The 57,671-nt window shown below is 34.7% G+C and carries 58 protein-coding genes, 1 other RNA gene and 1 riboswitch (1 of these 60 running past the window's edge); of the genes, 43 read left to right on the forward strand and 16 right to left on the reverse strand.

Annotation, left to right across the window (positions count from 1 at the left end; translation table 11 throughout):
* From FGL66_RS05250 to FGL66_RS05270, 5 genes are all read left to right on the forward strand, one after another.
* Window positions 1-1,169 carry the 3' end of a helicase C-terminal domain-containing protein gene (locus tag FGL66_RS05250; RefSeq protein WP_180808798.1) on the forward strand. It extends 1,543 nt beyond the left edge of the window, so only the last 1,169 of its 2,712 coding nucleotides appear in the window; the start codon falls outside the window, past its left edge; its stop codon occupies window positions 1,167-1,169.
* Window positions 1,170-1,253: 84 nt separating this feature from the next.
* Window positions 1,254-2,546 carry an asparagine--tRNA ligase gene (gene asnS / locus FGL66_RS05255; RefSeq protein ID WP_180808800.1) on the forward strand — a complete coding sequence of 431 codons (1,293 nt, stop codon included), beginning with the start codon at window positions 1,254-1,256 and terminating at the stop codon, window positions 2,544-2,546.
* A gap of 139 nt (window positions 2,547-2,685) precedes the next feature.
* The gene (locus FGL66_RS05260) at window positions 2,686-3,378 is read left to right on the forward strand and encodes a DnaD domain-containing protein (protein ID WP_180808802.1); all 693 of its coding nucleotides are present in this window, start codon (window positions 2,686-2,688) and stop codon (window positions 3,376-3,378) included.
* Window positions 3,368-4,042: an endonuclease III gene (gene nth / locus FGL66_RS05265; protein ID WP_180808803.1), complete on the forward strand. Its 675-nt coding sequence runs from the start codon at window positions 3,368-3,370 to the stop codon at window positions 4,040-4,042. Before FGL66_RS05260 ends, nth begins: the two co-directional genes overlap by 11 nt.
* Window positions 4,039-4,356 carry a YpoC family protein gene (locus FGL66_RS05270; protein WP_180808805.1) on the forward strand — a complete coding sequence of 106 codons (318 nt, stop codon included), beginning with the start codon at window positions 4,039-4,041 and terminating at the stop codon, window positions 4,354-4,356. The genes nth and FGL66_RS05270 overlap by 4 nt, the downstream gene beginning before the upstream one ends.
* A gap of 54 nt (window positions 4,357-4,410) precedes the next feature.
* On the opposite strand, the gene FGL66_RS05275 is transcribed toward FGL66_RS05270, so the two are convergent.
* Both FGL66_RS05275 and recU read right to left on the reverse strand, forming a co-directional pair.
* Window positions 4,411-6,603 carry a transglycosylase domain-containing protein gene (locus FGL66_RS05275; RefSeq protein WP_180808806.1) on the reverse strand — a complete coding sequence of 731 codons (2,193 nt, stop codon included), beginning with the start codon at window positions 6,601-6,603 and terminating at the stop codon, window positions 4,411-4,413.
* Window positions 6,600-7,226 carry a Holliday junction resolvase RecU gene (recU, locus tag FGL66_RS05280; protein WP_180808808.1) on the reverse strand — a complete coding sequence of 209 codons (627 nt, stop codon included), beginning with the start codon at window positions 7,224-7,226 and terminating at the stop codon, window positions 6,600-6,602. Before recU ends, FGL66_RS05275 begins: the two co-directional genes overlap by 4 nt.
* 192 nt (window positions 7,227-7,418) lie before the next feature.
* On the opposite strand from recU, the gene FGL66_RS05285 reads away from it, so the two are divergent.
* The 9 genes from FGL66_RS05285 (at window position 7,419) to FGL66_RS05325 (ending at window position 16,629) form a co-directional block, all read left to right on the forward strand.
* A complete protein-coding gene (locus tag FGL66_RS05285) occupies window positions 7,419-7,745 on the forward strand; it encodes a DUF1798 family protein (protein ID WP_180808810.1) in 327 nt (108 codons plus the stop codon).
* 3 nt (window positions 7,746-7,748) lie between these two features.
* Window positions 7,749-8,306 carry an SLOG family protein gene (locus FGL66_RS05290; protein ID WP_180808811.1) on the forward strand — a complete coding sequence of 186 codons (558 nt, stop codon included), beginning with the start codon at window positions 7,749-7,751 and terminating at the stop codon, window positions 8,304-8,306.
* Between the two features lie 19 nt (window positions 8,307-8,325).
* Window positions 8,326-8,661 (forward strand): cell division regulator GpsB, encoded by a 336-nt coding sequence (gene gpsB, locus FGL66_RS05295; RefSeq protein ID WP_180808813.1) that lies wholly within the window; start codon window positions 8,326-8,328, stop codon window positions 8,659-8,661.
* A gap of 42 nt (window positions 8,662-8,703) precedes the next feature.
* An RNA gene (gene rnpB / locus FGL66_RS05300) (RNase P RNA component class B) lies at window positions 8,704-9,091 on the forward strand.
* Between the two features lie 124 nt (window positions 9,092-9,215).
* The gene (locus FGL66_RS05305; protein ID WP_180808814.1) at window positions 9,216-10,343 is read left to right on the forward strand and encodes a THUMP domain-containing class I SAM-dependent RNA methyltransferase; all 1,128 of its coding nucleotides are present in this window, start codon (window positions 9,216-9,218) and stop codon (window positions 10,341-10,343) included.
* 31 nt (window positions 10,344-10,374) lie between these two features.
* Window positions 10,375-11,292, forward strand: a complete 918-nt coding sequence (gene rarD, locus FGL66_RS05310; protein WP_180808816.1) for an EamA family transporter RarD — start codon at window positions 10,375-10,377, stop codon at window positions 11,290-11,292.
* A 171-nt stretch (window positions 11,293-11,463) separates the two neighbouring features.
* On the forward strand, window positions 11,464-11,943 hold the full coding sequence (locus tag FGL66_RS05315; RefSeq protein WP_180808818.1) for a hypothetical protein: 480 nt from the start codon (window positions 11,464-11,466) through the stop codon (window positions 11,941-11,943).
* Between the two features lie 341 nt (window positions 11,944-12,284).
* On the forward strand, window positions 12,285-15,752 hold the full coding sequence (locus FGL66_RS05320; RefSeq protein WP_180808820.1) for a dynamin family protein: 3,468 nt from the start codon (window positions 12,285-12,287) through the stop codon (window positions 15,750-15,752).
* Window positions 15,745-16,629, forward strand: coding sequence for a 5'-3' exonuclease (locus tag FGL66_RS05325; RefSeq protein ID WP_180808821.1), 885 nt, complete (start codon window positions 15,745-15,747; stop codon window positions 16,627-16,629). Before FGL66_RS05320 ends, FGL66_RS05325 begins: the two co-directional genes overlap by 8 nt.
* Before the next feature lie 51 nt (window positions 16,630-16,680).
* On the opposite strand, the gene FGL66_RS05330 is transcribed toward FGL66_RS05325, so the two are convergent.
* Window positions 16,681-17,073, reverse strand: a complete 393-nt coding sequence (locus FGL66_RS05330) for a ribonuclease HI family protein (RefSeq protein WP_180808823.1) — start codon at window positions 17,071-17,073, stop codon at window positions 16,681-16,683.
* Between the two features lie 173 nt (window positions 17,074-17,246).
* The gene (locus tag FGL66_RS05335) at window positions 17,247-17,954 is read right to left on the reverse strand and encodes a queuosine precursor transporter (protein ID WP_180808824.1); all 708 of its coding nucleotides are present in this window, start codon (window positions 17,952-17,954) and stop codon (window positions 17,247-17,249) included.
* 309 nt (window positions 17,955-18,263) lie between these two features.
* Here FGL66_RS05335 and FGL66_RS05340 point away from each other — a divergent pair, with 309 nt between their 5' ends.
* The 24 genes from FGL66_RS05340 (at window position 18,264) to FGL66_RS05455 (ending at window position 40,582) form a co-directional block, all read left to right on the forward strand.
* Entirely contained in the window at window positions 18,264-18,449 is a 186-nt protein-coding gene (locus tag FGL66_RS05340; protein ID WP_374757654.1) for a zinc-finger domain-containing protein, read from the forward strand.
* Window positions 18,450-18,471: 22 nt separating this feature from the next.
* Window positions 18,472-19,587, forward strand: coding sequence for a conserved virulence factor C family protein (locus FGL66_RS05345; RefSeq protein ID WP_180808827.1), 1,116 nt, complete (start codon window positions 18,472-18,474; stop codon window positions 19,585-19,587).
* Window positions 19,588-19,637: 50 nt separating this feature from the next.
* On the forward strand, window positions 19,638-20,075 hold the full coding sequence (gene brxA / locus FGL66_RS05350) for a bacilliredoxin BrxA (RefSeq protein ID WP_180808829.1): 438 nt from the start codon (window positions 19,638-19,640) through the stop codon (window positions 20,073-20,075).
* Window positions 20,076-20,181: 106 nt separating this feature from the next.
* The gene (locus tag FGL66_RS05355) at window positions 20,182-21,138 is read left to right on the forward strand and encodes a thymidylate synthase (RefSeq protein ID WP_180810481.1); all 957 of its coding nucleotides are present in this window, start codon (window positions 20,182-20,184) and stop codon (window positions 21,136-21,138) included.
* A gap of 17 nt (window positions 21,139-21,155) precedes the next feature.
* The gene (locus FGL66_RS05360; protein ID WP_180808831.1) at window positions 21,156-21,632 is read left to right on the forward strand and encodes a dihydrofolate reductase; all 477 of its coding nucleotides are present in this window, start codon (window positions 21,156-21,158) and stop codon (window positions 21,630-21,632) included.
* Window positions 21,633-21,652: 20 nt separating this feature from the next.
* Window positions 21,653-22,504 carry a DegV family protein gene (locus FGL66_RS05365; RefSeq protein WP_180808833.1) on the forward strand — a complete coding sequence of 284 codons (852 nt, stop codon included), beginning with the start codon at window positions 21,653-21,655 and terminating at the stop codon, window positions 22,502-22,504.
* 23 nt (window positions 22,505-22,527) lie between these two features.
* Complete coding sequence (msrA, locus tag FGL66_RS05370) at window positions 22,528-23,052, forward strand: peptide-methionine (S)-S-oxide reductase MsrA (protein WP_180808835.1); 525 nt, start codon at window positions 22,528-22,530, stop codon at window positions 23,050-23,052.
* Window positions 23,049-23,480 (forward strand): peptide-methionine (R)-S-oxide reductase MsrB, encoded by a 432-nt coding sequence (msrB, locus tag FGL66_RS05375; RefSeq protein WP_180808837.1) that lies wholly within the window; start codon window positions 23,049-23,051, stop codon window positions 23,478-23,480. Before msrA ends, msrB begins: the two co-directional genes overlap by 4 nt.
* Window positions 23,481-23,491: 11 nt before the next feature.
* A complete protein-coding gene (locus FGL66_RS05380) occupies window positions 23,492-23,992 on the forward strand; it encodes a PTS sugar transporter subunit IIA (RefSeq protein ID WP_180808839.1) in 501 nt (166 codons plus the stop codon).
* A complete protein-coding gene (locus tag FGL66_RS05385; RefSeq protein WP_180808841.1) occupies window positions 23,992-24,213 on the forward strand; it encodes a YozE family protein in 222 nt (73 codons plus the stop codon). Before FGL66_RS05380 ends, FGL66_RS05385 begins: the two co-directional genes overlap by 1 nt.
* A 331-nt stretch (window positions 24,214-24,544) precedes the next feature.
* Window positions 24,545-26,005 carry a S41 family peptidase gene (locus tag FGL66_RS05390; RefSeq protein ID WP_258007254.1) on the forward strand — a complete coding sequence of 487 codons (1,461 nt, stop codon included), beginning with the start codon at window positions 24,545-24,547 and terminating at the stop codon, window positions 26,003-26,005.
* Window positions 26,002-26,514, forward strand: coding sequence for a GNAT family N-acetyltransferase (locus tag FGL66_RS05395; protein ID WP_180808843.1), 513 nt, complete (start codon window positions 26,002-26,004; stop codon window positions 26,512-26,514). The genes FGL66_RS05390 and FGL66_RS05395 overlap by 4 nt, the downstream gene beginning before the upstream one ends.
* Before the next feature lie 14 nt (window positions 26,515-26,528).
* Window positions 26,529-27,599 (forward strand): undecaprenyldiphospho-muramoylpentapeptide beta-N-acetylglucosaminyltransferase, encoded by a 1,071-nt coding sequence (murG, locus tag FGL66_RS05400; RefSeq protein ID WP_180808844.1) that lies wholly within the window; start codon window positions 26,529-26,531, stop codon window positions 27,597-27,599.
* A gap of 11 nt (window positions 27,600-27,610) precedes the next feature.
* A complete protein-coding gene (locus tag FGL66_RS05405; protein ID WP_180808846.1) occupies window positions 27,611-28,225 on the forward strand; it encodes a phosphatase PAP2 family protein in 615 nt (204 codons plus the stop codon).
* Between the two features lie 273 nt (window positions 28,226-28,498).
* Window positions 28,499-29,176, forward strand: coding sequence for a response regulator transcription factor (locus tag FGL66_RS05410; protein WP_180808847.1), 678 nt, complete (start codon window positions 28,499-28,501; stop codon window positions 29,174-29,176).
* Window positions 29,173-30,546: a HAMP domain-containing sensor histidine kinase gene (locus tag FGL66_RS05415; RefSeq protein WP_180808848.1), complete on the forward strand. Its 1,374-nt coding sequence runs from the start codon at window positions 29,173-29,175 to the stop codon at window positions 30,544-30,546. The genes FGL66_RS05410 and FGL66_RS05415 overlap by 4 nt, the downstream gene beginning before the upstream one ends.
* An 86-nt stretch (window positions 30,547-30,632) precedes the next feature.
* On the forward strand, window positions 30,633-33,425 hold the full coding sequence (locus FGL66_RS05420; RefSeq protein ID WP_180810483.1) for a 2-oxoglutarate dehydrogenase E1 component: 2,793 nt from the start codon (window positions 30,633-30,635) through the stop codon (window positions 33,423-33,425).
* A 12-nt stretch (window positions 33,426-33,437) separates the two neighbouring features.
* Window positions 33,438-34,664, forward strand: a complete 1,227-nt coding sequence (gene sucB / locus FGL66_RS05425) for a dihydrolipoyllysine-residue succinyltransferase (RefSeq protein WP_180808849.1) — start codon at window positions 33,438-33,440, stop codon at window positions 34,662-34,664.
* Window positions 34,665-34,943: 279 nt separating this feature from the next.
* Window positions 34,944-35,186 carry a hypothetical protein gene (locus FGL66_RS05430; RefSeq protein WP_258007255.1) on the forward strand — a complete coding sequence of 81 codons (243 nt, stop codon included), beginning with the start codon at window positions 34,944-34,946 and terminating at the stop codon, window positions 35,184-35,186.
* 189 nt (window positions 35,187-35,375) lie between these two features.
* Window positions 35,376-35,579 carry a DUF6501 family protein gene (locus tag FGL66_RS05435; protein WP_180808850.1) on the forward strand — a complete coding sequence of 68 codons (204 nt, stop codon included), beginning with the start codon at window positions 35,376-35,378 and terminating at the stop codon, window positions 35,577-35,579.
* Between the two features lie 96 nt (window positions 35,580-35,675).
* Complete coding sequence (locus tag FGL66_RS05440) at window positions 35,676-36,473, forward strand: ATP-binding protein (protein ID WP_180808851.1); 798 nt, start codon at window positions 35,676-35,678, stop codon at window positions 36,471-36,473.
* A gap of 12 nt (window positions 36,474-36,485) precedes the next feature.
* Window positions 36,486-38,375 carry a vWA domain-containing protein gene (locus FGL66_RS05445; RefSeq protein WP_180808852.1) on the forward strand — a complete coding sequence of 630 codons (1,890 nt, stop codon included), beginning with the start codon at window positions 36,486-36,488 and terminating at the stop codon, window positions 38,373-38,375.
* Window positions 38,376-38,595: 220 nt separating this feature from the next.
* Complete coding sequence (gene brnQ3 / locus FGL66_RS05450; protein WP_180808853.1) at window positions 38,596-39,942, forward strand: branched-chain amino acid-like transporter carrier protein BrnQ3; 1,347 nt, start codon at window positions 38,596-38,598, stop codon at window positions 39,940-39,942.
* A gap of 118 nt (window positions 39,943-40,060) precedes the next feature.
* Window positions 40,061-40,582, forward strand: a complete 522-nt coding sequence (locus tag FGL66_RS05455) for an NAD(P)H-dependent oxidoreductase (protein WP_180808854.1) — start codon at window positions 40,061-40,063, stop codon at window positions 40,580-40,582.
* A 50-nt stretch (window positions 40,583-40,632) separates the two neighbouring features.
* On the opposite strand, the gene FGL66_RS05460 is transcribed toward FGL66_RS05455, so the two are convergent.
* Genes FGL66_RS05460 through FGL66_RS05470 form a run of 3 tightly spaced genes read right to left on the reverse strand, consistent with a single transcriptional unit; the run spans window position 40,633 to window position 42,732 of the window.
* Window positions 40,633-41,808: a toxic anion resistance protein gene (locus FGL66_RS05460; RefSeq protein WP_180808855.1), complete on the reverse strand. Its 1,176-nt coding sequence runs from the start codon at window positions 41,806-41,808 to the stop codon at window positions 40,633-40,635.
* Complete coding sequence (locus FGL66_RS05465; protein WP_180808857.1) at window positions 41,795-42,439, reverse strand: 5-bromo-4-chloroindolyl phosphate hydrolysis family protein; 645 nt, start codon at window positions 42,437-42,439, stop codon at window positions 41,795-41,797. Before FGL66_RS05465 ends, FGL66_RS05460 begins: the two co-directional genes overlap by 14 nt.
* Before the next feature lie 20 nt (window positions 42,440-42,459).
* Window positions 42,460-42,732 carry an acylphosphatase gene (locus tag FGL66_RS05470; RefSeq protein WP_180808859.1) on the reverse strand — a complete coding sequence of 91 codons (273 nt, stop codon included), beginning with the start codon at window positions 42,730-42,732 and terminating at the stop codon, window positions 42,460-42,462.
* 224 nt (window positions 42,733-42,956) lie between these two features.
* Between FGL66_RS05470 and FGL66_RS05475 the strand changes: the two genes are divergently transcribed.
* From FGL66_RS05475 to FGL66_RS05485, 3 genes are all read left to right on the forward strand, one after another.
* On the forward strand, window positions 42,957-43,265 hold the full coding sequence (locus tag FGL66_RS05475) for a DUF1033 family protein (RefSeq protein ID WP_180808861.1): 309 nt from the start codon (window positions 42,957-42,959) through the stop codon (window positions 43,263-43,265).
* Between the two features lie 167 nt (window positions 43,266-43,432).
* Window positions 43,433-43,633 (forward strand): cold shock protein CspA, encoded by a 201-nt coding sequence (cspA, locus tag FGL66_RS05480; protein ID WP_103357964.1) that lies wholly within the window; start codon window positions 43,433-43,435, stop codon window positions 43,631-43,633.
* Window positions 43,634-43,883: 250 nt separating this feature from the next.
* Window positions 43,884-43,979, forward strand: coding sequence for a type I toxin-antitoxin system Fst family toxin (locus FGL66_RS05485; protein ID WP_180808863.1), 96 nt, complete (start codon window positions 43,884-43,886; stop codon window positions 43,977-43,979).
* 271 nt (window positions 43,980-44,250) lie between these two features.
* On the opposite strand, the gene lysA is transcribed toward FGL66_RS05485, so the two are convergent.
* The 8 genes from lysA to FGL66_RS05525 all read right to left on the reverse strand — a co-directional run bounded on the left by lysA (window position 44,251) and on the right by FGL66_RS05525 (window position 53,483).
* Window positions 44,251-45,516: a diaminopimelate decarboxylase gene (lysA, locus tag FGL66_RS05490; RefSeq protein WP_180808865.1), complete on the reverse strand. Its 1,266-nt coding sequence runs from the start codon at window positions 45,514-45,516 to the stop codon at window positions 44,251-44,253.
* Window positions 45,517-46,587: an alanine racemase gene (gene alr, locus FGL66_RS05495; RefSeq protein ID WP_180808867.1), complete on the reverse strand. Its 1,071-nt coding sequence runs from the start codon at window positions 46,585-46,587 to the stop codon at window positions 45,517-45,519.
* Window positions 46,584-47,738 carry a M20 metallopeptidase family protein gene (locus tag FGL66_RS05500; RefSeq protein ID WP_180808869.1) on the reverse strand — a complete coding sequence of 385 codons (1,155 nt, stop codon included), beginning with the start codon at window positions 47,736-47,738 and terminating at the stop codon, window positions 46,584-46,586. Before FGL66_RS05500 ends, alr begins: the two co-directional genes overlap by 4 nt.
* Window positions 47,739-47,900: 162 nt before the next feature.
* A complete protein-coding gene (dapD, locus tag FGL66_RS05505; RefSeq protein ID WP_180808871.1) occupies window positions 47,901-48,620 on the reverse strand; it encodes a 2,3,4,5-tetrahydropyridine-2,6-dicarboxylate N-acetyltransferase in 720 nt (239 codons plus the stop codon).
* Between the two features lie 21 nt (window positions 48,621-48,641).
* Window positions 48,642-49,364, reverse strand: a complete 723-nt coding sequence (dapB, locus tag FGL66_RS05510) for a 4-hydroxy-tetrahydrodipicolinate reductase (protein WP_180808873.1) — start codon at window positions 49,362-49,364, stop codon at window positions 48,642-48,644.
* Complete coding sequence (gene dapA, locus FGL66_RS05515; protein WP_180808874.1) at window positions 49,361-50,239, reverse strand: 4-hydroxy-tetrahydrodipicolinate synthase; 879 nt, start codon at window positions 50,237-50,239, stop codon at window positions 49,361-49,363. Before dapA ends, dapB begins: the two co-directional genes overlap by 4 nt.
* A gap of 5 nt (window positions 50,240-50,244) precedes the next feature.
* The gene (locus FGL66_RS05520) at window positions 50,245-51,231 is read right to left on the reverse strand and encodes an aspartate-semialdehyde dehydrogenase (RefSeq protein ID WP_180808876.1); all 987 of its coding nucleotides are present in this window, start codon (window positions 51,229-51,231) and stop codon (window positions 50,245-50,247) included.
* 260 nt (window positions 51,232-51,491) lie between these two features.
* Window positions 51,492-51,669: riboswitch (Lysine riboswitch) on the reverse strand.
* A gap of 206 nt (window positions 51,670-51,875) precedes the next feature.
* Complete coding sequence (locus tag FGL66_RS05525; RefSeq protein WP_180808878.1) at window positions 51,876-53,483, reverse strand: ABC-F family ATP-binding cassette domain-containing protein; 1,608 nt, start codon at window positions 53,481-53,483, stop codon at window positions 51,876-51,878.
* 247 nt (window positions 53,484-53,730) lie between these two features.
* Between FGL66_RS05525 and FGL66_RS05530 the strand changes: the two genes are divergently transcribed.
* Window positions 53,731-54,636: a CvfB family protein gene (locus FGL66_RS05530; protein WP_180808880.1), complete on the forward strand. Its 906-nt coding sequence runs from the start codon at window positions 53,731-53,733 to the stop codon at window positions 54,634-54,636.
* 44 nt (window positions 54,637-54,680) lie between these two features.
* Here the strand turns inward: FGL66_RS05530 and pepF are convergent, their stop codons facing one another.
* Complete coding sequence (gene pepF, locus FGL66_RS05535) at window positions 54,681-56,486, reverse strand: oligoendopeptidase F (protein ID WP_180808882.1); 1,806 nt, start codon at window positions 56,484-56,486, stop codon at window positions 54,681-54,683.
* 157 nt (window positions 56,487-56,643) lie between these two features.
* Here pepF and FGL66_RS05540 point away from each other — a divergent pair, with 157 nt between their 5' ends.
* Complete coding sequence (locus FGL66_RS05540) at window positions 56,644-56,970, forward strand: hypothetical protein (protein ID WP_180808884.1); 327 nt, start codon at window positions 56,644-56,646, stop codon at window positions 56,968-56,970.
* Window positions 56,971-57,671: the final 701 nt, after the last annotated feature.

The raw sequence follows: 57,671 nt of genomic DNA on the forward strand, positions 1-57,671 counted from the left end.
ATATCAATGTTTTACACGATATGAATGAAGCCATGTTTGACTATCTATTTGATAAAATTCAAACCTTACATATTTACGAAGATGAGTCATCTAAATTATCTTATGTATTTGATTTACAAAGTTCTGAACTATTATCTTATTTAAAACGCATGATTCATCATATACATAAGACACTTGAACATTTTAATAATATGAAACATAAAACTGTAAAAACCTTTAGAAAACAATTGTTGCATATCGTATCACAATTTAAAACAGTTGAAGACGGACTGAAAGCCAATCAGCTTTTTTATATTTCTATTAAAAATATTCATCAAAAATCTACAATTCAATTGCATATTAAAAGTTCAAGTGTTAAAGATGTTTTGACAGATAAGCTGCTTCATGCCTTTCAATCACTGACATTTATTTCAGGGACATTAACATTCAATCAATCTTTTGATACTTTTAAAAATTGGTTTCACCATGAATCATTTCATTTTAATACGTATCAACTACAACCTGTACATCAACAATATCGTAATGGTCATATTTTTATCCCTAAAGACATTGCATCTTTTGACTACCAAAACTACGACAGTTATATTGAAACGATTGTGTCCTATATTGCACGCTATGTGATTACAGTGAATGGTAAATGTCTGGTGTTATTTGCAAACTACAAAATGCTATATCATGTTATGGAATATTTAAATGAACTTTCTACATTTGAAGAATATGTCATTTTAGCGCAACAACAAAGTCAAAATTATAAAATTGTTCAACAGTTTAATCATTTCGATAAAGCCATACTACTCGGTACATCCAGTTTCTTTGAAGGATTTGATTATCAAGCACATGGGATTAAGTGCGTAATGATTACTAAATTACCATTTATGAGTCAATATTCAACACAACCTTTGTTGTTGCGTGATGAGTTTGAAAACGTATTTAAAGACTATATTTTACCTGAAGCCGTTACACGCTTCAAACAAGGATTAGGTCGATTGTTACGAAATGAAACAGATAGAGGTATTGTTGTGTCTTTTGATGATCGTCTTATCAACAGTCATTATCGGCACTTCTTCCAACAAACATTAGAGCCATACCATCAGCATCAAGGGGATATTGAACAGTTTGAAAATTTATTAACACATCTCAAGAAAGACACCAATACCCAAAATCGATAAGTCGCTAACTTTATACCGTATGCTCTAGATGTGTGCTTTGAGTTTTGTTAAAATAATATCAGTAAATAAATTAGGAGATTAGTTATGAAGACAACAATTAAAGAAGCAAAAAAATACATTGGTCAAGAAATCACGATTGGTGCATGGCTTGCCAACAAGCGTTCTAGTGGTAAAATTGCGTTCCTTCAATTACGTGATGGTACTGGCTTTATGCAAGGTGTCGTTGTGAAATCCGAAGTTGACGAAGATGTTTTTAAATGTGCAAAATCATTAACACAAGAATCATCTGTTTACGTAACAGGTGAAATCACTGAAGACAACCGTTCTGACTTAGGTTATGAGATGCAAGTTAAACATATTGAAGTCATTCATGAAGCACATGACTATCCGATTACACCTAAAAATCACGGCACAGAGTTTTTAATGGACCATCGCCATCTATGGTTGCGTTCTAAAAAGCAACACGCTGTTATGAAAATTCGTAACGAGATTATCCGTGCAACATATGAATTTTTTAATGTTAATGGTTTTACTAAAATTGATCCACCTATTTTAACAGCAAGTGCACCTGAGGGAACAAGTGAGCTCTTCCATACAAAGTATTTTGAAGAAGATGCCTTTTTATCTCAAAGTGGTCAGCTTTATATGGAAGCAGCTGCAATGGCACATGGTAAAGTTTTTTCTTTCGGTCCAACATTCCGTGCTGAAAAATCTAAAACACGTCGTCATCTTATTGAATTCTGGATGATTGAACCCGAAATGGCCTTTACCAATCATGCTGAGAGCTTAGAGGTTCAAGAAAATTATGTTGCTTTTATCGTGCAATCTGTACTTAAAAATTGTTCGATTGAGCTTAAAATATTAGACCGTGATACATCTAAGCTTGAAAAAATATGTGCACCATTTCCACGTATCACTTATGATGATGCCATTAAATTTTTACATGAAGCAGGATTTGATGACATTGAATGGGGAGATGACTTTGGCGCACCTCATGAAACAGCAATCGCCAATCATTACGATTTGCCTGTCTTTATCATCAATTATCCAACAAAAATCAAGCCATTTTATATGCAACCGAATCCTGAAAATGAAGATACGGTTTTATGTGCAGACCTTATTGCACCTGAAGGCTATGGTGAGATTGTTGGTGGCTCTGAACGTATTAATGATTTATCACTACTAGAGTCTCGTATTGATGAACACCAACTTGATCCTGAAAGTTATCAATATTACTTAGATTTGCGTAAATATGGTAGTGTCCCACATAGTGGCTTTGGATTAGGTTTAGAGCGTACTGTGGCATGGATATCTGGTGTAGAACACGTACGTGAAACATCACCATTCCCACGTTTATTAAATAGACTATATCCTTAATTTTGAATTGATAAAACCCCATTGAAAGATGTGACTCTTACATTTCAATGGGGTTTATAGCGCTTCAATTCAAATACTACATTGTTTAAATAAAATGAGATATGATAAAACATAAACGGATAAAAAAGGGGAGAGTCTTTTGAATATTGAAGAATTACAAAAACGACCTTTTGTCTGTCGATATGAACTACTAGAACATTATGAACAGTTAGGTTTAAACGAAGCCGATTTAATTATTTTGATGAAATTGTTATATACTTATGAATCAAATCATGAGCAACCTGCTATTGAAGTTTTACAACATGGAACAACGATGCAATCCAAAGAAATTACGATGATTATCCAAAAACTTGTACAACTCGGTTTATTAAATATGCATGTTGAAAAAAATGCGGATGGTAAGTTTGCAGAATATATGGACCTTCATGGTTTTTACGAACAGTTTACGCAATTATTGAAAAATATCTCTACCCAACGTATACAACAAGATAAAGACCAGACATTCCAGCAACTTTTCCAAAAAATAGAACAAGGTTTTGGTCGTGGACTTTCTCCCGTAGAGATTGAACATTTAAATCAATGGATTGATGTAGATAAATATGATTTGGCACTGATTAATGCAGCTGTCGACGAAGCTTTCGCACATCATAAATCGAGCTTAAAATATATTGATCGTATTTTATTGAATTGGGAGAAAAATAATGTACGCACTGTTGAAGATTCTAAGCCCATTCGTGCTCAATTTAATCAATCCACACACCATCCAACAAAAAAAATAGAAAACTTTCCAAAATTTGACTGGTTGAAAGGGGAGAATCCATTTGCTGAGTAAGAAAAAAGCTTTATCCATGATTGATATTATTGATGAAATGTTTCCAGATGCTGAATGTGAATTGATACATGATAACCCTTTTGAGCTTACAATTGCGGTACTCTTATCCGCACAGTGTACGGACAATACAGTGAACAAGGTCACAAAAACACTTTTTCAAAAATATCACACACCTGAAGACTATTTAGCCGTGTCTTTAGAAGAATTGCAAAATGATATTCGCTCTATTGGACTCTATCGCAATAAAGCTAAAAACATCCAAAAATTATGTCAATCATTAATTGATAAATTTAACGGTGAAGTGCCAAGTCAGCATGAGCAATTAGTTAGTCTTGCCGGTGTAGGTCAAAAAACAGCCAATGTCGTTATGAGTGTCGCATTTGGTGAGCCTGCACTTGCTGTGGATACACATGTTGAACGTGTTTCTAAACGTTTAGGCATTTGTCGTTGGAAAGATAATGTTACAGAAGTAGAAAGACGCCTGACATCAATTATTCCTAAGTCACGTTGGACAAAAAGTCATCATCAACTTATCTTTTTTGGTCGATATCACTGTTTAGCTAAAAAACCAAAATGCGATGTTTGTCCGCTGTTACCCGATTGCAGAGAAGGGCAGAAGCGTTATCGTGCTTCACAACGTCTATCAGGAGGTAATGCTTCATGACACTATTGAAGACTATGACACAGCTAGAAACATCATTGGACGTACTTGCTCAACAACGTAAAATTGGTCATCCTGAAAGTATCTCTTTATTAGATGATTACTATACAGCGCTCATGCAATACTTTTGTATGATTAATGATATCGATTGTTTAGAGAACGATACTGTTTTAAAAGTTCAACCGTTTAATTTTCAAGAACGCTTAGACTATATTCAACAACGCAAACATCATTATATGGGCTATCAGCAAATGAAAACACTCAAAACTGAATTAGTTAAGATGTATGCTGCATATCGTGCAAAGCAACAACGTTAATATAATAAAACCCTTCTTATATGGTATTCACATACCATATAAGAAGGGTTTTGTTTAGTTACCGAAGATTTTTTTGAAGAAACCTCCATTGTTATTATTATTGTTATCATTTGAGTTGCTATTATGACTATTGCTCAAATTTTGGTTACTATTGTTAGAACCTGTATTAGAACCATTGCTTGATTCAGTAAAGTTACTTGTTGTATTACCGTCTGGTGCTTGTGCAACATATAAACTTCTACCACTTCCACCAACGGATGCAGGTTGTTCAAAATCTAAACCATCTTGCGGGTTAATATCTCCCATAACATCTTTGAAGAGATATTGTGGTAATTTTTGTTCCGAACTACCAACGAATGAGTTTTCACCATATGCTTTCACCTTACTAAAGCCCATCCATATAGACATTGTATAACGTGGTGAATAACCTGAAATCCATACGTCTTTGGCAGCTGAATCCGGTAAACTGTACTCTTGATATGTTTGTTCACCATAAGTACCTGTACCTGTTTTAGCTGCAACATTTACACCTGAAACATCGTTACCATATGCTGAACCATACGTGTCAAATGTACCTTTTAAAATTTGTGTAATCATATAAGCCGTGTAGTCATTCATTGCTTTATGACTCGTGTGATCAAACTCGATCGTATTACCATTTGCTTCTACTACTTTACGAATAGAGTGGGCTTTATTATATGTACCACCATTCGCAAATGAGGCATAGGCAGACGCAAGTTGTGTAGGCGAGAATTCAGATGATGAACCACCGAGTACCTCGGAAGGACCAATATCTGTATTTTCGTATTCCAGTCCAACTTTAGCTGAGAAATCTGTTGGCGCATTAGCACCTGCTTGCTCTTTAACTTGTTGCCAAGTCTTAAGTGCTGGGATGTTGAAACTTTGTCGCAACGCATCATAAATCGTCACAACACCATGACTTTTCTGATCGTAGTTGCGGAAAGCACCACCATTTAAGTAGTACACCGATTCATCTTGTATAGAATGATTGGTTGCCCATTGTAAATTATCAATCGCTGGTCCATAGGCTAAGAATGGTTTTAATGTTGAACCAGTAGGGTGTACATCTGTTGCTTGGTTGCGCTGTACAACATCTTTGTAGTTACGTCCACCAGAAATGGCAGCGAGCGAACCTGTTTGACTATCAACAATCGTTGCACCTACTTGCTGTTCATCATTTTTATAGTAACTACCATTATCTATACGACTTTGTAGCGCTGTTTGAACATCTTTATTCATATGTGTATAAATTTTAACGCCACTGTTTAATATATCGGATAAATTGCGTCCTTTGAATTCTTCATTACCCATTAACTCTTGTTTTACAAAGTTGAGGTACGAATCATATTCTTGATCACTCGTATCTGGTTTAACCTCACGCTCATCCGCTGTACGTTCTACTAAGTTTGTTGTAATTGGTGTATCTTGTGCTTCTTTCTTTTCTTTTTCACTAATGCGATTATGATAAGCCATTAAGTACAATACGGTATCTTTACGCTTTTCAGCTTCTTCAGGATTATCATAAATATTATACGTGTTAGGAACTTGAGGTAGACCTGCAAGATATGCTGATTCAGCTAAATTCAAATCTTTTAAATCCTTATCAAAATAATATTTAGCTGCTGCCTTCACACCATACACACCATCTGAATAATAAATCTTATTCAGATACATTTGGAAGATTTCATCCTTAGAGTATTCTTGTTCCAAACGATACGAGAGGTAAGCTTCTTGTGCTTTACGCTCAATAGACTTTTGATCTGTTAAAAATGTTCTTTTAACAACTTGTTGTGTCAAAGTCGATGCCCCTTGTGAACCAAACCCACCTGTAACATTTTTAAGCACTGCGCCAAATAAGCGCTTATAGTCTAGCGCACCATGATCATAGAAGCGGTTATCTTCTGTTGCTAAAACAGCATCTTTCATCTGGTCTGGAACATCTTTCAGATCAACATGTTCACGTCTCGCACCATTATCCAGTGTTTTGATAAGTGTATCATCTTTATCGTATACTTTAGCTGGACTTGGGTCTTGTAACTTCGCCTCATTAAATGCGGGTGCTTTCCATGCATAATACGCAAAAAGTAAAACACCCAGTAACGCTAAAATCACAAAAGCTAATACACAAAAGCTCAACACTTTAATTATTGTACGCTTAATGTTTCTATTCTTTTTTTGACCGGTCTTCTTTTGTGAACCATTAGAAGACGCTTGTTTCTCCGTCATACGCGGTCCTCACTTTCATCTAATATCAACTTATCAACAGCATTAAGATAATTTAATCTCGGTTGATACTGATAAGGAATATAGTAACCATTTTCTTGCACTTCTTCAACTGAAATTGACTTTTTAATACGATCTAGATACCTTTTCCAAAACGGCATAAACGCTTTAAATGATAATAAATACGTCTCATCTCTTCCTTTAAAACGTAATAATAGAAAGGCAATGCCCCCGTGTTCAGCAACCTGTTTCATGTGTTCAACCTGATGCTCATGAATGTTTTGAAGGGGAAAAGATGTCTTATTGGCCGTTTCTTTTGCTTCAAAGTCTACATAACGACCTTTGTAGACACCATTATAATCAGTTGTCGAAGGCGTTCTAAAGTAAGCCTCTTTAATAACTGCTTTACTTCGTTTAGGATAGTCAACGTGTACAACTTGAATAGGTGTTGGTTTTTTATGAATAACAGCTACATTTTGCTTTAAATAGTGCTTGTTTGAACGCTCAATATCCTTTTCAAGCGACATACCACGTCCACCATAGTTAATTGTACTGGATTGAGAGCCAGAATGACCTCCGACTTGAGTCCTAACTGGTTTAAAAGGCTTACCATTTGGATAGTTCATAGCTTCACCTACATTCCATGCGTTATGTCCTAACAACATCAATAGGTTAGGTGGTTTATGAATACAAGCATTGTACGATTCATAAACTGTCATTATTGTAACATAGATGTGTTATATCCGTTACCCTAAAAGCGTGTGTGCATCGTTTTTGTTTGGTTTTATGTTACGATGTAGACACAAGGAGGGGACAATATGACAAACTGTATTTGGCATTTACTTTTAACAGACATCGTTGCGATTGAAAAACATTACACTATGGTACGATCTGGCACGACTTTTGACTTTTATGATGATGTCGTACCATTTGTTCAAACCATAGACGCACACTTACTACATTTTCAAAATACAGTACCGCCTGATAGCATTCAAACATCCCCTCAATATACAAGAATTATTAATTTATTAAAAACTTTGTCAGTCGTGTGTCACGATGTGCGTACAAGTAAAAAACATTTTTATGATCAGCTTAAAACAGTTAAACACGACGTTCTATTTTTACAGCAACAGGTAGGTAAATAATGTATGTATAAGACAATGTATATCACAGGATATAAATCATACGAATTAAATATTTTTAATGATGATGCACCCGAAGTTGTATATTTAAAAAAATTAATAACACACAAACTTGTGGGTTACATTGAAGAAGGATTAGAATGGGTACTTATACAAGGACAGCTTGGTATTGAGCTGTGGGCTGCCTCATGTGTACTTGAACTTAAAAAGATATATCCTGATCTAAAGTTAGGCGTTATTACACCTTTTACAAATCATACGTCTAAGTGGCGAGAGTCACAACAAATAATGTATCAGTCCATTATTGATCACGCGGACTTCGTCGATAGTGTTTTCCATAGTGACTTCAAAGGGGCATATCAATTTCAAGCAGCTGATCAATTTATGCTTGATCACACTGATATTACAATGCTTATTTACGATGAAGAACGCGAAGCAAGCCCCAAATTTTTTAAAAAGAAGTTAGTTGATTTTATAGAACAAACACACTATACTTGTGATGTTGTGACATTTGATGAAATTACAAGTTTTATCAATGACTTACAGTGGTCGGAAGAAATATGAATCAAATGAGGTGACATACATGTCAGATGTTTCGTTAAAGTTATCTGCAAAAGATATTTATGAAAAAGATTTTGAAAAAACAGTAGTAAGAGGCTATCGTCCGGAAGAGGTAGATGCCTTTTTAGATGATATTATTGTAGATTATCAAAAAATGTCAGATTTAAACAATGAAGTCATCAAACTCTCTGAAGAAAATCATAAATTAAAAAAAGAAATTGAAGACTTACGCATTCGTGTTGCATCAGGACGTCAACAAGATAGCAAAGGATTTGCAAGTCAAAGTACGGGTCAAAACAATAACGCCGACATTTTAAAACGTATTTCTAATTTAGAAAAAGCAGTATTTGGTAAATAATCATTGCTTTTAATAACTGAAATGATATAATTCTTGAAGTAATATTTTGGGTAATCGCTATAAATATATTTTATAGAGGAAAGTCCATGCTCACACAGTCTGAGATGATTGTAGTGTTCGTGCTTGATGAAACAATAAGTCAAGGCAATTGTTTTCAATTGACGGCAACGCAATAACCTAAGTCGATAGATAAGGTTATTATAGTTTGAAAGTGCCACAGTGACGTAGCTTTGATAGAAATATCAAAGGTGGAACGCGGTAAACCCCTCGAGTGAGCAATCCAAATTAGGTAGGAGCACTTATCTAACGGAAATCAACGTATAGATGAGGAAATATCTGAATAGATATTTCAGACAGATGATTACTGCCGGCGTACAAGTGGAGCTAGTACACGTTTGAAGTACTAAGGTACAGAACATGGCTTATAGAAATATTACAACTAGTCAATAAGGCTGGGGCATTTATGTGTCCCAGCCTTAAATATATAGAAACTTGAATGAAACATATAAAATGGGATAACCCATGATATATCTTATAAAATTAGGAGGTTTGTTATGTATCAATTATTAGCTGTATGCCCGATGGGACTCGAAGCAATTGTTGCAAAAGAAGTGCAAGATCTCGGTTATGAAACACGTGTCGAAAATGGACGTATATATTTTTCAGGAGATGCTAGTGCTATCGTTAAAGCGAATCTATGGCTGCGCACTGCCGATCGGGTCAAACTTATTGTCGGTCAGTTTAAAGCTACTACATTTGATGAATTATTTGAAAAAACAAAAGCATTGCCATGGGGGCATTTTATTCCTGCCGATGGTCAATTTCCTGTGCAAGGTCGCAGTTTGAAATCATCGCTCCACAGTGTCCCTGATGTTCAGTCTATTACTAAAAAAGCAATTGTAGAAAAGCTAAAATCAGACCATCATATATCAGGATGGCTAGATGAATCAGGTGCCAAATACCCAGTTGAAGTGAATGTATTGAAAGATCATGTACTATTGACGATTGATACGTCTGGCTCGGGTTTGAATAAGCGTGGTTATCGTCTCGCACAAGGCGAAGCACCCATTAAAGAAACATTGGCAGCAAGCTTGGTCAAACTTGCAAACTGGACAGGAGACACACCATTGATTGATCCATTTTGTGGTTCAGGTACCATTGCCATAGAAGCTTGCTTAATTGCTCAAAATATTGCACCCGGTTTTAATCGTTCATTTGTTTCTGAATCTTGGGATATTATCCCTGATGGCTTATATGATCAAAAACGTGCTGAAGCAGATGAACAAGCCGATTATGATAAAGATATCCAAATTTTTGCTTCTGATATTGACCCTGATATGATAGAAATTGCACGTCGTAACGCAGATGAAGTAGGGGTGGGCGATATTATTCAATTTGAAGTAAAAGATGTTAATACCCTCACAATTGATCATAAAGGTCCAATTGGATTGATTGGTAATCCACCGTATGGAGAACGTATTGGTGATCGTGATGAAGTAGAAGAAATGTATCGTTACTTAGGCAAACTCCTTCATCAACACCCAGAACTCTCTATGTATATCATGACGAGTCATAAAACGTTTGAATATCTTGTCAATCGTAAAGCAACAAAGCGTCGTAAACTTTTTAATGGCTATATCGAAACAACATACTATCAATATTGGGCACAAAAACATAAATAATCAAATACTAACAAGAAAAGAGGCGAAGTCAATGTCCAATATATCATCTTTTCAACGTGGTATAATTTATGCACTCGCAGCCTATATAATGTGGGGGATACTTCCGCTTTATTGGGCACTGATTAAAGATATCGATGCAGTAGAGATCTTAATGTTTCGTATTATATTCTCTCTTATTTTTATGCTGTTGCTCATCCCACTGTCTCAACAGGGAACACAACTTAGAGAAGACTGGAATAAACTCTATCAAACACCTAGAAATCTCTTAATCATCATTATTGCAGGCTATGTTGTAACTTTGAACTGGGGAACATTCATCTTTGCAATTAATGCAGGCTACGTTCTTCAAACCAGCCTTGGTTACTATATTAACCCACTTGTGAGTATTTTATTGGCAATGATTTTTTTCAAAGAACGTTTCAACAAATTGGAATGGTGTGCTATTATACTGGCTGCTGTTGGTGTACTTTATATGACTTTTAAAGTAGGAGAGTTTCCATTCATATCATTGATTTTAGCATTTTCATTCGGAATTTATGGCTTACTCAAAAAACTTGTCCCTTTGAATGCAATCAGTAGTATTACAATTGAAACAATCGCAACAGCACCTATGGCTATTCTATATTTTATTATTGTTGGACAAACACATGGATTGAGTGCTGGTATGAACCTTTCAACATTTTGGTTACTGTTTTCAGGTGTTGCTACTGCACTACCATTGCTTGCCTTTTCAGCAGGAGCTATTAGAATTCCATTATCGCTTGTTGGTTTTATACAATACGTGGGACCCACCCTTATTTTTATCAATGGTATCTTTGTATTTAAAGAACCTTTTAATATCGATCAATTTGTAACATTTTGTTTTATATGGGCTGGTATTTTTGTTTACGTGTTTTCTCAAATCCTCAAAATTCGACGTCGCCCTCAACCATTAAAATATCAAGACTAAATAAAGACCACTGAACATCTAACCTTTTCGATAGCGTTCAGTGGTCTTTAATTTATACACTTAATATCACCAAATATTTTATTTAAACCAAAACAATATAAATATATTTACTTTGTTTTGGTTTTTGTGTATAATTTAGATTAAATAAAAATAGAAAGTAGGTTTTTGTTGATGCTTAATAAAAATTTAAACAGGAAAATTAAAAATTTGGAACAAGACATCAAGAAATCAAAACATAGCACTGATTCGGAATATGTAAAAAACAAAAGAAAATATTATGATATGATTGAAAACGCACCTGCTGATGTAAAAGAAAAGATTGCTAACAGAGTTATACTTAATTTTTGCATTTCTTTTTACACTCTTTTGATTGCATATACTATTCTTATAGTCATCATTTCTGGAAAGTTAGATGTGCCTTATAGAATGGCTTATTTAACTTTTCTCATAGTGCTGGTTACATTTTGCTCGGAACCTTTTTCCAAAATGTTCACTCACAATTTTTCACAAAAATTTTTTAAGGAATATTTTGAAGTACCTCTAAATGTTTTTAAAATAACATTTTTTATTATTGTATTTATTTTATTAACTTGTATTTATACTGATGTATTACCTGTGCTACCAGAGTTACTCAAATCATTTGGTTTGTAACAATCATAGAACAAGGTAAGTTACCCTAAAAAAGCAAGCAAATGTCTAGCAATAGGTATGTGTCACTCCTCGTTAACTACGCACATTTTCTACAAAAACGAACTTTCTATTCATCATATTTTCTAAAAATAGTACAGAAGTCTTAATGTTTTCAAAAGATTTCTGTACTATTTGTTTTTATAGACTCTCAATCATTACATCCATATTAAATCACTATCTCATCATATATTCTCTCTCATACTCCTCTCGATAAAGCCTTAATTTCAAATCTCTTATTTTATCTTCTACTTAAATCAGCTACAATAACATATAAGTAACAACATACAAGGGGATTTGTCACTATGAAAAATATCGAACAATTAGATATATTGTATAAACTTAAAAAAGAAGTCGAAAAGTCTGACCATCATGCTTTTGTGCATACGATTAATCAAATCATAAAAAAAGTGTATTTAGAACATTACACTTTAACATTTGTAGGGCATTTTTCTGCTGGTAAATCAACAATTATTAACAATTTAATCGGTCAAGACATTTTGCCAAGCTCTCCGGTACCTACAACGAGTAACACGGCTTTAGTTACGGTAGCAGAAGAGAGTGGTATTACTGCAAATATTGAAGGTCAGCGATATACAGAACTCACTTCTTATGACGAAGTAAAACAAATGAATAAAGAAAACTATAACGTTGAATCTATCGATGTTCGCTTTTTGTCCACTGACTATCGATTAGGTTTAACATTTCAAGATACACCGGGTGTAGACTCTAATGTGGCTTCACATAGTGTAAGTGCAGAGCGCTTTTTGTATACGAGCAATATTGTGTTTTACACAGTAGATTACAACCATGTTCAATCCGCACTTAATTTCCAATTTATGAAACGCCTCAACCAAGCTGATATTCCGGTTGTTTTCATCATTAATCAAATTGATAAACACAATGATGATGAACTTTCTTTTGACACTTTTAAGTCTCGAGTAGAAAAGTCATTAGCTGATTGGGATATCACACTGGTTGAGCTATTTTATATTACAAAGTTTCAACACCCAGAAAATCAACTCAACGCCTTGAAAAACTATATTCATACGTGTGACGAACAGCGTGAATCAATGGAGGATTATGTTTCCCGTATGGTACAGTTTATCCAATCAACTCAAGCGCGTTATTTATCTCAGCAGATGGCTCAATGTCTTGAGCGTCTTAACATCGAACCGGAACAATTCGACAAAGCATTCGAACAACATTTACAGCAACAATCAGCAAGCAATGAAGCACAATTGATTAGTGATAAACAAGCTTTGCGCACACACTTACATGACAAGCGTAAAACAATCATTGATAATGCCTACATTATGTCACATGATATGCGTGAACGTATTCGTTATTATTTAGAAAGTATGACTAAAGATTTTTCAGTAGGGGGCTTATTCAATAAGCGCAAAAAAACGGAACAAGCTCAAAATGAACGATTGTCTAAACTCATGGAGGCCCTGCAAGAACAAGTCAATCAGGAAATCATTAAGCCCATCCAAATAGATATGGCCTTTTTGACGCGCTTTATTACTGATTCAGAGTTAAACAGTCGTATTTTAAATCAGTCTATAACGCTACCTTCTGATCTTGTCACTTCTCTCTATCAAACACAAGTTCAAATTAGTAACCAATATGTGTTAACTTTTTCTGAAGATTTAATGAAACGTATACGTCAGTATATTCTTAAAGACGCAACTACTTTGGATGAGGCAATCTTATCGAATGTTCAAGTTGAAAGTGACACACTCACAGTAAATGAAGAAACAGACGACTATCAACATTATCAAACATTGCGCACCTTAAAAACGTCATTAGAAACTAAAAATTATCAACACTACTACATTCATTTGGATGATTCTTTAGATCAACTCATCGACCGCACTGTCATGACCTATACACCTGGCACTTCAGCACCTGTAACAGAGCAAGCTTTATCTCAACATATCACTCATACAAAACGTTCAACACCTTCACGTCGAGTACAAATTGAACAGGCACTTGATATCATTGATGAACTACCGCTCTACGATACAGCAGTAAATACAATCAAGCAGGCTTTAGCAAGAATGTCGTCACAAGTGATTAAAATTGGTGTTTTCGGAACATTTAGTGCAGGTAAAAGTAGTTTAATCAATGCATTACTCGGTGATCATTACTTAGTCAGCTCGCCCAATCCAACAACTGCTGCAACGACTGAAATTTCATACGGTACGAATAATGCGGTGACTTTTAAGACCAACGATGAATTACTCGATGAACTCAATCACGTTGTTGAAATTGTTGGCTACAAATTCAATACGATTTCAGAATTTTTAACAGCTGATAAACAAGCGCTGAAACATCAAATTGATAAAGATCGACTTGCGTTTATTGAAGCCATAGAAAAGAATTACACATATTATCAGCAACTTACCGAAACGAGTTATATCCTAAGCATCTCACAAGAAGATATCAAAAAGTGGAGCGCTGAAGATGAATATGCAACATTTGTTAAAACAGTACATATCCAATTAGAACATCCTTGGTTAAAAGATAAAATTATTGTTGACTCTCTAGGCTTATATTCTAACAATCAACGTCATACGAATGAAACTGAGAAAATATTAGCAAGTTCTGATTTAATTTTATACGTCAGCTATTTCAATCACTCATTTACAGATAATGATAGGGCCTTTATTCAACATATGAAGGAAATGAATCAACTTATTGAAAATCAAGCTTTTAAAATGGTCATTAATGCAACAGACCTTGCTGAAACAGCAGAAGATTTAGAGGCTGTACATCATTATGTTACTTCTGCATTATCGGAAGCAGGTATGTCTTGCGAGGTATTCGGTGTATCAAGTCGTGAAGCGTTACGTCAAGGAGATCAAGGCTTATCAAAGCTTCGTACATCTATTGAAACTTTTGCAAGTATTGATGCAAAATATGTATTAGAATCTCAAATTGTTCAACAACTTCAAAGTATTACAGATGCGTTAGAAGTGATGGTGACTGACTTTCAAACAAATCATGAGCAAATCAAGCAAAATCATTTGCATTTACAAAAATTAGCTTCACCTCACGTTTTTAATCATCGACTCATTGACGCCGTAAAACAACAATATATGAATGAATTGGAAGATCAACTCTATTATCTAAATGAGCGTTTGAACATTCAACTTTTGGATGATGTCAAATCGGTATTCAATGGACAAATGACAGTGATAGATGATTTTAAAGTGGCAAAACGTAATGCCTCTAAGCTGTACCTTGATCAAATACATCAAAAACTATACTTAGAGCAAACTTTACTCGTGACACGTATGAAAAATTACTTTGAAACACAATTACAACATCAACTCACACCTATTTTGACTCAACTTTCACAGTTACATGTGATTTTACAAGCTGATACACACCTTTTAGGAGATGAGGTTGACACGCCTTATTTGCATATTCAGTTAGAAGATTTTATTCATACATTACCCAAGTCATTGACGAAAAAGCGTATTTTGCAAGTGCAATACCAAAAACAAGTTCACCCAGAAATTAAAGATATTACACTATCACATTTAGAACATGGATGCTCAGAACTCAAAGCAGCTATGATTACATTGAATGAAACATTAGCCACACAAGCACATACACAACTAGCTGAGTTAGAAGTAACAGCGCAACATCATATTCAAAATGTGTTAGACTTTAAGTTAGATGCATCATTGATTGAAAAACTCAATGTATGTATACCAAAACTCAAAAATATTTTAGAAGTAGAGGATACGAATCATGTCTAAACGCATTCTACTCATAGATGGAATGGCTTTACTTTTTCGGCATTTTTATGCAACAAGTGTACACAATAATTTGATGAAAACATCAACAGGGTTACCGACAAATGGGACACAAGGATTTGTTCGCCATGTTTTAAGTGCTGTTGCAGACATTCAACCTAGTCATATTGCAATATGTTGGGATATGGGAAAATCAACTTTTCGCAATGATTTATATGACGGATATAAACAAAATAGACCTGAACCTCCAGAAGCATTGAAGCCACAATTTGCACATGTCCAATACATTTCTAAAGCATGTGGTTTTTATAACGTGAGTTTACCGAACTATGAAGCAGATGATGTGATTGGAACACTCGCTACTCGGACAGCGTCTGAACCAACAAACACTGTCTATGTTATTACAGGAGATCGAGATTTGTTGCAATGTACTTCACATAATATTAATATCTGGCTCATTAGAAAAGGCTTTACAGAATATATTAAATATGACCTTCATACATTCCATGAAAAATATGGAATTCACCCTAAACAATTGATTGATGTCAAAGCTTTTATGGGAGATAGTGCGGATGGATATCCCGGCGTAAAAGGTATTGGAGAAAAAACAGCCATCAAGCTCATTCAACAATATGGCTCTGTAGATAATGTCATTCGTCATATTGATCAACTTACACCGGGTCAACAAAAGAAAATCAATCATGACTTTGATCATTTACAAAACGCACGTACATTAGCTGAAATTGTTTGCAATGCGCCTATACAAGAAAATGACTTATTCCATAAAATGGCATACACTTTAAACAGGCAACATTTGTTGGATGTGTGTCAAACAAATGAATTGCATGTAACTCGAAAGTTTTTATACACCTTATTTTAAAAAAAGAGGAAAGCCTGCCACTATTTTTCAATAGGGCGCTTTCCTCTTTAACTATGGATTGATGCGATATAATGTTTGTTGCGCTAAAATATTGGCCTCTTTATTTTGTGAACGGGGAATCCACTTTACAAAACAAAGAGAGAAATCTTTTGAAAGTGTAAAATATTGTTCTAAAAATTGTTTGAAACGTAGATTTTTCACAAACTCTCGATTCACTGCATCTTCTATGAGTTTGGAATCCGTAAATATAAGTGCATTGGTCACGCAAAGCTGTTGTGCTTGTCGCAGTGCATAAATCAATGCTTCCCACTCTGCACTATGATTATCCATTTCTCCTAAAACAGCTGTATATGTGTATCGTTCGACATCATCTACTATGACCACACCACAAGCACTCATACCGGGATTACCTTTTGTTGCCGCATCAAAATATATTTTTGCCATGTAATTGTAATCCTCCTCATCATTAGATTTAAATGTGTAAAGGAACATCTATAAAATATGAGCAGCAGCCAACAGGATAGCGCTATACTTGTACGTAACTTTATCCTATGACTACTGCTAATAAATCGTGTTATTTCATACTAATAGCTTGGTATGACTGTCATACATTCATCCTAATGTTCCGTATCATCTGCTTTGATTTTCCCACGTCTATACATAGATTTTGCCCAATAACCAAACGGTACATTGAAGATTGTAGATACGAGCTTTAATAAGTATGTTGTCACAAATATTTCAAATACTACGCTATTCGGTAATGCACCACCATAAAAAGCAATTAAAACAAATAACGCCGTATCAATAATTGAACTTAATGCTGTACTACCATATGCACGAATCACAAATGTACGATCTGACTTGAAAATTTTTTTGATTGCACTAAAGATAAAAACATCAATATGTTGACCGATAATATAAGCTACAATAGATGCGATTGCAATACGAGGCACTACATCAAAGACTGTTTTTAATGCATCCTGTGCAATATCTGCCTCACTCGGTGTAAACGCTAATGAAATTTGCATTAAAATAATCATGACAAGTGTCGACGAGAAACCGAGCCAAACTGCCTTTTTGGCTACGCTTCGTCCATAAATATCATTTAATATATCTGTTGCCAAATAAATCGACGCAAACATAACATTTCCAAGCGTTGCAGAAATAGTAAAAAGATCTACGGTTTTAATAACTTGGATGTTAGCGATAATCGTTCCCATCGCTACCCATACATATAAACCTTGTTTACCAAAAAAACGAAACATGATGACCATAAGTAAAAAGGTCACTACGAAAGCAACTAAACCCAAAATTTCATTATACATTGATTAAATTCCTCCTAAATTTTGATAATGCGGGTGTTTAGAAACCGCTCATTCACAACTTCCTATCATAAAACAGTCTTTCTCATAATTCAATAATATATTATAAAAAGATTTATATAATAATCATTTGAAAATCTCTATATTTAAGGCGTTAGTGTGACGACTTTGTCCTTGTGCTTTTATTTTTAACCATCGCGATATAATCTCTAAATAGCAGGGGGTATCCGCACTCAAATACTTCAATACATCAAAAAAACATGTTAGTATTATGAATAATTGTGTGACAATGTTTCGAAAGAGGTGAATGGTATGTTAACAGAAGAACAGCGGATAGCTGTCTCAACTATTGATACATTGATGGCAGACTATTGCGATCAATGTTTAATTAAATCACATCTACGTAAAATAGAAAATAAAACCTCTGCACATCATTTCTGTATCCAATCTTGCTCTATCGGTCAACATATCCAAGCACTAGGAAAACAGTTACAATAATTTTTAAAAGGAGGATGTTGACGTGGAAATTATTAAAATTGAACCGACACCGAGCCCCAATACAATGAAAATCATCTTATCTGAGAAGCGCCAAGACAATCAATCTAGTACTTATACCGAAAAACATGAGGACCAACCCGCATTTATTAATGCATTACTTGCACTTGATGGTGTTAAATCTATTTTTCATGTATTGGACTTTTTAGCTATTGATAAAACACCAAAGTCAGACTGGGAAGATGTTTTACCACATATTACAGCAACTTTGAATGGTGAAGACGCAAATATACAGCATGAAACTGAAATTGATACACATTTTGGTGAAGTTAAGGCTGAAGTACTAAAATTTAAAAATATTCCATACCAAATCAAATTAACAACATCTCAAGATGAAGTGCGTCGACAATTAAAAGACACTTTTATTGAAGCGATGACTGCTGCACAAGCACCTAGTGACAATGTTGTCTATTTACGTAAATGGGAATCATTAGGAATTCGCTATGGAGATTTAGATGTAGTTATGGATGAAGTAGAAGAAGAGATCAATGCCGTTTATCCTCCTAACGTTCTGAACGAGCTTATTGCAGCAGCACAAAGGACTTCTGAAGATATTCAACAGAAAGTATACCAACATGTTACATTAGATGAATACAAACAAGCACATGATTGGAAGTCAAGATTGCGTATGCTATCATCTTTTCCAACACCTACAAAAGAAGATTACCCGTTATTGGCATATGCACTACAAGAGGAAAAGGTACCACTGAGACGAGAAGCTATTGTATTATTAAGTATGATTGAAGATAAAGCGACATTACCTTATTTATATAAAGGACTAGAAGATTCCAATCCAGCAGTAAGACGTACTGCTGGTGATGCACTCAGTGATTTAGGTTATGTTGAAGCACTTCCTCAGATGGAGCATGCGTTAGATGATCCTCAAAAAATTGTACGTTGGCGTGCCGCAATGTTTATTTTTGACGAGGGTGGAGTAGCACAATTACCTGCCTTACGACAGCATAAAAATGATCCCGCCTACGAAGTACGTTTACAAATTGAGATGGCCATTACACGCATAGAAAAAGGAGAGGCTGCACTCGGTTCTGTCTGGAAGCAAATTGCAAATCGTACACGTTAAATCATGTTATAATCACTAAAAATATTCAACTTAAAAAGGAGCTTGTCATTATGAATGCATATGATGCTTATATGAAAGAACTCGCAACACAAATGCGAAGCGAGTTAACACAAAATGGTTTTGAAAGTTTAGAAACATCAGAAGCTGTCACAAATTATATGAATCAACGCAATAGTGATGAAACAACTTTTGTTGTCATCAATTCAACTTGTGGATGTGCTGCTGGTTTAGCACGTCCCGCTGCCGTTGCTGTTGCTGAACAAAATGAATATAAACCCGACTATAAAGTGACCGTTTTTGCGGGTCAAGATAAAGAAGCTACTGAAACAATGCGTGAATACATTCAACAAGTACCATCCAGTCCATCTTTTGCATTATTTAAAGGGACATCACTTGTTCACTTCACACCTCGCGAGCATATCGAAGGTCGTGATATTAATGATTTAGCAATGGATCTTAAAGAGGCTTTCGATACACATTGCCAATAATGACTTCAGGCTGGAACATGATCATTAAATTGTTCCAGCTTTTTGTATTTTATTTTTCAAATTCTTAAAAATCGTCTATTATAGTTAGTAAGAGAAAGAGGTGAGTATCATCAATCCATTTGATACAGCATATCATAACTTATGCAATGAAATATTAGAGGTTGGCAATAGACGTGATGATCGTACTGCGACAGGAACACTTTCAAAGTTTGGCCATCAATTACGTTTTGATTTGTCAAAAGGTTTCCCATTATTGACCACTAAAAAAGTGTCTTTTAAATTAATCGCAACCGAATTAATATGGTTTATTCGTGGCGATACTAATTTACGCTACTTACTCCAATATAATAATAATATTTGGAATGAATGGGCATTTGAAAAATATGTTCAAAGTGAAGATTATGTAGGACCTGACATGACAAATTTCGGTCATCGTGTACTTACTGATCCTGAATTCAAAGTGTTGTATGACGAAGAAATGAAAAAATTCAAAACCGCAATCCTGCATAACGATATATTTATGCAAAAACATGGCAACTTAGGTAACGTCTACGGTAAACAATGGCGGGATTGGATTGGTGCTGATGGTACACACCACGACCAACTAAAAACAGTCATCGAACAAATTAAAAAATACCCTTATTCTAGACGACATATTATTAGCGCTTGGAATCCAGCAGAAATTGATACTATGGCTTTACCACCTTGCCATACACTATTCCAATTCTATGTAGAAGGCAATAAATTAAGCTGTCAACTTTATCAGCGTAGTGCGGATGTTTTTTTAGGTGTACCTTTTAATATTGCCAGTTACAGTTTGCTTACACATTTAATTGCAAGAGAGTGTGGTTTAGAAGTCGGTGAATTTGTGCATACTTTTGGTGATGCCCATATATATAGTAATCATATAGACGCCGTTCAAACACAGCTATCAAGAACAAGTTTCGATCCGCCTCAATTACGTATTCATACGAATAAGTCTTTATTTGAGTTGGAATATGAAGACTTAGAAATGCTTGACTATCAATCTCATCCGGCTATTAAAGCGCCTATTGCTGTCTAACTTAGAGGAGTGATCTTTTGACATTATCTATACTCGTTGCTCATGATAAAAATAGAGGTATTGGCTTCAATAACCAATTACCATGGCATCTGCCAAATGACTTAAAACACGTCAAACAATTAACAACTGGTCATACTTTAGTTATGGGACGTGCGACTTATGAATCCATCGGTCGACCGTTACCAAATAGAAAAAATGTCGTTTTAACACGCAATACAAACTTTCATCCTGAAGGTGTAGAAGTGATTCATAATACAAATGCTATTTTCGATCTCGAAGGTGACGTTTTTATCTTCGGTGGTCAAACATTATTTGAAACATTTATAGACAAAGTTGACGATATGTATATCACAGTGATCAATGATACATTTCAAGCCGATACATTTTTTCCACCGTATACATTTGAAGATTGGCGTGTCATTTCGGCCGTAGAAGGAACAGTGGATAACCAAAATAAATATGAACATACTTTTTTACATTTAGGTAGAAAGTAAACATTGGAGGATATACAAATATGCAACGAATTATTGTTACAGATTCAACATCAGATTTAAACCCATCATTTTTTAAAGAAAACAACGTTCATGTCGTTCCGCTAAGCGTTACGATTAATGGAACATCTTACCAAGACCAAGTTGATATATCATCAGAAACATTCACCCAATATTTAGGGGATGATCAAAACGACTTAAAAACGAGCCAACCTGCCTTAGGTTTATTCGTTGAAAAATATGAATCACTTATAGATGAAAATACTGAAATTATTAGTATCCATTTGTCATCAGGATTAAGTGGTACATACCAAACAGCACTTCAAGCTAGCGAAATGGTGGACGGTAAAATAACTGTTATCGATTCTAAATCCATTAGTTACGGTCTAGGCTACCAATTGCAATATCTTGTCAAATGGATTGAACAAGGTATCCCAACTCATGAAATACTCGAAAAGATTCAACATTTACAAAAAAACATTAAACTTTTCGTTATTATTGGGCAATTAGACCAACTGATTAAAGGTGGGCGTATTAGTAAAACTAAAGGCTTCATTGGTAACTTAATGAAAATAAAGCCAATTGGTGAATTGGTAGACGGTAATCTTGAAATGATTCATAATGTCAGAACACAAGGCGCCTGTATTAAACAAGTTATTTCCGACTTAAAACCTTTTGTCGGAGAGGATAAACTAGAGGCAGTCAATATTTCACATGCTGATGCAGAAAACTTTATGCATAAGTTTAAAGAAAAACTTGATGATGCTTTTGATATAGCACACTTTGATTTAGGTCATACAACACCTGTTATTTCAACACATACAGGAACAGGTGCACTCGGTTTAGTATTCTTAAAAGCATCTAATGCTTATTAAATATGAATTGGAGGTGTTTTACTATGGCTTTAGCAACACTTGCTGGGGGTTGTTTCTGGTGTTTAGTAAAACCTTTTGACACATATGAAGGTATACAGTCGGTGATATCGGGATATAGTGGTGGAACGGTCGAAAACCCAACATACGAACAAGTTTGTACAAATACAACAGGTCATGTTGAAGCCGTTCAAATTACATTTGACCCTAATGTCATAACTTATGATGAAATCTTAGATATCTACTTTAAAACATTTGATCCAACTGATAAAGACGGTCAATTTTTCGATAGAGGTGAGAGTTATCGCCCTGTCATTTTCTACCATGATATCTCACAAAAAAATGCTGCATTGTCAAAGATTGATGCACTTAATGCAGCTCATATTTTTGACAAACCTGTAGTAACACCAGTTGAACCATATTACAACTTTTATCCAGCTGAAACATATCATCAACAGTATTATAAAAAACACCCTTTACATTACCATCAGTATCAAAAAGGGTCAGGTAGACAAGCTTTTATCGAAAAACATTGGGGGAATCAAATATGATAAAAAAAGACAAGAAAGACTTAACTGACCTTGAATATCTCGTAACGCAACAAGATGGTACAGAACCACCCTTTAATAATGAGTACTGGAACCATTTTGATAAAGGTATTTATGTAGATAAACTTTCGGGCAAGCCACTATTTACCTCTGAAGATAAATTCGAGTCTGATTGTGGATGGCCGAGTTTTTCAAAAGCTATTGATGATCAAGAAATTATTGAACTCGTTGATAAATCCTTTGGTATGCTTAGAACTGAAGTACGTTCTGAAGGTAGCAATAGTCACCTCGGACACGTATTTAATGATGGACCTAAAGAACTAGGAGGATTGCGTTACTGCATTAATTCTGCTTCGATACAATTTATCCCATATGACAAACTTGAACAGTTAGGTTATGGTGATGCTTTGAAGTGGTTTAACAATAAATAGGAGTGAAAGATATGTTTAAAAAATTATTTGGAAAAGGAAATGAAGTAAAAAAAGAAATAGAAATCTTCGCACCAATGACAGGTGAATTTGTAAAACTAGAAGATATTCCAGATCCTGTCTTTGCTCAAAAAATGATGGGCGACGGCTTCGGTATTAAACCTTCTGAAGGTAAAGTCGTATCACCAATTTCAGGTGTTATCGATAATGTCTTTCCAACAAAACATGCAATCGGTTTAAAAGCAGATAATGGTTTAGAGATTCTTGTTCATATTGGTTTAGACACGGTTCAATTAAATGGTGAAGGATTTGAAACACTCGTGTCCAGTGGAGATCGTGTTGAAGTCGGTGATGATCTCGTGACATTTGACCTTGACTATATCCATCAAAACGCTAAGTCAACAATCTCTCCGGTTATCATTACAAATATCAATCATGTCGAATCACACCAAATACATGATGCCACTGAGTTAGTTAGAGGTACAACTCAAGTAATAGATGTGACTGTCAAATAATGAAAGATACATCATTTTATCAATTTGCACTTACTGTCAGAGGCCGTCGTGATGATACAGGTGCTTTGGCGGAGATGATATTTCAAGATTTGGACTTTCCCAAACACGAAACACAGTTTGATGTACTTTCTGAATATATAGAAACAGAAGGAAACTATACATTGTCAATGTCTGTATTCGACACCCTTTATGAAGAATACCAAGAGTGGCGTCAATTTTAGAAGAAAAGCATTACAAACAATACTTATGCATTGAGAAGACTCAGACAGATTGAATCGTATATCTGGGTCTCTTCGTTCTCAATAATAAATATATGTTTAAGGTTGAGATATACATCATGTCCCAACCTTTTTTATCAATATAGATAATTGAATGCATGAAATAAAGCGTAGTAGAGCGTGTCTATTTGGGCAAAATTCTTGCTGTCTCGCCCAGCAAATCAGATAAAATGTATTCACACTATATCCTAGCTACTTTTTTATCTATAATCCATTCATACAATAACTACAATCGAAATATTAATCATTAATTACAATAAGGAGTTGAGCGATCGTGAAACAACAACCCAAAAATTTCAATCCATCATCTCATGAGCAAAAATCACCCAAATACATATCGCTCAAATACTTCATCATTGGCATTATCCTTACAATCTTATTAACTGCTGCTATTGTGGGTGGGGGTCTGTGGTATTGGACTCACCAATCATCTGATGCACATATTCAAAAAAATGCCAAAAAGTTAAGTGATGTCTATGAAATCATTGCTTCAGACTACTATAAAAATACAGACAAAGATGCACTGCTAGATGATGCCATTAAAGGAATGACTAAGAGTCTAAACGATCCCTATACAGAATATATGACTCAAGAAGAAACACAATCATTCAATGAAGATGTTTCTGGAGATTTTGTTGGTATAGGTGCTGAAATGGCTCAAAAAGGAGATCGAATTTTTATCGCTAGTCCAATTAAAAAAGCACCAGCTGAAAAAGCAGGATTAAAAGCAAAAGATGAATTAATTGCAGTAGATGGTCAAAAAGTGAAAGGAAAATCATTGAATAGTGTCGTCAAAAAAGTACGCGGTGAAAAAGGAACAAAAGTTACATTGACAATTAAACGTGGTGAGGAAGAAAAAGAATATACTGTAACGCGTGATAACATTCATGTCGAAAGTGTCGAATATAAAAAAAATGGAGATATCTTTGTTTTCAAAGTCAACAAGTTTCAAGAAGGGACAGCAGGGGAATTAAAAAGTACGATTCAAAAAGCACAACAGCAAGGTGCAAAACAGATTTTAATTGACTTACGCAATAACCCCGGTGGCTTACTTGATGAAGCTGTTAAAATGGCTAATATCTTCTTAGATAAAGGTGAAACAGTTGTTCAGTTAGAAAAAGGCAAAAACAAACAAGTGATTAAAACAGATGGAACACCTTTAAAAGATATTAAAAACTTGAATGTATCTGTACTTATTAATGAAGGGTCTGCAAGTGCTTCTGAAGTTTTTGCTGGTGCTTTACGCGATCATAAAGTCGCTACAATCTACGGTCAAAAATCATTTGGCAAAGGAATTGTTCAAACGACACGTGAATTTTCAGATGGTTCACTATTAAAATTTACTGAAATGAAATGGCTTACTCCTAATGGTCATTACATTCATGGTAAAGGAATAGAACCTGATACTAAAGTAGACGGTGCTGATTATGAAAATATGTCAGTTATCCCTTCAAATAAAGTCATTAAAGAAGGAGATAACTCGAAATATGTAAAATCTATCAAAGTGGGATTAAAGGCTTTGGGTTATAATGTAGGTTCAATAAACAATCGTTACGATGCAAGATTGAAAGAAGCCGTACAATCATTCCAAAGTGATTATGATTTGAATCATAATGGTATATTCAATAAAGAAACCAATCAATTATTTACTGAAAAACTTGTAGAAAAATCTACATCCGAAGATACAATGCTAAAAAATACGATAGAGCAAATAGAAAGAAAGGACAAACAATGATAAGAAAAGCGCATTATACAGACTTACCCGACATTATGACATTGACTTCGGCAGCTAAAGCGTTAATGTATCAAGATGGCAATCCACAATGGGACGAGTATTACCCTGTGAGTAAGCACTTTGAACAAGATATTCATTCAGAATCACTGTTTGTCCTAGAAGACGAAAATCATACCATTCAAGGTTTTATTGTGATTGATGCAATAATGCCTGAATGGTATAACACACTTGAATGGCCTATCCAATACGATACACATTCACTTGTTATACATCGCTTAGTTGCATCACAACAGTATCCGGGAATCGCTAAAAAATTAATGACATTTGCATTTGAACAAGCACGTGCGCATGATTCAAAGTATTTATTAACGGATACTTTTTCACTCAATCAGCGCGCGCAAAAATTATTTACTAAATACAATTTTATAAAAGTGGGCGAGATGACAAGTGAAACATTCCCTTTTGATAAAGGGGCACCGTTTTACGCATACTATAAAAAATTAGATTAGAATAGAGGGACATTATGGTTAAAATTGCTTTTACAGGTGGCGGAACAGTCGGTCATGTATCCGTAAACCTCAGCTTAATTCCTGAAGCAATCGCAAAAGGTCATGACACAATCTATATTGGTTCAAAAAAAGGGATTGAGCATGAGATGATTACATCTCAATGCCCAAATACGCCTTACTTTTCGATTTCGAGTGGCAAGTTACGTCGCTATCTCTCAATCGAAAATATAAAAGACATCTTCAAAGTTTTAAAGGGCATTTTAGATGCACGTAAAATTTTAAAACGTGAAAATCCTGATATTGTTTTTTCAAAAGGAGGATTTGTAACAGTCCCTGTTGTATTAGCAGCAAAATCTTTAAATATTCCAGTTATTGTTCACGAATCAGACCTTACTCCCGGTTTAGCCAATAAGATTGCAATTAAATTTGCCAAAAAACTTTATGCAACATTTGAAGAAACATTAAAATATATTCCACAAAATAAAGGCGAGTTTGTTGGGGCAATCATTCGTGAAGATTTAAAAAATGGGGATAAAGCACGTGGCTATGCACAAACTCACTTTTCCCCCAAAAAGAAAACACTATTGGTTATGGGGGGGAGCTTAGGTAGTTCAACAATCAATGCAACAATCCGTCAACAGCTCGATACGTTGCTCGAAACCTATCAAGTGATTCACCTGACTGGTAAGGGGCTCAAAGATCATAGTATTCAAAAAAACGGTTATATCCAGTATGAATTTGTTACAGATGAACTCACTGATCTGTTAGCCATTACGGATACAGTGATTTCACGTGCAGGTTCCAACGCCATCTATGAATTTCTAACACTACGCATACCTATGTTACTCATTCCACTTGGCTTGGATCAATCACGAGGGGATCAAATTGACAATGCCAATTACTTTGAAAAACAAGGCTATGCACAAACATTGGATGAAAAAACATTAACCGAACATCAACTTATTACTGCTTTACATCAATTAGAAGATCATCGTGATATGTATGTACAAACAATGCAAAATTTCACCGAAAGTTATACAAAAGAAGCTTTACTTCATAAAATAATTCATGATTCAAACATTTAAAGGAGGTCAAAATGACATACTGGAAAAGAATCTCATTATTACTCGTATTTACAATTATCTTTTCAGTCATTGCCATGTTTCACGAATCACGATTAGGAAAATGGATTGATAATGAGGTTTATAATTTTATTTTTTCATCGGAAAGCTTGATTGCTACAAGCATTTTCTTAGGTGCAACATATATTGGTGAAGTCTGGACGATGGTCGCTTTATCACTGATAACAGTCGCTTTACTAATGCTCTATAAATATAAAATAGAAGCACTCTTCTTTGCGATGACAATGCTCTTATCTGGAATGACCAACCCTATCTTAAAAAATATCTTTGACCGAGAACGCCCAAGCATTTTACGTCTTATAGATATTTCTGGATTCAGTTTTCCAAGTGGTCATGCTATGGGGTCTACTGCTTTTTTTGGGAGTCTGATGTATATTGCGATACGCATCTTTAAAGGGAAGTCTCAAGCTGCGATATGTGGATTATGTATACTGTTTATTATACTTATCTCAACGTCACGTATTTATTTAGGCGTACATTATCCGACTGATATTATTGCAGGCATTTTAGGAGGAACTTTCTTTATCATCCTATCTCAACTTATTCTACGCAAACCTTTAAAAATTTAAACACAAAAGCCGTTACAGCACTTATTGCATGTAACGGCTTTTATTATACGTTTTAATATCAACGAAAATTTTATACGGGCATATAAAAGGGGATATTACTTGAAAATGACTCAATCAAAGAACGAATTGTAGTGGGGGGGATCGTTGGGATTGATAATCATTTTCAATTACATTATAACCTAATGAGAAATATTGTCAATTGAAAACACTATATTCTTAAAAAAACTTTCTAAAACGTAAAATTTATCCTATCATAATACATGAGGTGAAGACATGAAAACCGTATTAATTATAGAAGACGAGCAGAATTTAGCGCGCTTTATTGAATTAGAACTTAAACATGAAAATTATGACGTTGCGATTAAAAATGATGGGTTAGCTGGTTTAAATGCCGCATTACAACAAGATTTTGATATCATTTTATTGGATTTAATGCTCCCTGGTATTGATGGTCTCGAGGTCTGTAAGCGTCTACGAACACAAAAAGATACACCTATCATCATGATTACTGCCAAAGGGGAAATATATGATAAAGTTTTAGGCTTAGATTATGGCGCTGATGACTATATTGTAAAACCTTTTGAAATCGAAGAGTTATTGGCAAGAATTCGTGCACTCGTTCGCCGTTCCTCTGATGAGCAACAACTTCCAAAAGATAGTGTCGAAGTGAGTGGTATCGTTATCGATAAAAATGCATTCCATGTTACATATGGCGAAGAAATCATAGAACTCACAAAAACAGAGTTTGATTTATTATTATTACTTGCTGAAAATAAAAACCATGTATTACATCGTGAACAAATTTTAGATCATGTATGGGGCTATGCATCTGAAGTAGAAACAAACGTAGTAGATGTGTATATACGTTATTTACGCAACAAACTCAAACCTATTGATAAAGCCAAAATTATCGAAACGGTGAGAGGCGTAGGATATGTGATACGTCAATGAAACAGCCGACACTTAAAACCAAATGGACACTCGTTACAACGGTGATTACTTTTTTAATTATTTTTATTTTTTGTCTACTCATTATCTATGCTGTTAGCAGTTTACTGAAACAAAATGAACTTGAAAAAGCAGAGCGCAGTGCTGATGATTTATATCAGTTATTAGCGACAAGTCCTTTTAAAGATATTACGACTTTAGAATTCAGTTCTGTGACAAATAGTTATCAAAAAGTGATTTTATACGATCAAAATGGAAAGCATCTCATTGAAAATACAAACAGATCTAATATTCAGTTTACACCCCCATTTCAAAAAACAGATTCAAGAAATATTAAAATCATTAACAATAGCTATGGCTCATTCATCATTGTTTCAAACCCTGTGAACACAGATTATTTTCATGGTTATGCTACTATTGTTCATCCTTTAGATGTTTTTGATGACTTATTAAATTTTATAACCTATCTCGCATTGATTTTTGGATTGATTGCATTATTTGTTACAGCATCTATCAGTTATGCATTCTCATCACAAATTACCAAACCCATCAATATCATTACAGAAAAAATGACTAAAATTCGACGTGATGGTTTTCAGGAAAAACTCCATGTTCCAACTAATTACGAAGAAACCGATGCGCTTATTGATACCTTTAATAGCATGATGGTCAAACTAGAAGATTCTTTTAATCAGCAGCGTCAATTTGTAGAAGATGCTTCACACGAATTGCGCACACCACTTCAAATTATACAAGGTCACCTAAATCTCATACAACGCTGGGGGAAAAAAGACCCTGCTATCCTTGAAGAGTCATTAACCATATCTATTGAAGAAATGAATAGAATTACTAAGCTGGTAGAAGAGCTTTTGTTATTAACTAAAGATGACCCACGCTCCATTGAACAACAAACCGAAGAAGTCGATGTTAATTTAGAAATTAAAAATCGTATTCATTCGCTTAAACAAATTCATCCAGACTACCAATTTGATTTTGAAACAAATCAAGATTTTATTTATTTAGATATGAATGCTTTTCATTTAGAACAGGTTTTATTAATTTTTATAGATAATGCAATTAAATATGATCAGATTAACCGACATATTTGTATTTCTACACGTCATGTTAATAATCGCATTCTTATTGAAATTAAAGACCATGGACTCGGCATTCCGAAAGAAGATCAAGAACATATTTTTGATCGTTTTTACAGAGTCGATAAATCACGCTCACGCCAACAAGGAGGAAATGGTTTAGGTCTATCTATCGCATTGAAACTCGTAAAACTTTATGATGGGCATATTTCCGTTAAAAGTGAAGAAGGACACTTTACATTATTTACAATTAGCTTCAATGCATCAGCACATCATTAAAAGATCACGTTTTTTTGCCTTTAAATGTTCACAATTTAATGCTATTATTGACTTGTAAGCGTTTTAATTCTTTCTGTGGAGGGTGGATTATGAAGAACGATAAACAGGTGAGCGAGGCACCTGTAAATTTCGGGGCTAATTTAGGATTAATGCTAGAACTTTATGATCAATTTTTAGAAGATCCTAGTTCAGTATCTGAAGATTTACAAGTGCTCTTCAGCACAATTAAAGATGGTGATACATCTTATTCGAACACATCAACACAATCAAGCTTAGGGGATAGCACGATTAAACGTGTCATGCGCTTGATTGATAATATTAGACAATATGGGCATTTACTCGCAGATATCTATCCAGTAAATAAACCCGAACGGACAAATGTTCCTAAGTTAACAATTGAAGATTTTGGCTTAGATCAACAAACACTCGAAAAAATATCTGCAGAAATCGTCTCAGACCATTTTAAAGATATTTACGACAATGCTTATGAAGCGATACAACGAATGGAGAAGAGATACAAAGGTTCAATTGCGTTTGAATATACGCATATTAATAATTCAAAAGAACGTATTTGGCTCAAACGTAGAATTGAAACGCCCTATAAAACAGGGTTAAATCATAAAGAGAAGGTAGAGTTATTCAAGCTACTCGCCCACGTTGAAGGTTTTGAAAAATATCTTCACAAAAACTTTGTAGGTGCCAAACGCTTCTCAATAGAAGGTGTCGATGCACTTGTACCCATGATCTCACAAGTGATCAAGCGTGCTGCCGAAGCTGAAATACCTAACATTCAAATCGGTATGGCTCATAGAGGACGACTCAATGTACTTACGCATATTTTGAAAAAACCTTATGAAATGATGCTCTCTGAATTTATGCATACCAATCCTATGAAGTTTTTACCTGAGGATGGTAGTCTAAAACTCACTGCTGGTTGGACGAGCGATGTAAAATATCATCTTGGTGGTGTAAAAACGATCAACTCACATGGTATCGAGCAACGCATTACCTTAGCAAACAACCCGAGTCATCTTGAAATCGTTGCACCAGTTATAACAGGTCGTACAAGAGCAGCCCAAGATTATAGTCATCAATCTACACAACTCGAGACCGATTTTAATCGTGCTTTACCAATTATTGTTCATGGCGATGCTGCATATCCGGGACAAGGTGTTAACTTTGAAACGATGAACTTAGGTAGTTTAGAGGGTTACAGTACAGGAGGAACAATCCATTTAATCACCAATAATCGCATTGGTTTTACAACAGAACCTATCGATGGACGCTCTACAACATATGCGACAGATGTAGCTAAAGGTTATGATGTTCTAATTATGCATGTGAATGCAGATGACGTTGAAGCGACGATTGAAGCGATTGATATTGCGATGGAATTTCGCAAAACATTTAACAAAGACGTTGTAATTGATATTGTTGGCTATCGCCGATTTGGTCATAATGAGATGGATGAGCCTATGCTCACTAATCCATTACCTTATAAAAATATTAAAAAGCATGATACAGTAGAAATTATTTACGGTAACAAATTGGTCGAAGAAGGTATTATGAGTACAGATGATATGAACAATATCATAGATGCTGTTCAAAAAGAAATGCGTACAGCACACGATAAAATTGATAAAAACGATAAAAATAATAACGCTGAGATGGAACATCCTGAAAATATTGCACAACCATTAGCAAGCAATCATTCTGAGCTGTCTTATGAACGCTTGAAAACAATTAATGATGCCATGCTCACGTATCCAAGTGATTTTAACGTCTTTAAAAAGTTACAACGCATTTTAGAACAAAGACGTCAACCATTTGAAAATGAAGAGGGGCTTGTTGACTGGGCACATGCCGAACAGTTAGCATTTGCAACAGTTATGCAAGAAGGTATACCTATTCGCATGACAGGTCAGGATTGTGAACGTGGTACATTTAGTCATCGTCATGCGGTGTTACATGATCAAGATAGCGATCGCGTGCATATTCCATTGCAAAATGTTCCAGATCAAAAAGCAACGTTCGATATTCATAACTCTCCGCTATCTGAAGCAGCAGTGGTTGGTTTTGAATACGGCTATAACGTTGAAAATCCATCGTCATTCAATATTTGGGAAGCACAATTTGGTGACTTTGCTAATATGGCTCAAATGTACTTTGATAATTTTGTTTTCTCAAGCAACGCAAAGTGGGGCGAACGTTCTGGATTAACTTTCTTCTTACCACATTCATTTGAAGGACAAGGACCTGAACATTCTTCAGCACGATTAGAGCGTTTCTTACAGCTTGCTGCAGAAAATAATATGACTGTTTGCAACTTATCAAGTGCAAGTAACTATTTCCACCTATTGCGTGCACAAGCAGCGAGCTTAGGTACGGAAGCTATGAGACCACTTGTACTCATGTCACCAAAAGGATTATTACGAAATAAAACTGTGGCACAGCCTATTAGCAAATTTACAACAGGGGCATTTTCACCTATTATCGTAGAAGAATACGAGGCTCAAAAGGTAGAAAAAGTTATCCTTGCTTCAGGTAAGATGCTCATCGATTTAAAAGAGCGATTAAAAGAAACACCTAATTCTAAAATTTTATTAGTCGCGGTAGAAAGAATTTATCCATTCCCAGAAAAAGAAGTTGCTGAGTTATTACAAGCATTGCCAAATGTTAAAACGGTAGCTTGGGTACAAGAAGAACCTCAAAACCAAGGTGCATGGCATTTTGTATACCCAACACTCAAGCAAATTGTAGGGGATCAGTACGATCTTGCATATCACGGTAGACAACACCGTGCCGCACCATCTGAAGGTGATGGAGAAATTCATAAACTTGTTCAAAATAAAATCATTGAAAATAGTTTAAATATCTAGGGGGATATCAACATGGCAGAGGTAAAAGTTCCAGAATTAGCAGAATCTATTACGGAAGGTACCATTGCGGAGTGGTTAAAACAAGTAGGGGATACAGTAGAAAAAGGTGAAGCCATCCTTGAATTAGAAACTGACAAAGTAAATGTCGAAGTCGTATCAGAAGAAGAGGGCACATTACAAGAACTTCTTGCTGAGGCTGGAGATACAGTTGAAGTGGGTCAAGCAATTGCAATTGTGGGCGAAGGTGCTGCCAAGCCTTCAACTGATGGACATAAACAGACACAACAAGAAACAACTACAAATGATACCGAATCAAACGAAGAAAATGAAACATCAACAAATGAACGCGTCAATGCTACGCCTTCAGCACGTCGTGCAGCCCGTGAAAAAGGCATTGATTTAAGTGCAGTAAATGGTAAAACTGGGGATATTGTCCGTAAAGAAGACGTTGCACGTGGTAAACAAACAAATGAAAAAGTTATAGAAAAAAATACAGCTCAACAAGAAAAACCACAACCACCTCAAAATCCATCAAAACCAGTAATACGTGAAAAAATGAATCGCAGAAAACAAACTGCTGCACGTAAATTATTAGAAGTAAGTAATAATACTGCAATGCTTACAACATTTAATGAAGTCGATATGACAAACGTCATGGAACTACGTAAACGTAAAAAAGAAAAATTTATGGAAGATCATAATGGGACTAAACTTGGCTTTATGTCATTCTTCACTAAAGCAGCTGTTGCAGCATTGAAAAAATATCCGGAAGTCAACGCTGAAATCGATGGTGAATACATGGTGACTAAGCAGTTTTATGATATCGGTGTAGCTGTATCGACACCAGGTGGATTATTAGTACCGAATGTGCGTGACTGTGATAAGAAAAACTTCGCTGAAATTGAAGCAGAAATTGCAAACTTAGCTGCTAAAGCCCGTGATAATAAACTTTCATTAGATGATATGATTAATGGTTCGTTTACCATTACAAATGGTGGTATTTTTGGCTCAATGATGTCAACACCAATTATCAATGGTAACCAAGCTGCTATCCTTGGTATGCACTCAATCATTACACGCCCAATCGCAATTGACAAAGATACCATTGAAAATCGTCCGATGATGTATTTAGCATTAAGCTATGATCATCGTATTATTGATGGTAAAGAAGCTGTTGGTTTCTTAAAAACAATTAAAGAACTTATTGAAAACCCTGAAGATTTACTACTTGAATCATAACTTTAAATAACAAAGCCCCTAAGGCAGTTTTGATATATACTGAATTCCAAAAGTCGGACTTTGATTTAGTATACGATTTCAAAGGTTTGTTTCCTATATTGTATAGGAAACAAGCCTTTTAATTTTTCTTTAATTCTTGTATTGCTATAAAAATGGCTACAAAAGTTAGTTTTTTGGGGATGCACTACGCTGCTTTAGGGGTTTTGTTAATAATATGACTTATCACATCACTCGATATATGATAAGCTTGGCGTAAGTTGAACAGAGGAGCCATAATTTATGCAAATCAACAAAAAACTACTTATCCCTATTTTAACAATAGGTATTTTTATGATGATTATTAATTTCATCTTTATAGTGACAAGCTTATTGGGACTGACGCATCATTGGCCTGTTTTTCAAACAATAGGTTTAGGTTTAATTGTAATCTACGGTTTTGATATACTACAAGAGCGTCAAACACGCAGTCTCTATTTTTATGCAGGTATTATTTTTATTTTATTCGGTATCTTTTTTCAATAAATATAGGTCATATTGGTATTTCAACATTATAATGAGGTATAATACAACATAAAGGCACATACTATTCGGTGATTATAGATACTACCACGTCTTCTTATAAGATATAGACAAAACAATAAATTTATTTCATAATATGATAGTCTGATTAATATTTATATCACACATTAAAGAAATCAAGAAGGTGAGCAAATGTTACATGAAACTTGGAAAGATAAAGCGCCCATAAAACAGGTCAAAGTGATTCATACTGATGCCGCAAAATTTACAGTGAGTGATATGCTCACTATTGGGCAAACATATGATGTTGTTAATGAAACTGAAGAATATTATCAAATTATTGACAACTCTGGACTTGTTGGTGGTTACTATAAAACATATTTTGAAGAAGTCTAGATTAAATAAGTAAATATTTGAACATAAGAAAAAGCGAAGCACCTGTGTGCTGTCGGCTTTTTTCTTATGTTCAGCAAAATGAGAAAGGTGAATAATATGACACATATAAGTAAAGGCTATATCAACTCAGATAAAACGGTTTTTGGAGATGCTGAAAAGTTATTTAGCTTAAATAAAAATATTTTACTCAAAGGACCAACGGGTTCAGGTAAAACTAAACTTGCCGAAACATTAAGTGAAACAACACAAATTCCGATGCATCAAATTAACTGTTCAGTAGACTTAGATGCTGAAAGTTTACTCGGATTTAAAACAATTAAAACATCAGACAATGGTCACCAAGAAATTATTTTTATTGACGGTCCTGTCATTAAAGCAATGCGCGAAGGTCATATCTTATACATTGATGAAATTAATATGGCTAAACCTGAAACATTACCTATCTTAAATGGTGTATTGGACTATCGTCGTCAATTGACAAATCCATTTACAGGAGAAGTCATTAAAGCTGCACCCGGCTTCAAAGTAATTGCTGCAATTAATGAAGGCTATGTCGGCACATTACCTATGAATGAAGCACTTAAAAACCGCTTTGTGGTTATTAATGTCGATTATATCGATGGTGACACACTCCATGATGTCATCAAAGCACAAAGTTTATTACAAGATGATACATTGATTAAACAGATTATTAAATTCAATGAAGATTTGCGTACAATGACACAGCAAGGTCAACTTTCTGAAGAAGCTGCAAGTATTCGTGCTTTAATCGATATGAGTGATCTTGCTACGGTGATGCCTATTGAACGAGCGATTCAGCGTACAATTATCGATAAACTGGAAGATGAACGTGAACAACAAGCTATTATTAATGCTGTAGAATTGAACTTTTAGAGGGTGATACGAATGAGCGATCGCTTTATTATGTTTAATGATGAACAACTTGATGCAATGAAGGTTATGATGTTACAAGACCTTGCAAGATTATTATTAAAAAATGAGCAAACACAAGTTAAAATACACAAGTTCCCTTATTATGATGCTATCAATAACGAAGTAATATGCAGTTCGTTTTGGGCACATCGTCCCGAGCATATTGAAAAAACTGGATTAAAGACAGACGTTTTACTTGCGACATACAGCTATTTTCATATGTCACCTGAAATTATCAATGCAGTAATTACAAATAAAGAAGCATTTCGTCATCCTAAGTTATATCGTCAACTGTTCAAACTCATTGAAGAAATACGCATTTTAAACTTAATTGTGCACGAACGTCCGCAAACAGCTAAATTTATTAATATGCGTAGACAGATGCGTTTACAATATTGTGAATCCCAAATCAATGTATATCAGACTAAAACAATGTATACCGATTTGCTATTTTTAAATTTAGAACGATCATTTTTAACTGAAAATTTCTTTGATGTTCCTCATATTCATGCGGACATCGATTTAGCATTAGAAATGATGTATCAATATCTACCTGATGTGTTCAATATTCATTCAAGTGAAGAAGCCATGTATCTCACACAGCGAATTATGTTTCAAGTCGATGATTGGTTAAAGGAAGATATGTTAAATGAATATTATCATATACCGAAACATATTTATGAAGCACTTGAAGGGTTAACATTGGAGGATATTAAGCGAACAGACGCTGCACAGACGGATGGTCAAACAGATGAACAAGAAGATATCGAAACGGAAGAGATAGACTCAAAACACGCAGATAGTGAAACAGCTGGTGGTGCATACTTAGAAACAGAACTTCATGAGGGTGAAAATAGCGAAGTATTAAGTGACAATGATACAGCTCGAGAAGGAGACAGCACAGACGATATGACAGATATGCTCTCCAAGAAAGGGAAAGGATCTCAAGATACATTAGACAACGAAGAAGGAGGGCATCAAAGTCATCATGCTTCGTTACTCGGTTTGACAGGTATTAATGCCAACGTAAGCATTCAATGGAATGTACCTACAATCGAGCCTCATTTTGTTGAAGCCTATAAACAAGTACAAACAGATGTACAATATGAAGTGAAAGACCTTATTAAAATTATTAAAAAAACAATAGATCGTGAATTTCAAGATGTGCGTCATAATCTGACAAAAGGTCGTCTTCAGCGCAATCTCATCAATTGGTTTATTGATGATCAATATAAACTTTTCTATAAAAAAGCTGATTTAAGTCAAACTTTTGATGCTACTTTTACACTACTTATTGATGCATCAGCAAGTATGTATGACAAAATGGATGAAACAATTAAGGGCGTAGTACTGTTTCACGAAACGTTAAAAGCATTGAATGTGCGCCATGAAATATTAGCATTCAATGAAGATGCTTTTGATGCTGATGAAGATAATCAACCCAACATTATTGATGAAATTATTAATTATCATCAATCTATTTATCAAACTGAAGCACCACGCATTATGTCCTTAACACCCCAAGATGACAATAGAGATGGTGTAGCAATACGCATAGCAAGTGAAAGACTTTTAACTCGTTCTGAAAAACAAAAGTTTCTTATTGTATTTTCTGATGGAGAACCTTCTGCATTCAACTATACTCAAGATGGTATTTTAGATACTTATGAAGCTGTTGAAATGTCACGTAAATTAGGCATTGAAGTATTTAACGTCTTCCTCAGTCAAGAAGTCATTACAGAAGCAATAGAACAAACAATTCATAATATTTACGGACCTTTCGCTATTTTTGTTGAAGGCGTCGAACACTTACCAAGTCAACTTTCTCCATTACTTAAAAAGTTATTATTAAAATCTTTTTAAAAACAACTATTCATTAAAGAGAAGCAGAAACCTTTTATTATTTATTAATTCAAAGTTCTGTTTCTCTATCATTATTTTATAGCATTTTTCTATTTAGATTCTGGCTTTTTATCTACTTTATGCTGATTTTTAAAATTTTCAGAAATTTAATAGACGTATAAAATTTATTGTGATACAATGAAGCATAAATTTAAAAAAGCAAGTTTTAAGGAGTAAGTTTATGAACAAGAACACACTATTTATCGGTTTTATGTTATTTGCCATCTTCTTTGGTGCAGGTAACCTGATTTTCCCACCTAGTTTAGGTTTAGCAAGTGGTCAATACTTTTGGCCAGCAATTATTGCCTTTGTTATTACTGGTATTGGTTTACCATTACTCGGTGTTGTAGTAGGGGCTTTAGACAAACAAGGCTATATCGGTTCAGTCAATAAAATACACCCTGCATTTTCAGTTGTATTTTTAGTCGTTATCTACTTAACAATTGGACCTTTATTCGCTATCCCACGTACTGCATCTACATCATTTGAGATGACAGTCACACCAATTATTCATTCAAGTAGCCCTGTTTGGTTATTTGTATTTTCAGTTATTTATTTTATTATCGTTTTATACTTATGTTTTAATCCTGGCAAGATTGTGGATCGTATCGGTGCAATTTTAACACCATTACTCTTATTTACAATTCTTGCAATGATTGTGAAAGGTTTTATTGACTTCGGTGGTCAACCACACACTGATGCTGATCCTGAAGTATATTCATCTACACTTTCTGGTTTTTCAAAAGGCTTTACTGAAGGTTACTTGACAATGGATGCAATTGCGGCAATTGCTTTCTCTATGATCGTTGTAAATGCCGTTAAAGCAACTGGTATTAAGCATGCAAATGATATTTTTAAACAAACAGCTATTGCAGGTATTATTGCTGCTGCTGCACTTGCATTCATTTACATTTCATTAGGCTTTATCGGTAATCATATGGTTATTGATGCAGACACAATGAAACAGTTAACAGAAAACAACCAGAATATCGGTGCACATTTACTGATTACTATGGCAGCTACGGGTTACGGCGCATTTGGTAAGTACCTCCTTGGTATTATTGTTGCACTTGCTTGCCTAACAACAGCGTGTGGCTTAATCGTATCAGTAAGTGAATACTTCCATAGCATTTTACCTAAAGTTTCTTACAAGGCTTACGTGATCATCTTTACACTTATCAGCTTTATTTTATCAAACTTAGGTTTAAATGCTGTGATTCAACTTTCAATACCTGTTTTACTTATTATTTACCCAATTGCAATCACAACTGTACTTTTAATCTTGATTGCACGATTTGTACCAACACGTCAAATCACACAACAAATTACAGTAGCAGTTATTACGATTGAATCTATTCTAAGTGTGATGAATTCCAAGGGATGGTTAAGTGTTCCTTTCATTGAACATCTACCATTCCACGAATATTCACTTGAGTGGTTCCCAATTGCTGTCATTACATTGATTATTGCTTATGTTATTGGAAGCTTTGTAAAATCATCAAATATTATCGTTTATGAAAAAGAATAACACTAAAATGAAAGGCTAGGGCAAATCATGCTCCTAGTCTTTTTGCTATCTATTTTGTTGATTATTTTAAGCAAAATAGATATAATATTTATACTTAATTCGAAAGGAGTGCTATTTTATGTCTACACTTGTTATACTCACACATCCTAATATGACACGATCTCAAGTGAATCGTAAATGGCGCGATGCTTTATTAGATGATGGTATAGATGTACATGAGTTATATCACACATATCCAGATGGGGTTATAGATGTTAAAGCAGAACAATCTTTATTAGAACGTTACGATACCATTATTTTCCAATATCCAATGTATTGGTACAGCTCACCATCATTACTGAAACAGTACTTGGATGAAGTTTTCCTTTATGGCTGGGCTTACGGTTCAACAGGTAACGCATTAAAGGGGAAACAGTTCGGACTTGCTGTGTCTATCGGTGGGGAAGCTGATCACTACAACTCTGAAACACATACTCGCTATACACCAGAAACACTATTAACACCCATGTTAGCCACTTTTGACTTTATTGGAGCCAAATATATCGGCTTACACAAATTACACGGTGCAGCGAATATCGATTCTGAACAATTGAAAACAAACACTGCAGAATACCTTTCATTTATCCATAACGCTAAATAAACTTAAAAGCAGTACGAAACAAATCTATATTTCGTACTGCTTTTTCAAATTTACATATGCAAATGATCACGTTGCTGCTGTGCTGTATCTAAGCGTGCTCTAAGATTTTGTTCAAGTTGTTGTAAATCTTTTTCTGCTTGCTGTCGTTTTTGACGACCCTCTTCTTGAATTTGTAAGGTTTCTTCAATTGTTTGAATAATATTATCTTGTGTTGTTTTCAATGTTTCAATATCAACAATACCACGTTCATTCTCTTCAGCAGTTATTCTTGCATTTTGGCGTAGCATTTCTGAATTTTTTAATAAAATTTCATTTGTTGTATCTGTCACTTGCTTTTGTGCCTGTGCCGCTTTATTTTGTCGATTCAATGTTAATGCAATCGCCATTTGATTTTTCCATAACGGAATACTTGTTAAGATAGAGCTTTGAATTTTTTCAGCCAAAGCTTGATTAATATTTTGGATCATTCTAATTTGTGGGGCAGATTGCAACGTAATTTGACGTGATAATTGTAAGTCATAAATCCGTTTGTCCAGTCGATCAATAAACTGTTCCATATCTGCAACATCTTGTACAGCCATTTGATTGTCTGATTGCTGTGCCGTTTCACGTAATTGTGGGAGTATATGCTGTGTTAGTTCGCTTTTTTTCTCTTGTGCTGCAGCTATATAAAGATTGATCACATCATAATAATCTTTATTTTGTTGATACAAATCATCAAGCAAGCGCACGTCATTAATGAGTAATGATTTATTCTTATCCAACTCCACTGAAATGCGATCTACTTGGGCACTGACCGATTGCATACGCGAAAACAATTGTTGCATTGATGACTTAGAGCGTTTAAATACTTTCTTTAAAAAAGAATCATTTTTTTGAGACAAATCTTCAGGGTTTACTTCTTTTAACTTATTCATCAATTTTTCTAATGTTTCACCAATGGATCCTACATCTTTGGATTGTATTTCATCAAGCATTTGATGTGAAAAGCCTGATAAATGAGATTGTGCATTCGAACCAAATTGTAATAAGCTATCATGATTCAATGGTTCAATTTGACTTGCTAGTGATTTGATTTTTTGTTGATCTTGTTCAGAAAACTGAGCGATTGCGGTATCTGATTTTGTAACATGCGTTGATTGTTTCACTTCATGTTCTTGCTCAAAGGTTTCAAAATAGCGATCCAATGGATGATGGGACGCATTTTCAATATCAGTTTGTTTCATTTTCATACTCCTTATCTTTATTTTGTTGATAAAGCTTATTCAAACGTATTTCTGTATCAATTTGCTCATAATGCTGTTCATTTACACGCTTCAAATCTGCAACTAATGTACGTTTAATCTCTTCAAGCGTAATACGTGTTTGATGTAACATTTGCTGTTCTTCGGCTGACTTCATTGGCATTTTAGCAAGATGTGTATAACTTTCAACAAGATGCAGTGCATTATCAATATGTGAATAATAAAAACTTTCAATTCGATAAAACTGATTCGGCTTTTGACGAACAATTTGATTAATTGTTCGTGTTAACCGATAAATATCATTAACCAACTTAAAATCTTGAATCGAGCGCACATTAATAAATGTTTTGAAAATACGTTTTACTTTATTTTGTGCTGCATTACTTTGATGTCGAATATAGCGATAGTCTTTTCTCGTTAAACCCAGCTCATCTAAATAATTTTTAGATGTTAAACGCTGTGTAGGTACATACCCCATAGCAAAACCAAATATACCCACAAACATATCTAATAAAAAATGAAAATCAAAACCTATAATACTTGTAAAAAAAGCAATCGCAGACACGGGCAAACCTACAACAACACCCAAAACACGCGATAGATTATATCTCATAATAATAACTTCCTTTATATTTATGCTAATACTGTAAATTTTTTTAATGTTGGATCTATATCAAGTGTTTCTATATGATAATTTGTCACTGATGAGGCAGGGGAGGCACCATGGATGACTGCATTGACAAATGGATCTAAATCGGCATTATCAGCTTGTGCAATCACTTCAACATAATCCGCTACATTACGTACAGTTCCAGTGACTTTATATTTTTGAGCAAGACGTTCTGTAAAATAACGAAACCCTACACCTTGTACACGACCATAGACATGAATTAAACAACGTTTCATAATAATCCCCCTTTTCTATAATTATACGTATTTTTACCAAAAAAGACTAATAATTAGGAATGCACGTTCAATGAATGGACAAGATCAATCACTTGATTTTTAATGCTAAAAAGATTAAGTTGTTGAAGTAGCATCTTGTACAAGGAATCAAATATCAATGTACAATTTTGCTCATTTTTGGCAGTATACACGAGAATACTTATTATAGATTTGGAGGATTTTTCATGTGGGAACTGGCAAAGATTCGTGCAGACTACGAAGGTTGGTGGCTCTTTGATGATTGGCCAGAACATATTATAGAAACACAACACTTCTCAACATATGAAGCTTTTATAGAAGCATATTCATATATCATTAAAAATGCACAATGTCGTTATGATAACTATGTAGTAGGCAAACATAATATTTATGCTTTTTATAATAACTGTGATATGAACTACTGTGAAGATTGTGATGAAGACCTTCAAATTTTTTATAGTTATATTGTTTTAAAGAATAAAAAAATTTATTTAAATATGCCATTAATAAACTGAAATAAAAATTTTTATTTCTGTATTGCAAATACTATGTTCGTACATTATAATAGTATGTAAGCAATTGCATTATTCCATATTGCAAAGAATATTTATAAACTTTATAGTATTTTTTGTAATATGCGAATAGCGCATATTGAATTTTAGTCTTGGAGGTTTCACACATTATGAAACAAGGTACAGTAAAATGGTTTAACGCTGAAAAAGGTTTTGGTTTTATCGAAGTTGAAGGTGAAAACGACGTATTCGTACACTTCTCAGCTATTAACCAAGAAGGTTACAAATCATTAGATGAAGGTCAAGCAGTTGAATTTGAAGTAGTTGAAGGCGATCGCGGTCCACAAGCTGCTAACGTTGTTAAACTATAATAAATAGATGCAATATTGACTATTTTAAAGAGTAGGGTGTAGGCCCTACTCTTTTTTTGTCTATCCGTCTTCTGCGGTGGGTATGTTCTTATCATTATATATAACTGAACAATAACTCAACTTACAATTATACTGTCTGCACACAAGTACTTTTAGAAATGATAATAACAAAATTGCTACTACAAATGATATAATATTAAAGTCGTCGTTTCACTTCTATGCTGTATTTAGCATGGAAGGAGGTGACATCATGTTCAGCATTCTATTTGTATCTTTGATTGCCCCTATATTAGTAGGGGTGACAATCACGCTATTTTCATATTGGCTGAATAATCGTGATAAATAAAGCGACGACATCGCCGATACACCATAATTAAAAACCCGACAACTATTCGCAGTAGTTGTCGGGTTTGGTGTTTATCATGTCATCATTCTATTTGTTAATCGTATTATAGCATAAATTAGAAAGATTTTGCAAAATATAAGTACAGTAGGAGAAAGCGCTCAAAATAGGACATGACATCACTATAAATTTTCATTGAAAGTATAGGATTTAATATAAATCATTGTCAAAGCGTTTCAGTAGAGTAATATGTTACTCTTTTTTAATGCATCTATTATTTCACATCATTGATGATTAACTGGCGTAGTGACTGGCGCTTGATCACTTCTCTAGCTTTACCATTTGATACAAAAAATACAGCTGGTTTTTGGATTTGGTTGTAATTCGAAGCCATACTATAATGATATGCCCCCGTAGATTGTACAGCTAAATAATCGCCACGCGACACACTAGAGGGAAGTTTAGCTTCATGGATTAAAATATCTCCAGATTCACATAATTTCCCTGCAACAGTGACTACTTGATCTGCCTTTTCATTGCGATCAACAAGTAATACTTTATATTTCGCATCATAGAGTGCTGTACGAATGTGATCACTCATGCCACCGTCTACAGAAATATACTTATTGACAGACGGTATATCTTTCACAGTACCTACTTCATACAATGTCACACCTGCCTCAGCAACAATCGAACGTCCCGGTTCAATACTCAATGTTGGAATAGGGTAATCTAGCTCTCGACACTTTTGTTTAATGGCCTGTACAATTTCAGTGATGCCTTCTTCAATATTAAAGGGCTTATCTCCTTCAACGTATTTAACGCTAAAACCGCCACCTAGATTAAGCAACTCAATATCAATGGCTTGATCATTCAGCCATTCTAATACCATCTGTGCAGTTTGAATCATGCCTGTTGTTTCTTCAATTTGCGAACCAATATGAAAATGAATCCCTTTTAAGTTCAAATAATGACTGTTATAAATCATTTCAACCGCTTGTTCAGCAAGCCCGTGCTTTAATGATAATCCAAATTTACTTTTTTCTTGACCTGTTTGGATGAATTCATGAGTATGTGCTTCTACTCCTGGATTAACACGAATCAATATATCTACCGGTTGTGTTGCATATTCATCGATAACTTCTATCTCATCCAATGCATCAACAACAAAATAACCAATCCCCTGTGAAAGTGCATATTGAATCTCTTGTTTTGTTTTATTATTACCGTGAAAATGAATACGCTTAGGATCATAGCCTGCCTCAATAGCTGTATACAATTCACCCTCAGATACAACGTCTAAATCAAAATCTTCCTCTTCCACAAGTTTCACCATTTGAATGCATGTAAAAGCTTTAGACGCATAAGATAAAACATAACCAATATCATTTTGTTGGAATACACGATGATATCGTCTCATTTGTTCACGAATTTGTTGCTCATCATACACAATTGTAGGTGTACCAAAGCTTTGTGCAATTGTCTTTAAACTTGTACCCTCAATTGTTAGTTCACCACAATTATTATAAGTTACTGTCATTTATATATACTCCTTTGTTAAAGAATCTAGGTTTAGCGCACTTAATTGTTCGGAGTTAGCACCTACACCTTTAAATGTATAATCATCAATACGCAAAGTTTTGTCATACAAAATCACTTCATCTTGCGGTTGAATATCTTCATCAACCTCAACGAACATATGACTCATCATTAAAGCACGGATAGGGTAGCATTTCCCATGAATCAACACCTCATGTTGTGCACGTGTTCTCAATATGCCATCACCATAACCTACATCAATAACTGCTAAACGTGTATCATTTCTTTCGGCAGTATAAGCAAAACTATAACCACAATGTTCATTTTTATGTACAGTACGTACTTGAAGTACATTGGCTTTTACTGTCAACGCTTGTTCAACTACTTCTCTCGATACAGTAGAATAGGGGCGTGAACCATAAAGTGCTATTCCTACACGTGCATGTGTATGATTTGGAAATACAGCACCCTCACGCATATAACTTGCACTATTTTGCGCATGTACCATCTCAAAGTCGTAGCCTTTTTCTTGTAATTGTTCAACAACGCTCAACCATGCTTCCCGTTCAATATCATAGTCTGGTACATCAAATTCATCTGCATAACCAAAATGCGTCCATAAGCCAATGATTTTCATTTTAGGTGCTATATTATTCTCGTGATCTGCCAATACATCTAGTATGTCATCTATTGTTTTAAACCCTGAGCGATGCAGTAGATTTTCATATTCTAAATGTACTTTGACATCAACCAACTGCGCTTTATTTTGCTGATAAAAAGCTGGAGAGGGGAGTGTCATATGAATATCATATTGCCGTAATATATCGAACGCATATGTTGGATTCATTAAAAATATAGTAGCTTGAGGTGCTAATTCTCGAATCTGCATTGCTTCTTTTAACGATGTTGTACTAAAACATCGAATACCCGCTTGCCAAAATTGTTCAACTGCAAATTCCAAGCCATAATTATAAGCATTATTTTTAACAACAGCCATAACAGATTGATTGTTAACGATACGCTGTACATTTTTTTGGAAAATATCACGATTGACTTGCCATATCGCCGTCATACTAACACCTCACCATAATTAAAAAGTAAGCGTTCATAATAATCAGCAATTCGAATTAAAACAGCTTCATTAAGATTCAAACGTGGCGTATGTAAGCCATGTACAAATTGTTGTGCTTCATTTCTTGTACCAAAAAACACAAAATAAGCAGGAGCAACTTGACCATAAAAGCTGAAGTCTTCACCGAATAGATAGGGGTTAGTAGGTTCAATGACTGTCTGATTGTGATATGTTAAGCTCTCTACCACATATTTTTTTAACTTTGGATCGTTCATCGTTGGAGGGTATCCTTCTTCAAACTTCACTTTGCATTGAACATTAAACAGCAATTCAATACTTTCTGCAATTTTGTTCATTTGTGATTGAACGGTATGTAAGTCATCCATACTGTACGTACGAATCGTACCTTCTAAATAGCCCTGACTCGGAACGGTATTAATCGCTTCACCTGCATTAAAACGCCCAATGTGTACAATGTTTCGTTGTAGTCCATTTAAATGATATTGTTGAATTTGTGAAAGTTGGATGAGTAAATGCTGCATGGCTTCACCCGTAGAATATCCTTGTTCTTTATTCGCAACATGACTGGATTGACCTTCTAAAAAAAAGCGATACTCTGTTGCACTTGCTGTAATCTCCTCATCACGAACAACGACTGCTCCTTCATCTACAAAAGGCATAATATGCACACCATAGATGGCATCAATTTGATAACGTGACAATACACCCGTTTGGATAATTAAATGTGCACCTCCACCTGATTCTTCAGCAGGTTGAAAAATAAACACGACATTATGGGGAAGGGTTCCTTGATCATACAGTGCTTTACAACGTTTAACATGGAGCATAAGTGCTGTCGTATGACCATCATGACCACAAGCATGCATGACATGATCAACTGTACTACGATAATCCACATTATTTTCTTCATGGATAGGCAAAGCATCAATATCAGCTCTAAATGCAATTGTATGATTCGATTGACCTTCTAAATAAGCAATGACACCAGTCTCTAATGGACATTCATAAGAAACACCAAGCCCTTCAAGAAACTGAATAATATAATCTGTTGTTGCATATTCTTCTAAACTGAGTTCTGGATGCGCATGTAAATAGCGTCTATGTTCAGTCACAAATTCTAACTCATTCATTTTTCCCACTCCTCATTATGTATCAAAAAAGGGGTGAAACAGAAATCTACTATTACTCAAAGATCTCATTGTCTCACCCCTACATCAATGACTTAGCCAATAGGATGAATCAATGCTTCAGTCTCCTAATGGCTATGAGTTTCTACCCATTATTTTTAACATCTATTGATCCAGTTTACGTAATGCTGAAACAATCTCTCGTTTTGAATCTTCTACATCACTTGCTTGTTTAATCACTTTGGCTGGCGTACCTGCTACTACTGCTCCCGCTGGTACATCTTGTGTCACAATAGCACCTGCTGCAACTATCGCACCTTCACCTACATGAACACCTTCTAATATGACAGCATTCGCTCCAATTAAAACGTCGTCTTCAATCACAACAGGGGAAGCACTAGGGGGCTCAATAACACCTGCTAACACTGCTCCTGCACCTACATGAACATTTTTTCCTGTTGTAGCACGACCACCAAGCGTTGCATTCATATCAATCATTGTACCTTCACCTACAACAGCTCCAATATTGATTGTTGCTCCCATCATAACAACAGCACCGTCACCAATCACTGCATGCTCACGAATAAAAGCTCCCGGCTCAATACGCGCATTAGTGTTGGTTAAATCTTTGAGTGGAATTGCTGAATTGCGACGATCCATTTCAATCTCAAGTTCTTCAATAGCTGTATGATACACATCATAAAATACTTGCCAATCACTTGCTTCACAAAAAATAACTTTTGAACGATCTGAACCAAAAACCTTGAATTGTTCTGGAAACGTTACATCACTAAATTCTCCATTAATATAAACTTTTAATGGGGTTGATTTTTTTGCATCACTAATATATTGAATAATCTCTTCAGCCGTAAAATTTTTAACCATATTTTATAAGCACTCCTCTTATTATAAATTATCGAATGTATAGTAGCCCGGTTGTTTATCAATCAATCGTTGTGCAGCATTCAGCGCACCATTAGCGAAAATATCTTTAGACTGTGCACGATGTGACAGGGTAATGGTCTCATCCACACCTGCAAATAACACATCATGTTCACCAACAATTGTCCCACCACGTACTGTATGAATACCAATTTCTTGTTGTTCACGTTTTTGATTTTTCTGACTTCTATCATATACAGGTTTCAGATCGTTGCGCAATTGATCGATAACATCATACAATTTTACTAAAGTTCCACTTGGTGCATCTACTTTTTGATTATGATGGGCTTCAGTCATCTCAATATCAAAATCTTGTAGTAGAGGAACAGCTGTCTCTAATAATTTAGTTAATACGTGAATACCGTAGCTCATATTTGCACTAAAGAATACGGGCATCGTTTCTGCCAATTGTTGCAATTTATTATGAATTCGCTCTTTCTCCCCAGTCGTTGCAATAACAAGAGGCAAGTTAAATGTATCATCAAGCAAAGGTAACAATAAATCAGGGTGAGAGAAGTCAATGGCAATATCCACTTCTTGTATGTCGCTGATTTTATCAAAAGTAGGGTAGGGAATACTTTCACGATGTTTGTTCGGAATAACACCTACAATTTCATGGCCTATCTCTTCTGCTAAACGGGCAACACGCTGATTCATTGCACCGTAACCAATCAATAATATTCTCATGCCAGAACCTCCGTTTTGAAGTTATCAAAAGCTACCTTGAGCTGTGCTTGTTCTTGCTCATTCAAAGGAACTAATGGCAATCTCACCTCATAGTTTCCAAATCCTTCCAAAGCTGCTAAATATTTAATAGGGATAGGATTAATATCAACAGACATCGCTGATAAAAGCTTACCAATAGGTCTGAACAGCACTTCACGATTTGTTCGGTCTGTATAAACACGTTGAAAAGCTTCAGGAATAACATTAGCAGCAACTGAGATCACGCCATGTCCACCTTCTTGATAATATCTCACAATATTATCATCATTGCCACTATATAGGGCAAACTCTGATGTATTCACACGCGATTGTACATCTGCTAAATAGTCAAAATCATTTGTTGCGTCTTTTAAGGCAACAATATAAGGATGGTGACTTAAATGTTCAACAGTTGCCGGTTCAATCGTACTGCTTGTTCGGGATGGAACATTGTACAGTACGACAGGAAGCTCTACGGCATTGGCAATTGTTTCAAAATGTGCAATCAATCCGCGTTGGCTTGTTTTTAAATAATAGGGGGTAATAAGCATAATTGCATCTGCTCCCAATGCTTTAGCTCGCAATGAAGCTTCTATTGAACGCTGTGTATTATTTGTGCCTGTACCCACTATCACTGGAACACGAGATTGGTTTTCATCAATAACTGTCATTAAAATTTGATCTTTTTCTTGATCTGTAAGTGTTGGATTCTCAGCTGTTGTACCGTTGACAATTAATGACTGAATACCGTGATCGATAAGGTAATTCACCTGTTGACGAATAGCTTGATAGTCTACTTGATCATTCGAAAAAGGGGTGATTAACGCTACACCTGTCCCTTGAAAAATATGTGTCATATACATTATGCTCCTTTCATTCTAATCACTTGTTCTAACACTTGTACTGCATTAAGTGCCGCTCCTTTTAGTAAGTTATCTGATGTGACCCAAATATGAAATGTGTTATCTAATGAATCATCTTGACGAATACGCCCGACAAATACTTCATCGCGACCTGTTGAATGAATGGCAAGAGGGTATTCATTATTTGCCGGATTGTCAACTAAAACAACACGTGGATCCTGTTCGAATAAATTTTGAATCGCTTCAACTGTTGCTGGTTTATCGAGTGTGACATTGATATGTACACTATGGCTGTCCTGCACGGGTACACGTACACATGTTGCAGTTACATTCAATGTAGGTTCATTCAATATTTTTTTCGTTTCATCAATCATCTTTTGTTCTTCTTTTGTATATCCATTATCTAAAAACACATCAATATGTGGTAAAACATTGTTATAGATTGGATGTGGGTATGCTTTTGGTTCTACACCATGTGCACCATCTTCTAAATCCTTTTTACCTTGCATGCCTGAGCCGGATACAGCTTGATATGTTGTATATGCAACACGCTTTAATCCAAATTGTTCTTGCAAAGGTTTTAAAGGTACAACCGATTGGATTGTCGAGCAGTTTGGATTAGCAATAATACCACGAGTAAATGTAGGTTCATTGACTTCTGGAACAATTAAATCAACATCTTCTGCCATACGCCACTGACTTGAGTTATCAATAATAATGGCACCGTGTTGTTCAAATAGTGGGGCATATCGTTCACTCGTTCCACCACCCGCACTCATCAATACATAGTCAAAGTCACCATCTGTTGCTGCTTCAGTCAGTTCTTGAACCGTATATGTTTTACCTTGAAAGTTAATTTCTTGTCCAGCTGATCGTTTTGATGAAAACAAAACAAGTTCATCAAACTCAATACCTTTACGATCAAGTGTTTCTAAAATTTTAGATCCTACTAATCCTGTTGCACCTGCGACTGCTAATTTTACCATGTTGTTCACTCCATATTCTCAAGTAATAATTAATTAAATACTCTAGGGATAAAGCAGAATATTTAATCATTTCAAAAAATTATAATTCTTTTTATCTACCAGCTTAAACGTATATTTAATTTTCCAATCTAAGAAAATTGTAATTATTCTCTTAGATATCGATTATATTAAAACTTTTCTGACCTCCTCCTATGTTGAGAAAACCATCAGAATATATAAAAAAAACAAGTTCGGCATGTGCTGAACTTGTTAACTTTATATACAAGTGATGCACTCCATTATCAGTAAGAATAATGACAGATTCTTAGCTCTTAACCTTAGAATCCAATAAACAGCTTCTGCAAATACTGTTTATTTCGGCATCTCACCCTTTGAATACATATAGCTTGCAGGCCAATATATGTATCTACTTATGATTGATGCGCCTCATCAAAAATTATTTAATTAATAGGTATGTGTCATATTATACATATTTGATACATGACTGTAAACACTAATGTGCAAACTTTTTAAATTTACAGATAATAATAACTTGATAAAGTGTAGAAGAGGGAAGACACTTCAACTTTCTTTCAATATTAAAAGAGCGCGAGATCGCTGCTTTTCCAGCGAATAAAATCTCTATCTCGCGTCTTTTTCAATATTTATTTTGTTTTTAAAATCCCTTTTTCTTCTAAATAATTTTCATAAGGTATTTCTTTAGAGAGACCTGTTTCCACGTCCAAATCAATCACCCGATTTGCAATGGTATTGATAAATTCGAAGTCGTGTGACGTAAAAATGAGTGAACCTTTAAATGATTTAAGTCCTTCATTGACAGACGTAATACTCTCAAGATCTAAGTGGTTTGTTGGCTCATCTAGTAATAATACATTCGCACTTGAAAGCATCATTTTACTCAACATACAACGTACTTTCTCACCACCAGATAAAACACTTGCTTTTTTCTTAACTTCTTCACCACTAAATAACATACGCCCTAAGAAACCGCGTAAAAATGTTTCTGTTTGCTCATCTTCTGGTGCATATTGACGTAACCAGTCAACAAGATTCATATCTATACCTTCAAAAAAGGCTGAATTGTCTTTAGGGAAGTAACTCTGTGACGTTGTTACACCCCATTTAATAGTACCTTCATCTGGTTCAAGTTCTCCCGCCAAAATTTTTAATAATGTTGTTTTAGCAATTTCACTACTTCCCATCAATACTGCCTTATCATTTGGATTCATTGTAAATGAAATATGATCTAGTACTTTTTCACCATCGATTGTTTTAGAAACACCTTCAACAAACAGTAAGTCATTACCAATTTCACGTTCAGGTGTGAATTTAACAAACGGGTAACGTCTTGAAGAAGGTTGAATATCATCCAACTCAATTTTTTCAAGTTGTTTCTTACGACTTGTTGCTTGTTTAGATTTAGAGGCATTAGCAGAGAAACGCGCAATAAACTCTTGCAGTTCTTTGATTTTATCTTCTTTTTTCTTATTTTGTTCTTGTGCCATCTTTTGAGCCAGTTGACTAGATTGATACCAAAAGTCATAGTTACCCACATAGATTTTAATTTTACCAAAATCTAAATCCGCGATATGTGTACAAACATTGTTTAAGAAATGACGATCATGAGACACAACAATTACTGTATTTTCAAAGTTGATTAAAAAATCTTCTAGCCAGCTAATCGCTTGTATATCCAAGCCATTTGTCGGCTCATCTAATAATAAAACATCAGGGGCACCAAATAAACTTTGTGCTAAGAGAACTTTGACTTTTTGATTATTTTCTAGCTCTGACATCTTTTTATCGTGTAATTCTGGATTAATACCTAAACCAGACAATAATGTTGCAGCATCTGACTCGGCATTCCAGCCATTCATTTCTGCAAACTCACCTTCAAGTTCTGCTGCACGAATACCATCTTCATCACTAAAATCAGGCTTCATATAAATCGCATCTTTTTCCTGCATCACTTCATATAAGCGCTCATGTCCTTTAATGACAACATCTAATACCCGTTCATCTTCATGAGCAAAATGATCTTGTTTTAATACTGCAAGACGCTCATCTTTCCCCAATGATACATGTCCTGTTTGAGAGTCTAGTTCTCCCGATAAAATTTTAAGAAATGTTGATTTACCCGCACCATTCGCACCAATTAAACCATAACAGTTGCCAGGTGTAAATTTAATATTAACGTCTTCAAATAATTTACGATCACCAAATCGTAAACTAACATCCGTAACTTGTAACATGCCTTTTCTCCTTTATATCCTTATATATTCTAATGGGTGCATTATATCATATAATAACGTTAAGACATAAACAATTATTAAATATACTTCCTGAGGGTACTGAGTTCAATAGTTAATATTTGACTCAAATTCGTAATTTCAATCGTCTACAAATAATAAGAGATGATATTTATGTTATTTCCTTTAATGCTTATCAGACCCGCACATGCTATAATAAATTTAACATATAAATTAAGAGGAGAACGATATGTCTTTTAAAGAAAATGAGATTGTCGGAACCATAGAGTTTTTAGAAGTAAAAGCATTAGAAGGTTCAACATATATACTAGAAGGACCTAACCAAGAGATAATTAAACTGAATCAATCAGAAGTTGATGCAACAGATTCTTTAGAGATAGGAGAGGCGTATAGCTTCTTTATCTATCCTAACCGCTCTGGTGATTTATTCGCAACACAAAATATGCCTGATATTACAGTAGGACGCTATGATTTTGTACGTGTATTAAGTACTGATCGTGATGGTGCACGTGTAGATGTTGGGTTACCAAGAGAAGTACTTATACCATGGGAAGATTTACCAAAAATAAAGTCTCTTTGGCCTGAAAAAGGGGACTATGTACTCTGTACATTGCGCATTGATCGTGACCGTCAAATGTTTGCACGCCTTGCATCTGAAACAACAGTACAACAGATGTTTACACCCGTTCATGATGATCAATTCCAAAATCAAGTGATTAAAGCGCGACCATATCGCTTACTGCGTGTGGGTTCATTTTTATTAACAAAAGAGGGGCATAAAATTTTCGTCCATGAATCTGAACGTCAAGCCGAGCCACGTCTCGGAGAAGAAATGACTGTTCGGATTATTGGTCATAATGAAAAAGGGGAGTTAAACGGGTCATTTTTACCATTAGCGCATGAACGCTTAGATGACGACGGAGAAACGATATTCAATCTATTAATCGAATATGATGGAACACTACCGTTCTGGGATAAATCAAGCCCTGAAGCAATTAAAGAAGTATTCAATATGAGTAAAGGGGCTTTCAAACGTGCAATTGGTCACCTTTATAAACAACGTATTATTAATATTGAGACGGGGCATATTACACTCACAAAAAAAGGGTGGGCACGTGCTGATCAAAGCAAATAATATAAAGAGGACATCAACTAAGGTGATGTCCTCTTTATATATTTTTAAGATTCCAGTTCATCTGTTAATGTTTCAAGCTCATCAACTAATGTACTGATATATGCAATTGTTTGTTTTAAAGGGCGCTCTGTCGTAACATCAATGCCTGCCATCCGTGCCAGTTCAATAGGAGAAGTGCTATCTCCTGCCTTTAATACATGTAACCAATCATTAACAGCAGGGGCGCCTTCGTTTTCTATGCGTTGCGCCATGATTGTACCAATTGTTAAACCTGCAGAATAAGTATATGGATAAAGTCCCATGTAATAGTGTGGTTGACGCATCCAAGTCAATTCTGTGCCTTCTGTTAAGATAACATCATCTCCCCAAAATGTATGAATAACTTGTTGTTTAATACGATTAAGTAGGGGCGCTGTCAGTGACTGTCCTTGATCTACGTGTAAATACACCTCACGTTGATATGCTGCTTCCAATAAGTGCGTCACCATATTATGATAATATGTACGTGCCAAAATCGAACCAATTGCCCAACGCTTAAATGCTTTGTCATCACTCGTCGATAAGAGATAATTAAGCATCAGCATTTCATTCATCGTAGAAGGCGCCTCAACAAAATACATGGATGCATCTGCTTGTAAATAATTTTGATGTTTATGCGCTAATGCAAAATGACCAGCATGTCCTAACTCATGTGCTAATACAAAAGTTTCTGTCATTTTGCCTGTCCATGAGATAAAAATATAGCTGTGTGTACCATAGGGAGAAGCACAATAAGCCCCTGTCTCTTTGCCTTTATTTTGTGCAAAATCAATCCATCGATATTGATACGCATCCTCAATCATTTGATGGTAATCTTCTCCCAGCTTATCTAAAGCACCAAAGATATATTTTTTAGAATCTTCAATTGTAATATCTGGCTCATAGCTTGGATCTACTGATATTTTTAAATCTTCAAATCTAAGCTCATCAAGATGATTCGTTCGTTGAATAACTTTTGCATAGCGTCTCATAATAGGCGCTAAATCAGACATAATAATATCAATTTGACGATGATACATCTCTGACGTCACATCTTGTTCAGCTAATAAATAATCAATAACTGAATCATAACCACGTAAATCCGCCTCAATCTTTTCAGCCTGAACATGTGCATTATAAACAGCAGCTGTGGTATGTTCATATTTTCGAATGGTATCACTAAAATGTTTAAAACTCGCACGTCTTATCGCTGTGTCACAATGATCTTCGTAAATGCCTTCAAAAGTCGTATAATCCATAGCATAGGTATGACCATCGACCTCAAATGTGCCAAAATCAATATCTAACATCTTTGTAACACCGTAAATATCAGTAGGTGCTTGCAAAACAGGGGACATACGTGTCAGTGCTTCTTCAACTTGTGGATGTAATTGATGTGGTTTCAAACGTCGTAACTTAGTTAAATAATAGCTATATGCTGTATGTTCGATCGCTTCATCTAATAGAACATCATCTAATGCGAGTAATTCAGATTCCAAAAATGTCAAATGACCATAAATTTGACCAACTAATGTATCAAATAGAGCTGCTAATCTTTGTTTTTCTCCATCAGTTGTATCCACACTCAGCTGTAAACTCGCATAATTTTCAACACGATCAATGTCAATCGCAAGGGTACAGTATGCATCTAACGCTTCTTGTATACGCTTTACACTTGTCATTGTGCCACTGTATTGTAACTTAAAATGTTCTGCACGTTGAGGCAACGCTTTTACTGTCGTTTCATATATATCTGTACACTTAAATAAAGCACTTAAATCCCATTTTTCAGATTCATGTACTTCTAATCTTAACGGTAATGATTGTGTCACGTGAAAAACCTCCTTTATATTAAAATTATACCGAATTTTGATATTTTCATATATCTTATACTTGATTTTTATTTATTATTACAAATAATTACTGATTGTTACATTAAATTTTAGTATAATGAATAAAATAATAAACAATAAGGAGTATTACAGTAATATGTCTATTTTAGAAATGCCAAACTATTTATGGATAACATTAGCTATAATGGTGATTCTAACACTTTTTTGTACACTCGTACTCAATAAATGGTTCGTTAGTGCTATTATTATGTTTGTATCTCTCGGAATACTTGCATTTATCTTACCAAATTTCTACGTGATTACTTACGAGCCTTTGCTTGGGTATGCAGCATTTGTCGCTATATTAAGTTTGATCATCAGTCTAATATTATGGTACTTAACACGTGATATGCGTAAACGTAGACAACAGAAAAAATATGAAAAAGAACTTCAACGCTTTCAACAAAATCATGAACCAAAATAAAAATAAATAGTGAAAACGCCTGTTAGCAATAAAATGTTAATGGGTGTTTTTTTTATTTAAAAAGGGGCTTATCTTATATATACTAAACTTCCTATAATATATATTATGTAAACTAAAATACCAGAACTAAATGACAATTCATTGACATAGATTGATGTTACTAAAAAACAGCTCTATTTTTATAAAAATATTTAGTGTAAGTTTTACACTTTAAGCATGTAAATACATTGGTAAAATGAATTATTAAATACTATCTCGATAAATAGCACTTTTACAACTACTATGAATATAAGCAATGAATTTAAACATATAATATCAAACAAATCATAAAATAGATTTAAGGAGTCCTTAATGACTTATCTTTATTAGCATTATAAATCTAAAGTTTACATAATATAGTTATATTAATCTTTTGTTGTTACAATTACTCTATGATTATATTCTATGTATTTAACAACTATCTCTAACTTCTTTCAAATATCGACAATTTATACGATTTTTTAGTGTATTAGTTCATTAAAAAAGACGATTGTTCTTTATAAAAAGGTTTGCTAAGATGTGATTGTAGTCATCCACATCACACTTTTCATTTATTATTGACCTTTAAGAGTAATGCCATCATTTACATTTCTTATTTCTCTCATCAAATATGTGTTACGAGTATTCATATTTAGTTTATTTCCTCAGCGTTACTCATCATG

Source organism: Staphylococcus sp. 17KM0847, assembly GCF_013463155.1.
In the GTDB taxonomy this organism is placed as follows: Bacteria; Bacillota; Bacilli; order Staphylococcales; family Staphylococcaceae; genus Staphylococcus.

Coding starts and splice junctions, on each gene's coding strand:
- asnS (WP_180808800.1), top strand. CDS start 1,254: ATGAAGACAACAATTAAAGAAGCAAAAAAATACATTGGTCAAGAAATC.
- FGL66_RS05270 (WP_180808805.1), top strand. CDS start 4,039: ATGACACTATTGAAGACTATGACACAGCTAGAAACATCATTGGACGTA.
- FGL66_RS05275 (WP_180808806.1), bottom strand. CDS start 6,603: ATGACGGAGAAACAAGCGTCTTCTAATGGTTCACAAAAGAAGACCGGT.
- recU (WP_180808808.1), bottom strand. CDS start 7,226: ATGAACTATCCAAATGGTAAGCCTTTTAAACCAGTTAGGACTCAAGTC.
- FGL66_RS05285 (WP_180808810.1), top strand. CDS start 7,419: ATGACAAACTGTATTTGGCATTTACTTTTAACAGACATCGTTGCGATT.
- FGL66_RS05290 (WP_180808811.1), top strand. CDS start 7,749: ATGTATAAGACAATGTATATCACAGGATATAAATCATACGAATTAAAT.
- gpsB (WP_180808813.1), top strand. CDS start 8,326: ATGTCAGATGTTTCGTTAAAGTTATCTGCAAAAGATATTTATGAAAAA.
- FGL66_RS05305 (WP_180808814.1), top strand. CDS start 9,216: ATGTATCAATTATTAGCTGTATGCCCGATGGGACTCGAAGCAATTGTT.
- rarD (WP_180808816.1), top strand. CDS start 10,375: ATGTCCAATATATCATCTTTTCAACGTGGTATAATTTATGCACTCGCA.
- FGL66_RS05315 (WP_180808818.1), top strand. CDS start 11,464: ATGCTTAATAAAAATTTAAACAGGAAAATTAAAAATTTGGAACAAGAC.
- FGL66_RS05320 (WP_180808820.1), top strand. CDS start 12,285: ATGAAAAATATCGAACAATTAGATATATTGTATAAACTTAAAAAAGAA.
- FGL66_RS05325 (WP_180808821.1), top strand. CDS start 15,745: ATGTCTAAACGCATTCTACTCATAGATGGAATGGCTTTACTTTTTCGG.
- FGL66_RS05330 (WP_180808823.1), bottom strand. CDS start 17,073: ATGGCAAAAATATATTTTGATGCGGCAACAAAAGGTAATCCCGGTATG.
- FGL66_RS05335 (WP_180808824.1), bottom strand. CDS start 17,954: ATGTATAATGAAATTTTGGGTTTAGTTGCTTTCGTAGTGACCTTTTTA.
- FGL66_RS05340 (WP_374757654.1), top strand. CDS start 18,264: ATGTTAACAGAAGAACAGCGGATAGCTGTCTCAACTATTGATACATTG.
- brxA (WP_180808829.1), top strand. CDS start 19,638: ATGAATGCATATGATGCTTATATGAAAGAACTCGCAACACAAATGCGA.
- FGL66_RS05365 (WP_180808833.1), top strand. CDS start 21,653: ATGCAACGAATTATTGTTACAGATTCAACATCAGATTTAAACCCATCA.
- msrA (WP_180808835.1), top strand. CDS start 22,528: ATGGCTTTAGCAACACTTGCTGGGGGTTGTTTCTGGTGTTTAGTAAAA.
- msrB (WP_180808837.1), top strand. CDS start 23,049: ATGATAAAAAAAGACAAGAAAGACTTAACTGACCTTGAATATCTCGTA.
- FGL66_RS05380 (WP_180808839.1), top strand. CDS start 23,492: ATGTTTAAAAAATTATTTGGAAAAGGAAATGAAGTAAAAAAAGAAATA.
- FGL66_RS05385 (WP_180808841.1), top strand. CDS start 23,992: ATGAAAGATACATCATTTTATCAATTTGCACTTACTGTCAGAGGCCGT.
- FGL66_RS05395 (WP_180808843.1), top strand. CDS start 26,002: ATGATAAGAAAAGCGCATTATACAGACTTACCCGACATTATGACATTG.
- murG (WP_180808844.1), top strand. CDS start 26,529: ATGGTTAAAATTGCTTTTACAGGTGGCGGAACAGTCGGTCATGTATCC.
- FGL66_RS05405 (WP_180808846.1), top strand. CDS start 27,611: ATGACATACTGGAAAAGAATCTCATTATTACTCGTATTTACAATTATC.
- FGL66_RS05410 (WP_180808847.1), top strand. CDS start 28,499: ATGAAAACCGTATTAATTATAGAAGACGAGCAGAATTTAGCGCGCTTT.
- FGL66_RS05415 (WP_180808848.1), top strand. CDS start 29,173: ATGAAACAGCCGACACTTAAAACCAAATGGACACTCGTTACAACGGTG.
- sucB (WP_180808849.1), top strand. CDS start 33,438: ATGGCAGAGGTAAAAGTTCCAGAATTAGCAGAATCTATTACGGAAGGT.
- FGL66_RS05430 (WP_258007255.1), top strand. CDS start 34,944: ATGCAAATCAACAAAAAACTACTTATCCCTATTTTAACAATAGGTATT.
- FGL66_RS05435 (WP_180808850.1), top strand. CDS start 35,376: ATGTTACATGAAACTTGGAAAGATAAAGCGCCCATAAAACAGGTCAAA.
- FGL66_RS05440 (WP_180808851.1), top strand. CDS start 35,676: ATGACACATATAAGTAAAGGCTATATCAACTCAGATAAAACGGTTTTT.
- FGL66_RS05445 (WP_180808852.1), top strand. CDS start 36,486: ATGAGCGATCGCTTTATTATGTTTAATGATGAACAACTTGATGCAATG.
- brnQ3 (WP_180808853.1), top strand. CDS start 38,596: ATGAACAAGAACACACTATTTATCGGTTTTATGTTATTTGCCATCTTC.
- FGL66_RS05455 (WP_180808854.1), top strand. CDS start 40,061: ATGTCTACACTTGTTATACTCACACATCCTAATATGACACGATCTCAA.
- FGL66_RS05460 (WP_180808855.1), bottom strand. CDS start 41,808: ATGAAACAAACTGATATTGAAAATGCGTCCCATCATCCATTGGATCGC.
- FGL66_RS05465 (WP_180808857.1), bottom strand. CDS start 42,439: ATGAGATATAATCTATCGCGTGTTTTGGGTGTTGTTGTAGGTTTGCCC.
- FGL66_RS05470 (WP_180808859.1), bottom strand. CDS start 42,732: ATGAAACGTTGTTTAATTCATGTCTATGGTCGTGTACAAGGTGTAGGG.
- FGL66_RS05475 (WP_180808861.1), top strand. CDS start 42,957: ATGTGGGAACTGGCAAAGATTCGTGCAGACTACGAAGGTTGGTGGCTC.
- cspA (WP_103357964.1), top strand. CDS start 43,433: ATGAAACAAGGTACAGTAAAATGGTTTAACGCTGAAAAAGGTTTTGGT.
- FGL66_RS05485 (WP_180808863.1), top strand. CDS start 43,884: ATGTTCAGCATTCTATTTGTATCTTTGATTGCCCCTATATTAGTAGGG.
- lysA (WP_180808865.1), bottom strand. CDS start 45,516: ATGACAGTAACTTATAATAATTGTGGTGAACTAACAATTGAGGGTACA.
- alr (WP_180808867.1), bottom strand. CDS start 46,587: ATGACGGCGATATGGCAAGTCAATCGTGATATTTTCCAAAAAAATGTA.
- FGL66_RS05500 (WP_180808869.1), bottom strand. CDS start 47,738: ATGAATGAGTTAGAATTTGTGACTGAACATAGACGCTATTTACATGCG.
- dapD (WP_180808871.1), bottom strand. CDS start 48,620: ATGGTTAAAAATTTTACGGCTGAAGAGATTATTCAATATATTAGTGAT.
- dapB (WP_180808873.1), bottom strand. CDS start 49,364: ATGAGAATATTATTGATTGGTTACGGTGCAATGAATCAGCGTGTTGCC.
- dapA (WP_180808874.1), bottom strand. CDS start 50,239: ATGACACATATTTTTCAAGGGACAGGTGTAGCGTTAATCACCCCTTTT.
- FGL66_RS05520 (WP_180808876.1), bottom strand. CDS start 51,231: ATGGTAAAATTAGCAGTCGCAGGTGCAACAGGATTAGTAGGATCTAAA.
- FGL66_RS05525 (WP_180808878.1), bottom strand. CDS start 53,483: ATGTTACAAGTTACGGATGTTAGTTTACGATTTGGTGATCGTAAATTA.
- FGL66_RS05530 (WP_180808880.1), top strand. CDS start 53,731: ATGTCTTTTAAAGAAAATGAGATTGTCGGAACCATAGAGTTTTTAGAA.
- FGL66_RS05540 (WP_180808884.1), top strand. CDS start 56,644: ATGTCTATTTTAGAAATGCCAAACTATTTATGGATAACATTAGCTATA.